Consider the following 53,625-nt stretch of genomic DNA (forward strand, 5'->3'; position numbering starts at 1 on the left):
GTCCGGATGCGGATCGGGATGTCCCCCGCCAAAGTCCGGCAGGGGCTCACCCCGCATCACCGTGCCGGCAGACGCCCCCAGCCTCCGCGCCAGAATCTCGGTCGCATAGGGGCCCGTCACCGCATGCATGGCGTCAAAGGCCATGCGGAAACCGGGCTGTGAGACCAGCGCCCGGATGGCGTCGAAGTCGAACACCGTCTCCATCAGATCGGCGTAGTCCGCGATCGGATCGATCACCTCGACGAGGCCGTCGCCCAGTCGCGTCTCGCTGATCGCCGAGAGGTCGGGCGCCGCGGCCTCGAGGATGCGATAGGCCTGGAGCTCCTTGCTGCGCGCGAACACTCCGGCCGTAAAGGTCGTCGGGGCGGGGCCTCCGCTCTCCGTATTGTATTTGACGCCGAAGTCGCCGTCCGGGCCGCCCGGATTGTGGCTGGCCGACAGGATCACCCCGCCCCTGGCGCCGCGCTTGCGGATCAGGGCCGAGGCCGCCGGCGTCGACATCAGGCCATCGCGGCCCACGATCACCCGTGAAAACCCGTTGGCCAGCGCCATCCGCACCACGATGGCCGCAGCCTCGCGACAGAAGAACCGCCCGTCGCCGCCGACCACCAGGGCATCGCCCGGCTGCGGGTCGGCTTCATCGAACACAGACTGCAGAAAGGCTTCCAGATAGCCCGGCCGCGTGAAGTCACGCGTGGATTTGCGCAGGCCGGACGTCCCGGGCTCCTGATCCTGCCACGGGGTGATGCTGACGCTCTGGACGGACACGAAATACCCTCGGCCTGCGGCGGCACCCGGCCACCCGAAAGCCATGTGTCTAGAGGGTTTTGCCTGTCAGGCGAAGGTCAGGCGATCGGCGCCGTCAACCATCCCAGCAGACTGGCCGCACTCACGGCCCCTGTCACCACGCCGACGGTCACCGCCAGACGGGCATTACGCGTTACGAAACCAAAGACATCACTGAACATGGCAGCCTCCCCGGACGCCCCAATACCGACACAATCCGGAGCGTTCAGCAAGGTGCACAAAGGGTTAACGCGCTAACAACTGCGTGATTCGCCTCACCGGCGAGTCAGGTGGTGCAGAACGATCGCCGAGGTCGCCGCCACGTTCAGCGAATCAAAGCCGGACGCCATCGGAATCCGGACCGGCCGGGCGCGGGCCAGCACCTGCGGAGGCAGACCCGGCCCCTCCGCCCCCAGCAGCACCAGCGACCGCGCCGGCGGCTCCAGCTCCAGCAGATCCGGGCCATCCCCCGGCGTCAGCGCCAGCGGCACATAGCCATAGGCCTCGGCCCGCTCGACCATGGCCAGGGCCGACAGCCCCGCCATCAGCGGCGTTCTCAGCACCGCGCCCACCGAGACGCGAATCGCCTTGCGATAGAAGGGATCACAGCAGCCGGGATCGATCATCACGCCGCACGCCCCCAGCGCCGCCGCATTGCGGAAGATACCGCCCATATTATCGGCATTGCCGATCCCCACCGCCCCGACCAGCACAGAACTCTCCGGCCGCGTTGCGAGGAAGGTATCGGGATCCAGGGGCGCGGGTTTTTCGCCCAGCGCCAGAATGCCCCGGTGCAGATGAAAGCCCGCGATTCCGTCCAACACCTCCTGCGGGGCCGTATAGATCGGCACATTGGGCTCCAGCCGCGCCAGCACGGGCTCCAGCTTCGCCAGCCGCTTGTCGGCCAGCAGCACGGCCCGCGCCCGGCACCGCGACCAGGCCGACGTCAGGACGTTCAGCACCACCTCTCCCTCGGCGATAAACAGGCCCTCGCGGCCGGTCAGGTCACGTTCGCGTACGTCGCGAAAGGCGGCGATCCGGGGATCATCGGCAGAGGTCAGGGATATCGGCGTCATGGTGTCGATTTATCGTTGCACAGTCCGGCGGGCCGCTGCTATAGCGCCCCCCTCTTGAGTACCTGTTCCGCGGTAGCTCAGTGGTAGAGCAGCCGACTGTTAATCGGCTGGTCGTAGGTTCGAATCCTACCCGCGGAGCCACTCACCCTTCCCTCACATCGCCACGAAAAACGAGCCCGACGCAGAGCGCCGGGCTTTGAAAAGGCTTGGTGATGGTGGGTGCCTCGCTAAAGGAATCCCAAGACTCCTGTTCTGCCGATTGGCTTAAGAAGTCGTTAACGGCGCGGCAGCCAGCTGACCTGGTGCGCCCCGTCCGGGGCCTGCCATTTCAGCAGGAAACCGTCCTCGCGCTCGAGTCGCGTGATCGCCGTCACAGCGCCGTCGCGTCTGTCGATGGACAGGGCCGGGACCGCAAAGACTTGCCCCTCGACACGGACTTCGGAAGGCGGGCTCCCGTCCATGCCGATCCGCCAATGGCCCAGCGTATCCGCCTGCACATGGATCGGACCACGCCCCGGCACTTCCACCCGGACATCCGACCCGGGATCCGCCCGCCCCGACAGGATCACGGCACGGCCGTCGTGGTCGACACTGGACAGCAGGGGGCCCTCGCCCAGCCGCTGACTGGTGCCGCCCGGTGACAGCAGCACAGCGGAGCCCCGGGCGGCATCCAGGATCACCAGGCGTCCGGGCCCCGGCACCGTCTCCTGTCCCAGTTGCGCCTCGGGCGCCAGGACCAGGCCGTCCACGGCCGTCAGCCGCACCTCGAAAAGCCCCCCGGCATCGGCAACCGCCGCATAGGCCCGGCCTGCGGGCGTCCTGAGGACGACGCGACCGCCCGGATCCGCCTGTCCGGACACGACAAGTTCGGTGCCGTCCCGGCGCAGGCCTGTGACCGAAGGCGGCATGATCCACCCGGACCCGGCCCCGGCCACCGGGGCCTCGGCAACGGCCCGTCCGGCGGCGGCCGGTCCCGACTCATCCCCCCCGCACCCGGCCAGGAGCACCGCGAGCGCAAGACCGGCCAGCCCCTTCCCGCCCATGGGCGGCATTCCATAAGGTTCGATTGCGCGTTTCAACGAGGCCATGCGCCCTGTATGGCAAAAACCACTGACTGCCGACAGTCATCCCGACCGTCGATTGTCCTGTCTTCTTTCCGAGGTTCCATGCCCACGACTTCCGCCGAGATTCGCCCCTTCAGCGGCCCCTCCGTCTGCCTGTTCTGCGGATCGTCCGAAACTGCTGACCCCAAATATACCGAGGCCGCTCGGGCTTTCGGCAAGGGCGTGGCGGAGAAGGGCTGGCGCCTGGTCTATGGCGGCGGCGGTGTGGGCCTGATGGGGGCCTCTGCCCGCGGCGCCCATGCGGCAGGCGGACGGGTGCTGGGTGTCATGCCCGAGTTCCTGCGCAGCCGCGAACGCCTGTTCGACGAGGTCGAGACCCTGGTGGTCGGCTCCATGCATGAGCGCAAGCAGATCATGTACGACGAATCCGACGCCTTCGTCGTCGCCCCGGGCGGTATCGGCACGCTGGAGGAGGTGATCGAGCTTCTGTCGTGGAAGCGCCTCGACCTGCACGGCAAGCCGGTCATCTTCCTCGATATCGACGGATTCTGGCAGACGCTGTTCCGGCTGATGGAGCACACGGTCGAGGCCGGGATGACCCCCGCGTCCTTCCTCGAGGCATGGACAGTATGCCGCACGGTCGACGAGGCCCTCGAGGCCCTGAACAGCATGGACACGCCGTCCGATTTGAAACATGATCATCGATAAGTGATCAGCGGTCACCAAAAACTCAGCGGCCGCGATTACCACCCTTGACAGTTTTCAAAAAAAACGGACATTGCGCCGTCACGGGCTCCCCTGCCCGGTCCAAGCTGGAGCGACTCCCCATGCGCACTCTTCTGATCGCGGCAATCCTTGCCGTCGCCACCCCGACCCTGGCCACCCCGGTCCAGGCTCCCGCCACCTCGGCCACCCTGGCCGACGCCGCCTCGGCCCCCTCGGGCCGGGTGATCATCGATGGCGCCACCTGGCGCTGTGAAGGCGACAGCTGCACCGCCACCGGTGGCGCCAACCAGCCGGCCTCGCGCGCCTGCCGCCGCGTCGTCGCCCGTCTGGGCGAAGTCACCGCCTTCACGTGGAAGGGCACCGCCCTGTCCGCCGAAGAACTGGCCGCCTGCAACGCCTGATCGGTCTGAACTCTGGCGGGACGGTCAGGCCGTCTCGCCAGAGAGCCGTTTCAGCATGCGCTCGCGCCCGATCAGCGGGATCAGCGACGCCATATCCGGTCCATGCTCCTGCCCCGTCAGGGCCTGACGCAGCGGCATGAACAGGGCCTTGCCCTTGGCCCCCGTGCGGGCCTTGATCTCTGCAATCCAGGCTGACCAGCTGTCACCGTCGATGGTCTCCGGCAGGGTCTCGGCCGCCACCCTGGCAAACTCCGCATCCGCGATCACCGGCGTCACCGGACCGTTGACGAGCCGCACCAGCGCCGCGACGTCGCCGAACCGTTCCAGGTTCGGACGCACCGTCGTCCAGAAGTCCTCTCCCAGATCACAGTCGATCGCCGCCAGACGCCCCTGCGCCTCGGCATAGCTCATCGCGTGCAGGGCCTGGGCGTTCAGCCGGTCCAGATCCGCCGTGTCATAGCGGGCCGGTGACCGGCCCATCTTGTCGAAGCTGAAGCCCTGCCCCAGCTCGGCCATCGACGGCGCGATCTCCAGCGCATCCGAGGTGCCGATCTTGCCGAGGTGGCTGGTGATGGCGATCGGCTCATAGCCCTGGTCGCGCATGTCCGAGATCGACAGCGAGCCCAGCCGCTTGGACAGGGCCTGCCCGTCGGCTCCGACCAGCAGCGGCATATGGGCAAAGCCCGGCAGGCTGCCGGTCCAGCCCAAGGCGATCAGCGCCTCGAAGATCTCGATCTGCGCGCCGGTATTGGTCACATGGTCCTCGCCCCGGATCACATGGCTGATGCCCATGTCCAGATCGTCGACCACGGACGGCAGGGTATAGAGGAACAGGCCATCCTCGCGGATCAGCACCGGGTCGGACATCGAGGCCGTATCCACCTCCGCCGAACCGCGCGCGAGATCGACCCAGTGCACCCGGCGTCCGTCCAGCTTGAAGCGCCAGTGCGGACGACGGCCCTCGGCCTCATAGGCGTCGCGCTGAACCTGGGTCAGTTGCAGGGCGGCCCGGTCATAGATGGGCGGCTGGCCGCGCGACAGCTGCACCTTGCGGCGGCGATCCAGTTCATCGGCTGTCTCATAGCAGGGGTACAGCCGCCCGGCCGCCTTCAGCCGCTCGGCGGCCTCGCGGTAGCGGTCGAAGCGCTGCGACTGGTTGTGCCGCTCGTCCCAGACCAGACCCAGCCAGGTCAGATCTTCCTCGATGCCGCGCTCATAGTCCGCCGTCGAGCGGGCCAGATCGGTGTCGTCGATGCGCAGCACGAACTGCCCGCCCTGCCCTTTCGCGAACAGCCAGTTGACCAGGGCCGTGCGGACATTGCCGACGTGCAGCTTACCCGTCGGCGACGGGGCGAAACGGACTTTGACAGTCATGGGGCGACAAACCTTGAACGTGAGGCGCGTAGGTCGCGCCCCGCCCGGTCGAAGTCAAGGCACAGGGGCGCTCAATCGCCCGCGTCGTCGCCGGCGAACAGCCACAGCATGCCGGCGCGATAGGCATCCGTTGAATTGGCGGCGTGGGTGCCCCCGGGAATCCGGATCAGGCGGATGTCCCACGGGCGATCGGGGATATCCCGGTCAGACCAGGTGTCGACCCAGAGCGCCGCTTCCGCAGGAAGGTCGGCCCTGTCCCGCTCGCCACTGGTGATGACGACCCCGAGGTCGTCCCGCCGGGCCGGCGCCGCCCGGTCGAGGATCGAGCCCATGCCGGGCGTCAGGGAGGGGTTGCTGGCGATCCGCCCCCGGAACACGTCGGGATGGGCGACAGCCGAATAGAGCACCAGATTGCCGGCGCGCGACTGACCGAACAGGATCCGCTGCTCCGGGTCGACGTGGAACCGCCCCTCGATGAGCGGGATCAGTTCCCCGGTCAGGAAGGTGTGAAAGCGCCCGGCGCCGGCGTCCTCGGCCGGGACACCCTGATCGGGCGACTGGAAGTCGATGTTGCGGCGGTTCACCGAGGGGTCGAACCCGCCATAGGCAATGCCCACGATCACAGCTTCCGGCAGGCTCTCTTCATAGGTCAGGAACAGGTGGTTCGACGCCAGAATGGGGAACAGGCTGTCACCATCCAGCAGATAGACGACCGGATAGGCCGGGCCCTCCGGGTCATAGTCCAACGGCAGGCGGACGTAGATGTCAAAGCCCCGGCCGAGCGTCGCGGACTCCAGGCGGAAGGCCTCGCCCCGCAGGGCCGCTGGAAACGGAACGTCGCCGACCTGCTGCGCCAAGGCGTGCGGCGCACTGCCGAGCAGAAGGAGACCGAACAGGATGCTGACAAGGCCGCGCATCCCGGTCGCTCCCCTCAGTCGTCGCGGTGGACGCGCTCGCGGCGCTCGTGGCGTTCCTGGGCCTCGACCGACAGGGTCGCGGTCGGCCGGGCTTCCAGCCGCCCCAGGCTGATCGGCTCGCCGGTTTCCTCGCAATAGCCGTAGGAGCCGTCCTCGATCCGGCGCAGCGCCTCATCGATCTTGGCGATCAGCTTGCGCTGGCGGTCGCGGGTGCGCAGTTCCAGCGCGCGATCCGATTCCGACGAGGCCCGGTCCACCAGATCGGGGTGGTTCTCGGTCTCGGCTTTCAGATTGACGACCGTGCCCTTGGACTCTCGAAGGATGTCATCCTTCCAGGCGTTCAGCTTGCCCTTGAAATAGGCCAGCTGCCGCTCATTCATAAAGGGTTCGTCGTCGGACGGGCGATAGGCCACCGGGCCTTCGTCCATCACAGAGGCTAATGCGTTCATCGCACTCACGCTCACTCTTCACGCCCCCCTGCGGCGCAAGCAGGCCTATAGGCAAGCTGACGAGTCGCCTCAAGCCGATTCCCCATATCGAACCGGTTTGCAGGGTCACTATGCCGTGAGCCGTGACAATTCGCCCTCACCCTTGAAAGGGCTCAGTTTCCGGCGACGGCGGCCTTGGCCAGCTCGACCGCAACCCGCAGGTCCACCTGGTCCAGCACGGCGTTGAGGCTGGCATCCTCTGAGTCCGGCCGATCCTCGCCCCCGGTCTGGGACAGGGCCCGCAGGGCATCGGCATCCCCCTGCCCGGCCAGATGGGCCAGTTTCAGGGCCTCCAACCGGTCCAGCAGACGGTGCCCGCGCCGGATCGCCCGGCGGCGACGCTCCAGCGGCCCCTCGACGCCTTCGACGCCCTGAAGCGCCATCAGCGAGGCGACGCTGGTCGGGCCGGACATGGCCGCGACCCCGGATTTGGCGCCGGCGGCGGAAGCACCGGCGGCCCCGCCCAGGCTGAAGCCACCCGCCGCCTGCCCCGGGCGGGTCGGACGGGAGGCAGGACCACTCGACTGCGGACCATTGATCTTCATGTGCGGGCACTCCGGACCATGACCGATATCTGGGCCCGCGAGGTGAGGGTTTGGTTAACGGCCCGGCAAAATCTGCTGGCCAGAAGCATGCCGCATTCCACCAACCTGTTGTTTTTCCTAGATTCAGGTCCCGGCACGGAATTGGCATGACCTAACCCGTAATTGTCAGGACCCTCTTCATGACGTCAGTTCTTGCCCGCCTCGCCTCCTGCCTCGCCGCCGGTGCCCTCGCGCTGGTCGCCCTGCCGCAGGCCGCCCAGGCCCAGTCGCGCATCAAGGACATCGTCTCGATCGAGGGCGTCCGCTCCAACCAGCTGGTGGGCTATGGCCTGGTCGTCGGCTTGAACGGCACCGGCGACAACCTGCGCAACTGCCCCCTGACCCGCCAGTCGCTGGAGGGGATGATGGAGCGTCAGGGCGTCAACATCCGCGGCGCCAACGCCAACACCAAGAACATCGCCGCCGTCATGGTAACCGCCGAACTGCCGCCCTTCGCCACGCCCGGCGCCCGCATCGACGTCTCCGTCTCGACCCTGTGCGACGCCAAGAGCCTGCTGGGCGGCACGGTTGTTGTCACCGCCCTGCAGGGCGCCGACGGCGAGGTCTATGCCGTGGCCCAGGGCTCGATCCAGACCGGATCGTTGTCGGCCTCGGGCGCCTCGGGTTCGTCCATCACGCGCGGCGTGCCGACCGCCGGCCGCATCGCCGGCGGAGCCGTGGTCGAGCGCGAGACCGGCTTTGACCTGGGCCGCCAGGCCGAGGTCCGCCTGACCCTGCGCAACCCGGACTTCACCACCGCCCAGCGCGTCGCCTTTGCCATCAACGACGCCTATCCCGGCACCGCCTTTGCCGAGAACGGCACGGTCGTCACCGTGCGCGCGCCGCAGGGCTGGGGCATGGCCGGCTATCTCAGCCGGATCGAGAACCTGCCCGTCACGGTCGACGCCCCGGCCCGGGTGATCATCGACGAGGTCAACGGCGTGATCGTCATGGGCGAGGCCGTGCGGGTCTCCACCGTTGCCATCGCCCAGGGCAATCTGACCGTCACCGTCCAGGAAGACCCCTTCGTCAGCCAGCCCGCCCCCTTCAGCGACGGCGAGACTGTGGTCGTCCCGTCCTCCGTGGTCACGGTCGAGGAAGACCAGGGCACCCAGATGCGGATCGTCGGCGGCGGCGCCTCCCTGTCCAGCCTGGTGGCCGGCCTCAATGCCCTCGGCGTCACGCCCCGCGACATGATCAGCATCCTGCAGGCCATCAAGGCCGCCGGCGCCCTGCAAGCCGACATCGAGGTGATGTAAACCATGGCCGATCCGCTCACCCTCTCTCCTGACCTGCTCCGCCCGGTCCAGACCCCGACCCTCCGCCAGGACCGCATGCGCGAGACGGCCGAGGACTTCGAGGCCTCCTTCATCGCCCAGATGCTGCGCCCGATGTTCGAGGGCCTGTCGACCGAAGCCCCTTTCGGCGGCGGTGAGGCCGAGGCCACCTGGCGCTCCTTCCTGATCGACGAAATGGCCAAGCAAACCGTCCGCTCGGGCGGCATCGGCCTGGCCGATCAGGTCATGTCCACCATGATCAAGATGCAGGAAGCCTCCTGATGAACGACACCGCCTTTACCGTCACCGCCTCGGCCCGGGTTCGCCAGCTGATCGAGCTGACCCAGGCCCTGACGCGTCGCCTGTCCGACGAACTGGCCGCCTTCGAGGCCCAGCGGCCGCAGGATGTGGCCGCCGGTCTGGCCGAGACCCAGGATCTCGCCAACCGCTATCGGCGCGAGTCGGCCCAGATCAAGGCCGATCCCTCGGGCCTGGCGCAGGCCCCCGCCTCGGACCGCGTGGCCCTGGTCAAGGCGACAGAGGCGTTCGAGGCCATCCTCGGTCGCCACGCCCGCGCGGTCGAGGCCGCCCGCATCATCTCCGAAGGCCTGGTCCGCACGCTGGCCGCCGAAATCCGCGAACAGCGCGGCGTGCCCAATGCCTATGGCGCCAGCGGTCAGGCCACCCCCACCGACGGCAGCGCCGTCGCCTTCAGCCGCTCCGCCTGAATCCAGACGGGTGAAAACACCGTCTGAACCGTCTGAATGGTCTGTATCGTCTGTTTGGCCTCCCGCCCCGCTGATCCGGGGTCGCCAGGGAGTGTACCTCCCCGACGAAGCAGGGCGAGCAAATCGGACCGGGATCGGGCCGGTGCTCTGAAAACACGAAGATTTCCGCCCCGGCGCAGCGCAGTCCCGGGTGCCGAGCCCGCACCCCGACAACCTGTCGTTAACCGGACTTGCCACCGGTTTCTTCAAGACTGTCGGTCTAGATGGGCAAAATGGCGCTCAGCAGTCGTCTCCTTGGTCTGGCCTTCGCTTCGGCGGACACCCTCGTCGAAATCGACGGCGAGGATCGGGTCGTGCTGGCCATGGGCGCGGCGCCGGCTGTCGGACACGCACCGGAAGACGCCTGGACAAACCGCCCGCTGATCGACCTGTTCGAGCCTCGCAGCGCCGAACGGCTGAAGGCGGCACTGGAAACCCTGACGCCCGGGGCGCGCAGTGAGCCGCTGGACCTGTTGTACAGCCTGGGACGCGGCGCCTATCGACGGGTCCGCCTGCGCCTGTTCAGCCTGCCCGAGCTCGCCCCCCACTGTTCCTGCGCCCTCACATGGCTGGGCCAGAGCTTTGAGCTGGACACCCCCGAGGACAAACCGCTCCTCAGCCGGGACGCCCTGATGCGTCAGACCGGCAGTCTGCTTGCCGCCCAGACCTCGGATCCGCTCAGCCTCGCCTTCATCGATGTCGCCGGAATGGACCAGGTCGAGGGCGACCAGCTCAACAGCCTGACCGCCCGACTGCACTCCGCCCTGCAATCGATGTCCATCGACGGGGCCTCCGCCTCGCATCTTGCCGGAAACGCCTATGCGCTGTTGCGGCACGAGTCCGACACGGCCTCCATCGAGGAAGCCATTCACAATGTTGCGGCCCTGGAGGGCGTCGACGTCAGCGCGGACGTCCGCCAGGTCGAGTTGACGCCCGGCGTCGACCGCCAGGCGACCCTTCGTGCCATGCGCCATGCGCTGGAGGTCTGCATCACCAACGGGGCGCAAGACGATCCCGATGTGACCTTCAAGAAGACGCTGGATCGCACCCTGGTGCAGATGGACAGCTTCCGGGCCATGGTGAAGGCGCGTGACTTTGCCCTGCACTATCAACCGATCGTCGACCTGGAGTCGGGCGCCGTTCATCATTTCGAGGCCCTGGCGCGCATTCCCGGCTCTGACGGGCCCGAGAGCACGATCCGCCTGGCCGAAACCCTGGCGCTGATCGACAGCTTTGACCTGGCCGTGGCCGAGAAAGCCATCCAGTTGATGAGGCGGCCGGGATTTGGACTGACGCATGTGGCGATCAATGTCTCGGCTGGCGCGCTCGATTCGGACGCCTATGGCCAGGCGCTGTTGCGGCTGTCTGCCGGTGACCCGGACATCCGTCGCCGTCTCAGCCTCGAGATTACCGAAACCGCCAACATCACGGATCTGGCCGCCGCCCAGGCGCGCCTCCTCCGCATCCGGCAGGCGGGCTTCAAGGTCTATCTGGATGACTTCGGTGTCGGGGCGTCGTGCTTTGACTATCTGAATCACCTGACGGTCGACGGGGTGAAGATCGATGGCACCTTCGTGATGCGCGCGACCGAAGACGAGAAGGCCCGCACCCTGATCCGTCACCTCGTCGATATGTGCGGGGGCCTGGAGCTGAAGACCGTGGCCGAGCGCGTCGAGACGGGCGAGGTCGCCGAGCTGATGCTGAAACTGGGCGTGAAGCTGGGCCAGGGGTGGTTCTTCGGCAGGCCCGAACCGCAGCCTCGCCTCGAACGGCCGACCCTCGCGGCCACCGGGCGCCGACGCGGCGCCGTGGAGTCCTGGGGCTGAGCCTCAGCCCAACCGAACCTCGCGCCCGATACGGATCGCTTCCAGAAAGTCCCGGTCGTGGCTGACGACGATCAGCGCTCCGTCCCAGGCGGCCAGCGCCGCCTCGACCGCCTCGATGGCGTCGAGATCCAGATGGTTGGTCGGCTCGTCCAGCACCAGCAGTTGCGGCGGCTCCGGGCCGGTCATCACACAGGCCAGGGCGGCCCGCAGACGCTCCCCACCCGACAGAACCGCGACCGACTTGTGCGCCTCGACATTGCGGAACAGGAAGCGCGCCAGCGCCGCCTGGGCGTCGTTCAATGTGCCCTCCGGGTTCAGCCTCTGCCAGGCCTCGACCAGGGTCTCGTCGTCCCGCAGCAAACCGGCGTGCTGGTCCAGCAGGGCCAGCGGCACCGATCGCTCGACCGTGCCCGCTGACGGAGTGATCCGGCCCGCGATCAGGTCCAGCAGGGTGGTCTTGCCCGAGCCGTTGGGCCCGGTGATCGCCACCCGCTCGGGTCCGGTCAGCCTCAAATCGAAGGGACCGACCCGCGGCCCCCGGTCGCCGTCGGCCCGGACGCCCTGCAGGGTCAGCACCTGTCGCCCGGCGGCCAGTCCGGTCGGCGGCAGGGGCACGCTCATGCGCCGCACCCGCTCGACCCGCTCGCGAGCGGCGGCCAGTGCCTGTTCCGCGTCTTCCGCCTGCTTCGCCGCCAGCCGGACCTGACTGGCCCCGGACTGCTCGGCCTGCTCGATCTTCGCGTCGCGCAGCATTTTCGGCATGTCGCCCTTCAGGCCCTTGCGCCGTCCGGCCCGGTCGCGCCGGGCCTTGGTCTCCGCCCGGCGCTGCGCCTCCGCGGCTGTGCGGGCGACTGCGCTTTCTGCCAGGGCCAGATCGTGTTCGGCCGCCTGACGCTCCAAGGCCTTGCGTTCGGCATAGAGGTCGTAGTGTCCGCCATAAACGGATGCCCCCAGCGGCGACAGCTCGACGATCCGGTCCATCCGGCGCAGCAGGGCCCGGTCGTGGCTGACCACGACCGCCCCGCCCGGCCATGTCGCCAGTCGCTCGGCCACCAGCGCGCGCCCCGCTTCGTCGAGATGGTTGGTCGGCTCATCCAGCAGGATCAAATCCGGCCCGGCCAGGTCCAGCGCCGCCAGCTCCAGACGCGTGCGCTCCCCCCCGCTGAGGGTAGCGGTGTCCCGGCCGAGGGCCAGCCCGCGCAAACCGACGGCGGCCAGCGCCTCCTCCAGCCGCGACTCCAGCGTCCAGTCGACCTCGGCCAGATCGTCGGCCGTGCCTTCTCCCGCCAGAATGCGCTGCTGGCGGGCCAGGGCCTCCTCGACGCCCAGCACGCCCGCGACGGTCAGGTCCGGCGCCGTGCCGGACTCCTGACGGAGGCGCGCGATGCTCCCTGCGCGCGCGACCGAGCCTTCGGCCGGCGCACGATCCCCTGAGATCAGTTCGAGCAGGGTCGTCTTGCCAGTGCCGTTGCGACCGACAATGCCGGTGCGCTCGCGCCCCAGCGACAGGTTCAGGTTTTCAAAAAGCGTGCGGCCGTCAGGCGTGCGGGCCGCGACGCCGCTGAGCGTCACGAACGCGGATGGGGACGGGTTTCGGGCGAGGCTGGAGCGAGACATAGGCGACCACGAGAGCGACGAGGGAAAGGGCGGTACCGATTTCCACAGCGCTGATCATGATCGTCTGGCCTCCAGCAATTACTCACGCGAAGGCATCAGAATGGGGTCAAACGCCCGGCGGCGCAAGCGCCATTCCCCCATGGCCAGATGCACGAAGCCGTGAGAGCATGCGCCCGGGGAATAATCGGGGGCTTCGATATCCGCCCCGGCCGCCGGGCCTTTCACGATCCACGGTGCCTCAGGCCACCGACCCTTCCGCCCCGGCGCTGCGAAGCTCCGGCGGTTCCTGAGAGGGCGCTGCGTCGCCGGCCTCGCCCGGCTCCGGAGTCACCCCGGGCGAGGCGCCCGGCTTGATGGTCGCATTCAGTTGGAAGCCGTGCACCTTCCAGCTCTCACCCTGCTTACGGAAGATCACGTTCTGGTGGATAACCCGGTCCGGATAATCGTAACTGCGCGAGACCTCGTACGTCGTGCCGTCCGTTCCCACGAACGACCGCCAGCCGGTCGTATTTCCTTCAGGGACCGGACCGTCGGGGATGATCGACTTGAGGAAGGGCAACTGGGCCTTCACCTCGACCGCGTCGTTTTCATCCGTCAGAAAGGCGACGACCGTCGCCTCGTCACCCTTGGCGAGCGCGGCCATCAAGGCTTGGGCGTCCTGATTGCGATCCTCGTTGCCGGTCAGAGACGGCATACTGCATGCGGCCACCGCCAGCATCAGGACCATTGGAAGCGCTCGCACCCAGGCCATCGACATCACCTACTCCCGTTTCCAGAGAACGCTGGCACGGAGATCGGACGGGTTCAAGCAGCTCAGTGCCGTGAGTTCCGTATTTGTTCTTGCTGCATCCCGCGATTCAGTGCCCATATAGCGGCGGCAAGCCGGACCCGTCCGGCCTTCTCTGCGTTCCCGGACAGGCATGATCGAAAAACACGACTTCATCCGTGTGCGCGGCGCACGCGAGCACAATCTCAAGGGCGTCGATGTCGACATTCCCCGTGGCCAGCTGGTGGTCATGACGGGGCTGTCGGGCTCGGGCAAGTCCTCGCTGGCGTTCGACACCATCTATGCCGAGGGCCAGCGCCGCTATGTCGAGAGCCTGTCGGCCTATGCGCGCCAGTTCCTGGAGCTGATGGGCAAGCCCGACGTCGATCTGATCGAGGGCCTGTCGCCGGCCATTTCGATCGAACAGAAGACGACGTCCCGGAACCCGCGCTCGACCGTGGGCACCGTGACCGAGATCAATGACTATATGCGCCTGCTGTGGGCGCGGGTCGGGGTTCCCTATTCGCCAGCCACGGGCCTGCCCATCGAAAGCCAGACCGTCAGCCAGATGGTCGACAAGCTGACGGCCCTGCCCGAGGGCGAGCGCATCCTGCTGCTGGCGCCCGTGGTGCGCGACCGCAAGGGCGAATACCGCAAGGAAATCGCCGAATGGCAGCGGCTGGGCTATCAGCGGCTGAAGATCGACGGCGAATTCTATCCGATCGAGGACGCGCCGGTCCTCGACAAGAAGTTCAAGCACGACATCGATGTCGTGGTCGACCGCCTGATCACCAAGGACGGCCTTGAGGGCCGCTATGCCGACAGCCTCCAGACCGCGCTGAAGCTGACCGATGGTATTGCGGTCGCCGAGTGGGCCGGTGTCGCCGAGGGCGAGACCGAACCCCGTCGCATCATCTTTTCCGAGCGCTTCGCCTGTCCGGTGTCGGGCTTCACCATCAGCGAGATCGAGCCGCGGCTGTTCTCGTTCAACAGCCCGACCGGGGCCTGTCCGTCCTGCGACGGCCTGGGCGTCAAGCTGGCCTTCGACGCCGGCCTGGTCGTGCCGGATACCGACAAGACGCTGCACAAGGGCGCCGTCGCGCCGTGGTCGCGCGGCCCCTCGCCGCTCTACACCCAGACGCTGCAGGCGCTGGCCCGCCACTATGGCTTCTCGATGGACAAGGCCTGGCGCGACCTGCCGCAGGAGGCGCGCGACGTCATCCTCGGCGGCACGGGCAAGGAGAAGATCAAATTCGTCTATGACGACAATGCCCGCAAATACGAGGTCTCCAAGCCGTTCGAGGGCGTGCTGCCGAACCTAGAGCGGCGCTGGCGCGAGACCGACAGCGCCTGGGTGCGCGAGGAGCTGGGCCGTTATCAGTCCGAGACGCCCTGCGAATCCTGCGGCGGCAAGCGGCTGAAGCCCGAGGCCCTGGCCGTCAAGATCAACGGCGAGGACATCGCCGACGTCAACGCCCTGTCGATCTCGAAGGCCTATCTGTGGTTCTCGACGCTTGAGGAGACCCTGAGCGAGAAACAGGCCGAGATCGCCCGGCGCATCCTCAAGGAGATCACCGACCGGCTGCGCTTCCTGAACAATGTCGGGCTGGAATATCTGAACCTGTCGCGGAACTCCGGCACCCTGTCGGGCGGCGAGAGCCAGCGTATCCGCCTGGCGTCGCAGATCGGCTCGGGCCTGACCGGCGTGCTCTATGTGCTGGACGAGCCCTCCATCGGCCTGCACCAGCGCGACAACAGCCGCCTGCTGGACAGCCTGCGCGGGCTGCGCGACCTCGGCAATTCCGTGCTGGTCGTCGAGCACGACGAGGAGGCCATCCTGACCGCCGACCATGTGATCGACATGGGCCCCGCTGCGGGCATCCACGGCGGCGAGATCTGCGCCCAGGGCACGCCCGATGAGGTGATGGCCAACCCCAACTCCCTGACGGGCAAATATCTGACCGGCGCGCGCGAGATCGAACTGCCCGTCGACGGCCGCCGCCCGGTCAACCGCAAGCGGATGCTGCGCATTTCGGGCGCGACCGGCAACAATCTGAAGAACGTCACCGGCGAGATCCCGGTCGGCCTGTTCACCTGCATCACCGGCGTGTCGGGCGGGGGCAAGTCGACCTTCACCATCGAGACGCTGTACAAGGCCGCCGCACGGCGCCTGCACAATGCCTCGGACGCGCCCGCGCCCCACGACCGGATCGAGGGGATGGAGCATTTCGACAAGGTCATCGACATCGACCAGTCGCCGATCGGACGCACCCCGCGCTCGAACCCGGCCACCTATACCGGCGCCTTCGGGCCGATCCGTGACTGGTACGCCGGCCTGCCGGAGTCCAAGGCGCGCGGCTATGGCCCCGGCCGGTTCAGCTTCAACGTCAAGGGCGGCCGCTGCGAGGCCTGTCAGGGCGACGGCGTCATCAAGATCGAGATGCACTTCCTGCCCGACGTCTATGTCACCTGCGATGTATGCAAGGGCAAACGCTACAACCGCGAGACGCTGGAAATCGTCTTCAAGGGCAAGAGTATATCCGACGTTCTGGATATGACGGTCGAGGAGGCAGCGACCTTCTTCAAGGCCGTGCCGCCGATCCGCGACCGCATGCTGACGCTGGAGCGCGTGGGCCTGGGTTACGTCAAGGTCGGCCAGCCCGCCACCACCCTGTCCGGCGGTGAGGCCCAGCGGGTCAAGCTGTCCAAGGAGCTGTCCAAGCGCGCCACCGGCAAGACCCTCTACATCCTGGACGAGCCGACCACCGGCCTGCATTTCGAGGATACGAGGAAGCTGCTGGAGGTACTTCAGGAACTGGTCGAGGCCGGCAACACCATCGTCGTGATCGAGCACAATCTGGACGTCATCAAGGTGGCCGACTGGCTGCTCGACTTTGGCCCCGAGGGCGGCGACGGCGGCGGCGAGATCGTCGCGGTCGGCACCCCGGAGCAGGTCGCCGACAACGCCGCCAGCTGGACCGGCCGCTACCTCAAGCCCGTGCTGGAGCGCCACGAGGACCGGCGCAAGGCCCGCGTGGCGGCGCTCACGGCCGAGCCTGCTCCGGCCAAACGAAAAGCCCGGGCGAAAGCCTGACGCCCGGGCTTCATCGATAGTCGGTCAGTCAGGCGATCAGGCCAGTTCGGGCGTACCCGTGCCCTTCAGATCGCGATAGGCGGCCGAGAAGGGCGCGTACATGACCGCAGCCGACAGCGACGAGCTGATGGCCTGCAGGACGATGGCGACGAACACCATCGGACCCACCGCCTGAAGGATGCCCATGGCGTTCATGCCTTCCAGCGATTCCCAGTCCACGGCGGCGCCCAGCCCCATGGTGATGGGGAAGAAGATGATTGAGGTCAGGATGCCGACCACCATCGTCATGACAAAGGCGATAACGGCCATGCCGATCAGGCTCCACATGCGTCCGCCGGTGACCTTGAACGAGTCAAAGAAGGCGAACTTCTTTTCGGCGACCGTGATCGGGACGGCCAGCGACAGGCGCACCGACAGCCAGATCATGAAGGCCGCAGCCGCAAGAAACAGCACGATCATGATCAACCATCCGGCGGGAACGTCGGCGGTGGTAAGGGAACCTCCGACGACGGCGGCGATGCCGAAGGAAATCGCGCCGGCGATCCAGAGCAGGATCGCCAGGACCAGGCTGACGACCGCCACGCGGACCTCGTCCATGCCAATGCGGAGATAGCCAAAGGCCGATTTGCCGGGCTCCAGCACCGACCGGGCGATCGCTGCGCTCAGCACTGCACCGACCAGAATACCCAGCGGCACGACCAGCGGCAGGATCGAGGCATAGGCCATCATGAGGGGCTCAAAATCTTCGGGCGACGCGCCGGGGCCCATGTTTTCAAGGTCCGTTGCGGCGGCCATCAGACCGGCGATCGGTCCGGCAGCGACCATGAAGATCAGGAAAAAGCTGACCAGATAGAAAGCGGCCCACCACAGCAGCACCATCGGCTTGCGCCGGACCACGCGGAAGCCTTCAAAGGCCGCGTCTGTTGCAGAAAACGTCATCCCCACACCCTCCCGTTGATGAGGCCCCAGCCTTAGACGGACTCGTCCGGATTGTCAGCCGGGGTTTCCGGGGTGCTGTCCGCCTCCGCCGACAGTTCCCGCACCACATGGGCGAACGGGGCATTGCCCAGCAGCTGGAAGAAGCCCTGCACCCACGCCAGCGGGACCAGCAGAACCGCGGCGGTGACGCCCCAGACCAGCGGCTGTTCGAACATGTTCATCACCCAGCCCTCGGGGTCATCCATAGCCGGCATGTCCCATCCGCCAAGCAGGGCGCCGATGATCAGCAACAGGATCACGCCCACCACCAGTATCACCAGGCTCATGACGAGGGTGACGATGACCAGCATGATCAGCAGTCCCACCAGGCGCCACGACTGACCGCGCCCCAGCTTCCAGCCCTGCTCGAACGCCAGACTGTGGTGCCAGACACAGGCCGGCAGGATCAGATAGGCCCGCCCCGAGACCAGCAGGATCAGCAGGAAGGCCGCGATCCCAAGCACGATGAGGCCCAGCGCGCGCGGCAGGTCCGGCAACTGCCAGATCAAGGCCCCGATCCCCACACACAGGAGACCCAGCACGATCAGGGCGAGGATGGCGACGATAGCGATGACAATGCTGGCGATCAGAACACGGAACTCGTCCGCGCCGACGCGCATGAAGAAGGCCCCGTCCTTGCGACGCCCGGCGAAGGTCGCCCGCGTCACCGCCACGATCACGACGATGGACACCAGCCACTCCAGCAGATTGACCAGCATCGACCAGCTCTGAAACTGGAAGAAGGCCGCCATCTCGGCGCCGGACTCGAAGTCGGGGTCCTCGATGAACATGTCGCTGCCGAACAGATGAAACAGCAGGGCCATACCCGCGATGGTCGGCAACAGCCCCACCAGGCCCCAGACGATGGTGGCCAAGGGCCGGTGCCCGGCCTGCCGGAACGGCTCGGCCAGCGCCTCCATGATGTCGAATGTCTTCATCTCACCCTCCCCCGAGGTGGCCCGAAGAGCCCGGGCTCCAATACTCCAGTTGGCCATAGGCCGCCGCCAGCGCCCCCGCCGACAATGGCATCCATAGCGCGATAAGCGTCACCATGGCCAATTCGATCAACCCGTGGGACGCGGCCCACCCCAAAAGGGCGAGCGGTGGCACAGCCAGCCCGAGAAACAGCACCATCAGCGCCCAGAAACTGCCCTGGGCGATGCCCATGGTGTTCAGCGACACCGCGTGACCCCGCCCGACCGTCGCCTGCACGAACAGCGACAGCCGCACGACCAGCAACAACGGCACGACCAGCACGATCAGCCCCACCAGCCCCAGCACGGCCAGCTGCCAGACCGGCCCGACATGGGCCCAGTCGCGCGCCTGTATGGCCTCGAGGTCCAGCCCCGACATCCCGGCAATGGCCAGGCTGACCAGCGCCAGCACCACGGCGATCATCGCCAGAAAGATCAGGTTCAGCCCGGCGGCCAGCACGACGCGCAGCAGGACCGGCCCCGTGGCCACGCCGCCGGGTGGCGGATCGCGATCCAGCGCGACGGCGGTCAAACCGGTCCAGACCGCCAGGGTCAGGACCACGGCGATTCCCTTGAACAGATGCTGTGCGGCGTCCGAGCCCGTCGTCCAGCCGCCCAGCGGGATCATCAACGCCAGCAGCAACAGCCCGGCCCAGCCCCCGGCCCACAGGCGCGGCAGGCCCCTGAGCGCGCTGGCCACCGCCCGCGTCGGCCGCAAGCGGCGCACGTGACCCTTCGATGCCGTGTTCGCAGACATTCCGCCTCCCCCGTCGCCCATATCCTAACGCCTTGCCCCCATCTGCGACCAGACGGTTGCTGACGAAGTCGTCCGGCGTGTCTAGAAAGCCGCGATGACCTCTTCCCCCTCCCCCATTCATGTCATCGGCGGCGGCCTGGCCGGCTCCGAAGCCGCCTGGCAGATCGCCCGCGCTGGCGTGCCCGTCATCCTGCACGAGATGCGCGGCGTGCCCGGCATCAAGACCGACGCCCACCAGACCGACGGCCTGGCCGAACTGGTCTGCTCCAACTCCTTCCGGTCGGACGACTGGGAATACAATGCCGTGGGCCTGCTGCACGCCGAGATGCGGGCGCTGGATTCGATCATCCTGTCGTGCGGCGACGCCCATCAGGTCCCGGCCGGGGGTGCGCTTGCCGTCGACCGCGAGGGATTCTCGGAGGCCGTGACCGCACAGCTGATGGCCCACCCGCTGATCACTGTGGTGCGCGAGGAAATCGCCGGCATCCCGCCCGAGGACTGGGACAATGTCATCGTCTCCACCGGGCCGCTGACCTCGGCCGCCCTGGCCGACGCCATCCTGAAGACCACCGGCGAGGAATCGCTCAGCTTCTTTGACGCCATTGCGCCGATCATCCATGCCGACTCGATCAATTTCGACATCGCCTGGCGTCAGTCGCGCTACGACAAGGTCGGGCCGGGCGGGGACGCCGCCGCCTACGTCAACTGCCCGATGGACAAGGCCCAGTATGACGCCTTCATCGACGCCCTGCTGGCCGGACCCAAGACCGAGTTCAAGGAGTGGGAGAACGTCCCCTATTTCGACGGCTGCCTGCCCATTGAGGTGATGGCCGAGCGCGGCCGCGAGACCCTGCGCCACGGGCCGATGAAGCCCGTCGGCCTGACCAATCCGCGTGACCCGACGGTCAAGGCCCACGCCATCGTCCAGCTGCGCCAGGACAATGCGCTCGGCACCCTGTTCAACATGGTCGGCTTCCAGACCAAGCTGAAATACGGCGCCCAGACCGACATCTTCCGCATGATCCCGGGGCTGGAAAGCGCCCAGTTCGCGCGCCTCGGCGGCCTGCACCGGAACACCTTCCTCAACAGCCCGAAACTGCTGGACCGCCAGCTGCGGCTGAAGGCCCTGCCCCGCCTGCGCTTCGCCGGTCAGGTCACAGGCGTCGAGGGCTACGTCGAGAGCGCGGCGCTGGGCCTGCTGACCGGCCGTCTCGCCGCCGCCGAACGGCTGGGCCGGGATCTCGCCCCGCCCCCACCCGAGACCGCCATCGGCGCCCTGGTCGAGCACATCACCGGCGGCCATCTGGAAGGCTCGAAATTCCAGCCGATGAACATCAACTACGGCCTGCTGCCGCCGCTCGAGGCGCCGCGCGTCGACGAGGACGGCAAGAAGATCCCGCCCAAGGACCGCGGCCGCGCCAAGAAACGCCTGATGAGTATCCGCGCCATGGAGTCGCTCAAGGCGTGGCGGGACGCGGCATGACCGGCACCGACAGCGAGCTGGCGCGCCTGATCGACCGCCGCGTCACCCTGATCCACCGCCTCGACCTGATCGCGAAGGGGGCGCAGATCACCTATGACGACGGCACCCCGGTCGATATGGCCTCGGAGCAGGCGCGACTGGAATCCGAGATCAGCCGCCTCGACCGCAAGATCCTGGCGCTGCAGCCGCCGGCGGGTCAGGCGTGAACATCGAGGTCAGTGCAGGGAGATCACCTGGGTGATACTGACCTTTTCGACATCGACCACGCCCACTGCCGAGTGCATCTCCGGGACGTAGGCTTCCAGTCTCACGACCCATCCCGCGAAGAACTCGGCCTTCACGCATTGCCAGCCGACACGGTCCCCGCACGGGGCCATGCTCAGGCGCTCTAACCTCGCCATCTCCAGTTGGGCGACATCGTGGGCCGGATTCTCACAGTCCGAGCCGAAGGCACCGCAGCTGACCGAGCCAGGATCGTGCCTTGCCTCCCGGATCGCGATCTGAAGCGCCTGTGTGGCGTATCGCACGTGGTGCGAAGGCGAAATCTCGGCGTCGAAGAAGCGCTCTCCCGCGAAGTGGTCGTGCCAGGTCCCCAACACCGGTCCCGCCCACTCGCACTGGCTCTGCAACCGGCGTTCGTAGGCGTCAGTCCATTCCGGTGCCGCATCTGGGCCGGTATCGCCGACGACCTTGAAGACAAGTCGGGTCTCTAGCGTATCGAGATCGTCTTCCCTCCGATTTACCGGCACGGTGACGACCGTGGCCTGACACAGGCCGAAATCACCCGCATGCTGCGGCTTCGTGGCGAACGCCAGCCACGTCGGCAATGTATCGGCTTCGTCGAGAGGAAGCGGAGGGCCGGGACGCGCCACCTCGACGAAATCGCTTGCGCGCGGAACGAGGTAGCGGGCCACCAGGTCCTCGACCGAGCCCTGTCGCGCCTCGTCCCAACCCGGGGCGCCTGCACGCGCAGCAGGGGCTGCCCTCTTCTGTTCACTGGCAGGGGACCACTCGTCAGCTGAGCAGCCCGCAACGGCTAGTAAAGCTGACGCCACCACGGCAGAGCGCCGCACCCGAAGGGTGATCAGCAATCCTCGATCTCCTACGCCCATGACGCCCTCTCTATCGGCCCGTCAGCCGGGTGGCATTCGTACCAACCGGCTCCTGTGCCTCGCCCTCGAGTCGCCCGCGGGTCAGGCCTGACGGGCGGCGTAGGCCGCCATCAGCGGCCCGAACTCGGACTCGGCCGGGAACCCTTCGAAACTGTGCGCCGCCGGGGTGACCGCCCACGACAGCTTTTCGGCGGTCATGGTCTCGATGAACGGCGCGAAACCCTCCGGATCATCCAGCAGGGTGGAGCGGACATTGACTATGCCCACGCCCGGCTCGGTGAAGATCCAGCTCATGCACCAGCCGCAGAAATGATGCTTCAGCTCGCCGTGCAGTCCGCCGATCACGGTCTCGCCCGCGATGATCTCCAGTCCCGTCGGCGGCATGATTGCGGTCACCGAAAAGGCGCTGGCCGACATCCGCTGGCAGCCCCGGCAGTGGCACGCGGCCGTGATCAGCGGGTTTTCGGTCAGGCGGAAGCGGACCTTGCCGCACCGGCAGCCGCCTTCACGGGGGAAAAGGGGGGCCATCTCACATCTCCTTTCGGGTCGCTTCGACCCAACGGCGGACAAGTCGCTCAAGCTCGGCCGCCTTCGCCTGCACGGTCGCACGGGTGCTGAATGTGGCCACGCCCCGGTCTGGCGAAGGCCATCGCGCCACCCCGTCCGGGTCGTCGAATACAAAGCCGGACGTATCCTGTATCGCGTTTCCCCGATGCAGAACCACGCGCCAGCCGCCCTTACGCTCAATGCCGAGGGTCACCCGGTCCTGATCCCCATCCGCGAAATTGGGCGCGTTCCATTTGATGGTTTCGGTCAGGTCCGGGGCGGCGGCACGGACGATCTCGCGCAGGCGATCTACTCCGGCCCGGTTCTCTGGCGACAGGCTGTCCAACCATGCATCGACGGCGTTTCCCATGGGCGTGACCTTCCCCGGGTTGACGGTGCGGCGCAAGCCGCCGCTGCCCTGCATGTCCCCTGCATCACCCCCCGGTGCGGCCCGCCAGAGTGAGAAGCGCATTCCGGTCACTGGCCGGGACCTGATGCCAAGGCTTTGACTGACCACAGTTGTAGTTGACCCGGGCCGTTCCGCTGGCCTCGGGGGGACTGTCGGTCCACATCTGGGTCGGGTTGAGGAACAGCAGATACTGGACGTTGGGATCAAAGCGCCCTCGGGGTGGCTCAAGATAGAAGCCTCCGCTATCGCGCTCGGTAAACACCGTCATTTCGCGGGGGGCGACGCCCTTGAAGACCTCGAGAACCTCGATCCGGTAGGTGGTCCACGGGTCCTCGTCATAGTCGGGGCCGGCATCCGCCCAGCTGTCCGTCTGGGCCGTCACGCGCGCCCGCACGACCCAGCGAGAGTCTGCAAACTCCTGGGGGATCGTCGTCGTCGCATACAGTTCACCCTTGTATATGCGCAATGCGTGCGCCGCCGGGGGTCCGGTCAGGGCCAGGACGACTGCGACAAGCAAGGGGGTCGGCGACATCATGAGCCGATGCTATCACCGCTCCACCCCGGCGCCAGCGATCTACGAGAACGTGATGCTCTCCCCTTCCCAGACTATCCGCGCCGCCATCCGCAAGCGCATCAGCGATGTGTTCAACGATGCGGAGAAGGGCGAGCGGCCGGTGATGCGGCGGGGCGATGCCCTGTTCCCGCCGGACTCGGTCGCGTGGCAGGTCAATGGCGATGTCGTCACCATGATGATCGGGGGGGTGTCGGGCCTGCTGCTGCAGATGCTGCACCCGGCGGTGCTGGCCGGGGTCTGGGACCATTCCGACTTTCGCGCGGACATGCACGGGCGCCTGCGTCGCACAGCCAAATTCATCGCGGTGACCACCTATGACCATGCCGAGGCCGGTCAGGCCGCCATCGACAAGGTCAACCGCATCCACAAGAAGCTGGGCGGCACCCTGCCCGACGGCACGGCCTATCGGGTGTCCGACCCCGCCCTGCTGGCCTGGGTCCATGTGACCGAGACGATCAGCTTCCTCGACGCCTGGGTCCGCTATGCCCGGCCCACCATGCCGCTGGCCGAACAGGACGCCTATTTCGACGAAATGGCCCGCGTCGGTCAGGCACTGGGCGCCGATCCCCTGCCCCGCACGCGGGCGGAGGCCGAGGCCCTGATCCAGTCGTATCGCCCGCAGCTGCGCGCCGATGCCCGCACGCGCGAGGTCGCCGACTTGGTGATGCGCCAGCGAATCGGCTCACCCGCCGTCGACAGCGCCGCCGGCCTGATCATGCAGGCCGGATTCGACCTGCTGCCCGGCTGGGCCCGGGCGATGCATGGACCAAGGCCCGCCCTGCCGCGCCCGCTGGTCCGCACCGGGGCCCTGACCACCGCCCGTTTCATCCGCTGGGCTTTCGACCAGTCGCCCAACCGCCGCGTCTGGCCGCGCGAGGCGACCGAGTTTCCGCGCCCTTCCCGTTCCTGATCGCGGCTAGGCAAAGGGCGTTGCGGGTCATAGGCTTGCGCCCGGAACTTGCGGAGTGACGATCATGATCAGCGTGCTGGCCGCCCTTGCCCTTCTTGTCCCGGCCCCGGATCCGCAGGACGGCCCCTGGCGCCAGCTGATCGACTTTGTTCCCACGGCCGAGCGGCCCGACGGCACCTCCCTGTTCCTGCTCGAGGCCGACATGCTGCCGCAGGGCAGCCCCGCCCGCCGGACCCCGCACCCCGTCCGCTATCTCTGGGTCAATCACGGCGCGGTCGTCGGCGATCAGTCCGTGACCCTGGTCACCGGCACCACCGACTGCGACGGCGAGATTCGCATGCAGCAGGTTCAGGTCTTCGACGCCGCCGGGCGTATGCTGGGCCAGGCGTCGGTCGACGAAGCGGTCTATGCCATCCCCCACTCGGCCGAGAGCCTGATCAGCGATGCCGTCTGCCGGGGCTCGCCCTATCTGTATGACAAGCCTGTGGTGGCGACCCGGGCCGAAGCCACCGCCCCGGCCGGCTCCAGTGCTGCCCTGCCCGAGCCGGCCGACGCAGTCCGCTGGGACGTCGATTACGACGGCCAGGACGACTTTGTCAGTATCGCCATGCGCCCCCACAGCTATCGCCATGACGTCGAGTTCGTGCTGGCGAAGACCCCGAACCGCAGCCTCAACGTCATTACCGCCAACCAGCTTGCGACAGGTCCTCTGGCGGAGCGCCGCATCCGCCCCCTCCAGCGCGACCGCTATCTGACCGCCTGCGACATGGTGGAGGGCCGCGATGTCGAGCCCTGCGTCGCCCGCTACCCGCTGGTCCAGCGCGGCGTCGAGGTGGTGACCGAGGGCCAACCAACGATCCTCGTCTGGCTGGTCAGTGGCGAGCCCCATGTCGCCCGGCTGCCGACGGCTGAATGATCAGGCGGTTCGGTCGCCCCTTACCCGCTCAGACGACCGCGCCGAACAGTCTGCCCACCGCAGCAGTCACGGCCATGGCCAGTGTCCCCCAGAACACCACGCGAACCGCCGAGCGCGCCAGCGGCGCCCCGCCGGCTCCGGCCCCGAGAAGACCAAGCACCGCCAGGCCGATCAGGGCCGCTCCCACCACCCAGCCCAGCAGTGCCGCCATCGGCGCCACGGCGGCCACCAGCAACGGCAGGGCCGCACCGGCGGCGAAGGTCAGGGCCGAGGTCAGCGCCGCCTGAATCGGCCGCGCGGTCGAAATTTCTGAAATGCCGAGTTCGTCGCGGGCATGGGCCCCGAGCGCATCCTTGTCCATCAGTTGCAGCGCTACCTTGCGCGCCAGCTCGGGATCGACTCCGCGCGCGGCGTAGATACCCGCCAGTTCATCGACCTCGGCTTCCCGATCGGTGGCCAGCTCAACGGTCTCCCGCAGGAGGTCGGCCTTTTCGGTGTCGGACTGCGAACTGACGGAAATATACTCACCGGCCGCCATCGACATTGCGCCGGCCACCAGCCCCGCCACACCGGCGACCAGGATCGCGGTGCGGGGCCCCCCGGCCGCCGCCACCCCCGCCACGAGGCTGGCGGTCGAGACCAGCCCGTCGTTGGCGCCCAGAACGGCGGCGCGCAGCCAGCCGATGCGCGACACCCGGTGTCTTTCTGCGTGGGTCTTCATGCGAGTCATTGTCCGCTCCCCAAGGGTCCGCGCCAGACGAGATCCGCCCGTATTACACCCTTCCCCTCAGACTGGCCCAGACCAGCCTCAGCCGCTTGACCGGCTCGGGCGCGGCGGGGTCCGCAAGCGCCGCATGGGCGACGGCGGGGAAGGCTTCGGTCGGCAGGGCTTTCAGAGCCGCGTTCGCCGCGGACCGCAGGGCGCGCGCCTCGTCGAAGCGGCCGGTCTGGATGAGGCCCCGCAACCGTCCGGCGTCCACTACGGCGGTCTCATGCCCCGGTCCGGCCAGCACCCGCGCCGCCGCCTGCATCGGCCCGACATAGAAGGCATCCAGATCGTGCGGCTCGCCGTGCACCCGGCCGATGTGCGCCTCGATCAGGGCCTCCAGCGGGGCGCGGTCCAGCCCGTGCCGGTGCACGACCCCGGTCAGGGCCTCCAGCACGGGATGGCCGATGCGGGGCGCGTTCGCAAACACCCCGTCCATCTGGTCTGCCCACCAGCGATAGCGCATCTCGGCCAGCAGCGGCTGGGTCACCCGCGTGGGGATGGCCATCAGCTCGGCCTCGAACGCATAGAGGGTGATCAGGTCGGCGCGCCGGCCCTCATCCGCGACGAACCGGCTGGACAGCCAGCGATCCGGATCGGCGGCCCGGACCTGGGCGTCCAGATCGACAGGCGGTGCACTCAAGGGATCAGCCGAACAGCGTCTGGTACATGGCCATGGAGGTCAGCATCGGGAAGCTGAGCAACAGGTTCGTGCGGCTGCCCAGCATGGCGATGCGCGCGGCGCGGGCCTTCTTGTCGTCATCGACGGCGACGATGCCCAGGGCGCGCTTCTGGTTCGGCCAGATAATGCCCCAGACGTTCAGGAACATGATGATCGCCAGCCAGACGCCGATGCCCATCAGCATGAAGCCCTGATCGCCCTCGACCAGACCACCCGCCAGGCCGAAGCTCAGCACCTCGGCGGCATAGGCATGGCCCCGGGCGAACATGACGGCCAGCCCGGCCAGAACCGTCACCAGCGCCGACCAGCGGAACCAGAACAGGGCCTCGGGCGCGATATGCTTGCCCACCCCGGGCTTCAGCTCGGCCGGGATCGACGGCATGACCCGGATCTGGACGAAGTTGAAATAGTACAGAAGGCCGATCCACAGGATCCCCGCGATCACGTGCACCCAACGGAACACCGCCTGCCAGAAGCTGCCGTCAAAGCCTCCCGAGACCTGCCCGAAGGCAAAGATCATCAGCCCCGCCAGCACCAGGCTGAGGATGACGGTCGCGCGGAAGCTGCTCAGCAATTTGCCCATGGTTCGGCCCTCCCCGGCCTGTCGATTCGTCGGAGAATAGGCCCGCGTGGCGGGACCGCATAGCCCCGCCCCACGATCGATCTACGGCCGGTTGGCGCCGCCCAGTTTGATCGGCTTGGCTTCCTCGGCGAACTCGCCGCGCTTGACGCCCCACAGCATGATGATCGGCGCGGCGACATAGACCGAGGAATAGGTGCCGACGACAATGCCGAACATCAGGGCGATCGAGAAGCCGAACAGCACCTCGCCGCCCAGGAAGGCCAGCACGGCCAGCACCATGACGGCGGTAATGCCCGTCACGACCGTCCGGCTCAGGGTCTCGTTGATCGACAGGTCGATCACCTCGCCCAGCGGCATGGTCTTGTACTTGCGCAGGTTCTCGCGAAGGCGGTCGAACACGACGACCGTGTCGTTCATCGAATAGCCGATCACGGTCAGGATCGCGGCCACCATGTTCAGGCTGAACTCCAGCCGCATGATGACGATCAGGCCGAACGTCAGGATCACATCGTGGACCAGGCCCGCGATAGCGCCAAAGCCGAACTGGGGCTCGAACCGGAACCAGATGTAGAGGAACATCAGCACGGTCGCCATGCCCAGCGCCATCAGGCCCGAGCGGAACAGCTCGCCCGACACCTTGGAGCCGACCACCGACACGCCCGAATAGGTGACCTCTCCGACGGTCTGGGTGATGGTCTGCTCGACCTCACGAACGACCTCGGTCTGATCCGCGCCCTCCGGCAGCTGGAAGCGCAGCAGCACGGTCGAGCCGTCAATGGCATTGGTGTCCAGACGGGCGATGCCCTGCACACCGACGTCCTGCAGGCCGAGCGCGCTGACCGCAGCGCTGACTTCCTGCTGGTCAATCGTCTGGCCGGCGGGCTTGGCGATTTCCATCGACGCGCCGCCGCTGAAATCGATGCCCATGTTCAGACCCGGCGTGAAGCAGCCGATGATCGAGGCGATACAGAGGGCCGCCGACAGCACGCCGAACAGGCGCGAGTATTTGACGAACTTGAAGTTCGTCTTGGTCGGCAGCAGCTTGATAAGGGGCCATCCACGCATCGGCTTACTCCGCGACCGGCAGTTTCTTGGGCTTGGCGACCTTCAGCCACCAGGCCAGTCCCACCTGCGCGACCAGCACGGCCGACAGCATGGAGGTGAAGACGCCGATCGACAGCGTCCAGGCAAAGCCGCGCACGGGCCCGGCCCCGAAGAAGAACATGATCAGCGCCGCCACCAGGGTCGTCAGGTTGGCGTCGATGATGGTGCCCATGGCCTTGTTGAAGCCCGCATCCAGCGAGGCGATCACGCTGCGTCCCTGTCGGGCCTCGTCGCGCATCCGCTCATAGATCAGCACGTTCGCGTCGACGGCCACGGCGAAGGTCAGGATCAGACCGGCGATACCGGGCAGGGTCAGGGTCGCCTGGGTCATCGACATGGCGGCGACGATCAGAATGCCGTTCAGCACCAGACCGATCACCGAGATGCCCCCGAACAGCACGCCATAGGCCAGGAACATGAAGACCACGATGACGACAAAGCCCAGCGCGGTGGCCATCATGCCGCGATCCACGGCGTCCTTGCCCAGCTCGGCGGTGACGGTCCGGCGTTCCTCGACATTCAACGGCGCCGGCAGGGCCCCGCCGTTCAACAGGCTGACCATCTCGGAGGCCGCGGCGATGGAGTAGTTGCCCTCGATCACGCCCGAGCCGCCCAGAATGGCGCTGCGGATAACCGGGGCCGAGATCACCTTGCCGTCCAGAATAATGGCAAACGGGCGACCGATGTTGGCGGCCGTGACCTCGCCAAAGCGGCGCGCGCCCTGGCTGTCAAAGTTGAAGCCGATGGCCGTCTGGCCATTCTGGTCCTGGGTCACAAAGGCGCGGGTCAGGTTCTCACCCGAGACCAGCACCCGGCGCTTGACCAGGATGGGGTTGCCGAGCTCGTCCTGCATCAGCACGGCATCCGGCGGCACCCGCCCCTGCAAGGCATCCTCGATGCTGTTGTCGACATCGACCATCTGGAAGGTCAGCTGGGCCGTCTGGCCGATTACGCGTTCCAGCTCGGCCGGGTCGCTTTCCCCTGGCGCCTGGATGACGATGCGGTCGGCGCCCTGGCGGGTGATCGACGGTTCGCGCGTGCCCAGATTGTCGATCCGGCGGCGCACCACCTCGATCGACTGGGTGACGGCATCCGGGCCCATGCTGTTCAGGGCCGCGTCGGTAAAGACCACGCGCAGGCGATTGTTCGACAGGCGCGTCACCTGACGATCGGCAACGCCGCCCACGCCCCCGCGGGTCACTGTATCCCGGATCGCCGTGAAGGCCGTGTCGACCTGGGCATCCGTCGAGAAGGTCACAACGACGCCGGTCGCCTCGGGCTGGATCGAGACCGGCGTGATCTGCGCTTCGTTCAGGGTCTGACGGACGTCTTCAACCGTGTTCGCGACGCGCTTGGCCTGCATCTCGGTCACATCGACCTCGAGCAGCAGATAGGAGCCGCCCTGCAGGTCGAGGCCCAGGTTCAGCGTGTTCTTCGGCAGGAAGCCGGGCAGCGCCTCACGCTGGGCCGGGGTCAGCAGGCTGGGGTAGGCGAACAGAATCCCGAACGCCAGAGACAGGGCCAGAAGGATCACCTTCCAGCGCGACAGATGGATCATGGTTCGCTTCCCCGCAGACCGGCCCTATCAGGCCTTGCTGCTTTTGGCCTTGCGTTCGATGGCGGCGGGCGCCGTACGGTCGCGGACTTCGGTGATCATGGTCTTGACCACGCGGACGTTCACGCCCTGGGCGATGTCGGCCATGACCTCATCGGCCTCGACGCGGGTGACCTTGCCGATCACGCCGCTGGACAGGACGATGGTATCGCCGCGCTTGACCGATGCGACCAGTTCCTGGTGCGCCTTGACCCGCTTTTGCTGCGGACGGATCAGCAGGAAATAGAACAGGACAAAGATGGCGATGAACGGCAGGAAGTTCATCAGCAGGGCCATCATGCCGCCATCAGCGGTGGCGGCCATCAGCAGGATCGGGTCTTGGGCTGTCATGGTTTCTCCCGGCACGGAGCGTTGTCCGGCCACATGTCTCGAATGTGGCGCGGAACCTAGGGGGCCGGACGCCCGATTGCAACGGACACCGGCGCCCCGGACGCACTCTTATCGCGGAAGCTGCAGCAGGGGGTCGAGCGCGGTCGGTTGATCGCCCTGCATCCGCCAGACTTCAAAGTGAATTGAGGGCTGTCCGTCGCCGGCCGTATCGCCCACGGTACCCAGCTGTGCACCGGCGGCGATGTCGTCGCCTTCGCGCACCGTGGTGCTGCCCAGATGCCCATAGACGGTGCGCCAGCCATCGCGGTGCAGGACCAGAACCGTCAGCCCCTGACCCGGCAGGGTGTCGCCGACATAGCCAACCCGTCCGGCGGCCGAGGCCCGGACCGGACTGCCCAGCGGGGCGCCGATATTGATGCCGTTGTTGCGCTCGCCCATCCCGACGGGGCCAAAGCGGCGCAGGATCTCGCCGCGCACCGGCCAGTCCAGCGGACCGCTGCGCGCGGTCGAGCCGTTCGCGACCGGCGGCATGGGCGCATTGCCCGAGGGCGGCGGCGGCGGCGGCGGCAGGGCCCCGGACGGCACCCGGACCCCGGTCGGTGACGGCCCGGTGGCATAGGGGTCACGGCCCGAATCCACGGCCGAGTCGGGCAGGATCACCTCTGCGCCGACGCTCAGGGCCGCGCGGGGGCCCAGGTCATTCATCTCGATCAAAACCTGGATGGGCGTCAGGAACCGGCGTCCGATCCCCGATAGGGTGTCGCCGGGCTGGACGGTATAGCGCGCTCCGGCCACCCGGCTGACCGGCAAGGCCTCCATCGGCGGGGGTGCCGGCTCGGCATCCACCGTCGGCGTCCCCAGGGCGCCGCCCTCGACCTCGCCCACGGGGGCGGCGGTCCCGAATTCAACGCCGGGCGGCGGTGCGGTCTGGCGCGGGGGCGGCGGGATCTCGGTCGCGGTGACGACCCGCACCCCGGTCGGATTGACCGGCATCGGGCGCGTCGAATAGCGCGGCTCGGCCGGATAGCTGGCGCAGGCGGCCATGGTCAGGACGCCCATGGTCACGGCCAGAAGGGTCATCCCCCGTCGGATGGTCGCCATTCGCATCTCTCCTCTTGGTCCCGGGTCGCGCTTGCCCCGGTTTGCCCCGCTGCTGGCCATAAGCCAACCCGTCAATCCGCACCAAAGTTGGGCGCGAAGGTTAACAGCCCCCGGAAATCAGACCTCAGCCCTCCTTCGCCGTGCCCTCGACCAGCGGCACAAACCGCACTTCGCTCAGGCTCTCGCGGTGGAAGGACCCGTCCGGCTGGCCGACATAGCGGTTCAGCATCTGCACCGAGGTCCGTCCCACCGGACACACCAGTATGCCCCCGGGCTTCAGCTGTTTCAGAAGTTCGGTCGGCTCATGCGGCGCGGCCGCCGTCACCATGATCCGGTCGAACGGGGCCTGTTCCGGCCAGCCCAGCCCGCCGTCCCCATGGCGGGTGATGACATTGTCGATCTGGAGGACCTTAAGCTTCGCCTCGGCCTCGCTCAGCAGGCTGCGATAGCGTTCGACCGAATAGACATAGCGCGCCAGCCGGCTCAGCACCGCGCACTGATAGCCGCTGCCCGTCCCGATCTCGAGCACCCGGTGGCGCGGCTGCACATCCAGCGCCTGGGTCATCAGGCCGACGATATAGGGCTGGCTGATCGTCTGGGCGCAGTCGATCGGCAGGGCCTGGTCCTCCCACGCCTGATCGAGGAATTTCTCATGGACGAAGACGGCGCGGTCGATCGACTCCATGGCCGCCAGCACCCGGGGGTCCGTCACCCCCTGTTGCCGAAGGCCCAGGATCAGCCGCCCTGCCCGGTCGTCGTTCAGCTTCATCCCGCAGCCACCGTCTTGGGCGGCGCCCCGCCCAGTACGCCCTTCAGGTCGTGAATGCTGGGCGCGTGCGTCAGGTCGATGTGCAACGGCGTGACCGAGATCTTGCCCTCATCCATGGCCCTGAGGTCGGTGCCTGCCGGGTGGTCGTGCTTGGTCCCGCGGAAACTCATCCAGTAATAGTCCCGGCCGCGCAGGTCGGTGCGGCGGACCGCATGCATCTCGCCGATGTCGCGGAAGCCCTGACGGGTGACCTCGACCTCCTTGACCTCGGCGGGCGCGAGGGCAGGAAAGTTCAGGTTCATCACCACGCCCGCCTGCCAGGTCTGAGCCAGCAGGCGCGAGATGATCGGCGGGGCAAAGGCCTCGGCCGTCTCCCAGTGCGCCGTCACCTCGTCGTGGAAGCGCTCCAGGCTCTGCGACAGGGCAATCGAGCGGATGCCGAACGCCATCCCCTGCAGCGCCCCCGCCACCGTGCCGGAATAGGAGCAGTCCTCGCCGACATTGTGCCCGCGATTGACCCCCGACAGCACCAGATCCGGCCGCTCGGGCATCAGGTCATTGACCGCCAGCACCACGCAGTCGGTCGGCGTGCCGGTCACGGCGAACCGCTTGTCGCCCAGCCGGTTGACGCGCAGCGGCTCGGTCAGGGTGATGCCGCGCCCCTTGCCCGACTGTTCCACCGCCGGCGCACAGATCCAGACATCGCCCGACAGCGTTCGCGCGATCCGCTCCAGACAGGCCAGACCCTCGGCCTCGATCCCGTCGTCATTGGTCAGCAGGATTCTCATCCGACGTGCGTCATCCCTTCCGGCATGTAGCGCTTCAGAACCTCGGGCACGGCGATCCGGCCGCCCTCATCCTGATAGTTTTCCATGACCGCCACCAGCGTCCGCCCGACCGCGAGGCCCGAGCCGTTCAGCGTGTGCACGAACTCGGTCTTCTTCTCACCCGCCCGCTTGAACCGCGCGTCCATGCGCCGCGCCTGAAAGTCCCCGCAGTTCGAGCAGCTGCTGATCTCGCGATAGGTGTCCTGGCTGGGCAGCCAGACCTCGAGGTCAAAGGTCTTCTTCGCTGAAAAGCCCATGTCGCCCTTGCACAGCAGCATCCGCCGATAGGGCAGCTCCAGCGCCTGCAGAACCGCCTCCGCACAGCCGGTCATGCGCTCGTGCTCGGCCTCCGAATCCTCGGGCCGGGTGATCGACACCAGCTCGACCTTGGAGAACTGATGCTGCCGGATCAGCCCGCGCGTGTCGCGCCCCGCCGACCCGGCCTCGGCCCGGAAGCACGGGGTCAGGGCGGTCAGGCGCATCGGCTGGGCCAGCTCGTCCTCGGACAGGATGGTCTCGCGCACGAGGTTGGTCAGGGAGACCTCGGCCGTGGGGATGAGGTAGCGCGGGGGTTCGCCGCCATACCGGGCAACCAGAATATTATGTTCTAGCGAACTGGGAGCGTCAGGATACGTTGTTTGCGGCAGTTCGTGTGGATGCTCTTTGAGTAAGCGATCGACCTCACGCCAGTCCGTGCCTGTCGAGAACAGATCGTCCTTAAACTTCGGCAGCTGGCCCGTGCCGAACATGGCCTCATCGCGGACCAAATAGGGCGGATTGACCTCCAGATAGCCGTGCTGGACCGTCTGCATGTCCAGCATGAACTGGCCCAGCGCCCGTTCCAGCCGCGCCAGCCCGCCCTTCAGCACCGCAAAGCGCGCGCCCGACATCTTCGCCGCGGCCTCAAAGTCCAGCAGGCCCATGGCCTCGCCCAGATCGGCGTGATCCTTGGCCGGGCCAGACTTCCTTGGTTCGCCCCAGCGGCCAGTCTCGACATTGCCGGCCTCATCCTCGCCGTCCGGCACATCCTCGGCGGCCAGGTTCTTCAGCCCCGCGAGGATGTCGCGCAGCGCCTTGCCCTTTTCGGCCTCGATCGCCCCCTGCGCCGCGATCTCGCCCTTCAGGCCTTCGACCTCGGCCTTCAGCCGCTCGGCCTCGGCCATGTCCTTTTTGCCCATGGCCGCGCCGATGGCCTTCGACGCCGCATTCCGCTTCGACAGGGCGTCCTGCCCCGCCGTCTGGGCGGCGCGCAGGTCGCGGTCCAGCTCCAGAATACGGTCCACCGTCGCCTCGGCATCCTCCACCCCGCGCGAGGTCCAGCCCGCCTCATAGGCTTGCGGGTTGTCACGGATGGCTCGGATGTCGTGCATGGTCGGTCTTCGTCTTCGGGGAGGAAGCGATGCTCTAACGCCCCACGCGGAGTCGGGCAAACCCTGAGACCCATTCCTCCCCCACCGGGGGAGCGGGACCATGCGCAGCATGGTGGAGGGGGCAGCGCCGCCTCGTCCGGCCCGCCATGAGCGCGAGCGTCTCGCAGCCCCCTCCACCGCTTCGCGGTTCCCCTCCCCCGAGGGGGGAGGAATGACGATCAGGATGCGCTACCCTCCCGAATCCATGCCCATCCGCCGCCTCCCCCCCGAGACCGTCAACCGCATCGCCGCCGGCGAGGTGGTCGAGCGCCCGGCCAGTGCCGTCAAGGAGCTGGTCGAGAACGCCCTCGACGCCGGCGCCACCCGCATCGAGGTGCAGATCGAGGGCGGCGGCCTGACCCGCATCCTGGTGGCCGACGACGGGCACGGCATGGCCCCGGACCAGTTGGAACTGGCCATCGAGCGGCATGCGACCTCCAAGCTCGAGCCCGATGACGCGGGCGACGTCGACCTGCTGCGCATCTCGACCCTCGGCTTTCGCGGCGAGGCCCTGCCCTCCATCGGCTCGGTCGCCCGGCTGACGCTAACCAGCCGCCCCAGAACCGGCGGTGATGCCCATGCCCTCAGGGTCGAGGGCGGCCGCGTCACCCCGCCCGGCCCCGCCGCCTTCCCCGGGCCGCACGGCACCCGGGTCGAGGTGCGCGACCTGTTCTACGCCACCCCCGCCCGGCTGAAATTCATGAAGTCCGAGCGCGCCGAGGCCATGGCCATCGCCGAGGAGCTGCGCCGTCAGGCCATGGCGCACGAGGCCGTCACCTTCGCCCTCGACGTCGAGGGCCGCTCCGTCCTGCGCCTGCCCGCCGAACATCCGGGCGATGAGGGGCGCCTCCGTCGCCTGTCGGCCATCCTCGGCCGCGACTTCGAGGCCAATGCCCTGCTGGTCGACCAGACCCGCGATGACCTGCGCCTGTCAGGCTATGCGGGCCTGCCCACCTATTCGCGCGGCAATGCCCAGCACCAGTATCTGTTCGTCAACGGCCGCCCGGTGAAGGACCGCCTGCTGCAGGGCGCCCTGCGCGGCGCCTATGCCGACTTCCTCGCCCGCGACCGCCATCCCGCCGCCGTCCTGTTCCTCGACGTCGATCCGCTCAAGGTCGACGTCAACGTCCACCCGGCCAAGTCCGAGGTCCGCTTCCGCGACGCCGCCCTGGTGCGTGGCCTGATCGTCGGCGGCCTGCGCCACTCCCTCGCCGCCGCCGGCCACCGCGCCTCCACCACCGTCGCCGATCAGGCGCTAGGCGGCTTCACCCCCCACAGCGGCATCGGCGCCCAGCCCGCGAGCCCGCCGCAGGCCACCGGCTGGAGCGGCTGGACCGGCTGGAGCGCCCCCTCCTCCGCCGCGCAAATCATCCCCGGCCTCCACGACCGCAGCGCCCGCGTCGAACCGCAGGATCCCGACCTTGTCATCCCCGCGCAGGCGGGGACGCTCGCCACTCACCCCTCGCCACTCGCCACTCCCGGCGAAGCCGACCCCATAGACCTCCCCCTCGGCGTCGCCCGGGGCCAGCTGCACGGCACCTATATCGTCGCCCAGACCCGCGACGGCCTGGTCCTCGTCGACCAGCACGCCGCCCACGAGCGCCTCGTCTATGAGCGGATGAAGGCCCAGATGGCCGAGGGCGGCGTCACGCGGCAAGCCCTGCTGGTGCCCGAGGTGGTCGAGCTGGACCCCGCCGAGGCCGAGCGTGTCACCGACCGCGCCGGCGAACTGGCCGAGCTGGGACTGGTGGTCGAACCCTTTGGCGCCGGCGCCGTACTCGTCCGAGAGGTCCCCGCCCTGCTCGGCCGCGTCGATGCCGCCGGCCTGGTGCGCGACATCGCCGACGATCTCTCCGAACACGGCGCGGCCCTGGCCCTCAAGGAACGCCTCGGCGAGGTCTGCGGCACCATGGCCTGCCACGGCAGCGTCCGCGCCGGCCGCGTGCTCTCAGGGCCCGAGATGAACGCCCTCCTCCGCCAGATGGAAGCCACCCCCCACAGCGGCCAGTGCAACCACGGTCGGCCGACCTATGTGGAGCTGAAGCTGGCCGATCTGGAGAAGCTGTTCGGGCGGCGGTGAGGGCTAGACGCCTGCAGCATCAGTCGAGATTGCTAAGCTCGCTGGAACTCTTTGGCCCGCTGGAGAGCAACTTGAGGCTTTCTCTCTCCCCTTGGTACTCCCGGATGGCGGCCTTGGCAGCAATCAGCGCAACTTTTAGTTCGTCGTCATCAGCGTCTCCTGAGCCATCTTCTCCCTCATCCAGTTCCGGGGCAACGAAATCGACGGTTCCACCCTTTTCGCTAAATGTAAGAAGCTTCTTAATCGAGGCCGAAAGAGCGACAGGAACGTCACCGTCTTTTCCTGATAGATTACCCTTGAGCAGCCCGATAACAGTATCAATCGCGTTGTCAGATTTGTCTTTCTCGATCCGACGCAGCTCTTCCTCCATTGCTCTCGTGAGCAATTTCTTTTGGCGGAGGTTTTCGATCTCAACCCTGACGCCAATTACGTCCTTCGCAGTAGTTGTCATGTGCTTGGCTATTTGAGCGAGTATAGCTGTGAATGCCGCTGTACCAGCCATTATCATGATTATCGAACCTGTAGAAGCTCCGATTACTTTTACATCCTCGGGCTTCTCATTACAGGCCATCGCTAGACCACGTATGATATCGTACCAATCCTTGGCTGAATTTTTCCAGTCCGCAACATTATCGATGGCAACATCATTCTGGAAACCCACTCGTATTGTGATGAGTCCCTCATCTGCGAGAACTTCGTCGGGGGTTAATGCGAGCCCGTCGACCGCATCGACATAGGCTGCTAGCTTGGCCCGTGCTTCGTTGATCGAGGCGATAGCTTCATTCAGTCGAGTGACTGCCGTGGCTGGATCATAGTTCGATGTCCGGACCGCCCCCTCGACGAAGGCTGCGCCTTCCGGGCCGATGTACGCATCGACTCCGAGCAAACCGAGCATCTTCAACTGCTCCAGTGATAGCTCGTCAAAGTGCTGACTACGGAGGAAGTCGACCAGCGAGTCCAACTCGCTTTCGACTGGCCGTTTATCCGGCTGGCTAGCATTATGACTAAGCGGGGCTTGCAGAGCCGCATATCTCTTCTTCAGCTCTTGGAACTGCGTCGAGAACCAGACTCCTAGGCGATATAATTCATCAACGTTCATAGCGTTACATTGCCCCGAATGAGTTCAGAAATGCACTATTTAGCTTCAGCGTAGGGCAGCTTCGCCCTCATTGCATACCCCCTCCCTTGTCTTCATCTGCCTCGGCAGTATCTGTCGGTCGCTGCTCGAAAAGGGAACGGTCTGGAAGCGGCTCTCCCGCGCCCTTGCCAATTTCCGCAAAATAGCTAATATCCACACATGCCCGCCTCGCCCCCCACCCCCTCCGTCTCTGCCACCGAGTTTCAGACGCGGGCAGGGCTCTATATCGAGCAGTCGGGCAAGGCGCCGGTGTTCATCACCAAACACCGTCGACTGGCGCGGGTCCTGATCGACATCGAGGAATATGAGCGGCTCAAGGCTCGCGATACGCGACAGGCGTACCGGACCGAGAACCTGCCTGATGAGTGGGCGGGCGCGCTTGAGGCGGCGGATTACGGCCCGGCAGACCCGGCGCTGGACGCCCTGACCGACTGATCCCGTGGACAGGCCGCAGCCGCAGGTCGGTCTTGTCATCCGTTACGACTTCCTGTGGTCACACGAACGCGACAAGGGCTATGCCGCCGGCGCCAAGGAACGCCCCTGCGTGATCGTCACCGCCATCGTTCGCGGGCCGCAGGGCCAGACCGATGTTCTGGTGGCCCCCATCACCCACTCGGTGCCCGGGGACGACGCGACAGCCATCGAAATCCCGGCAGGGGTCAAGCAACATCTGGGTCTCGACGACGACCGCAGCTTCATCATCGCCGGTGAGGCCAACACCCTGCCATGGGATGATCCGGGTATCGTCCCGGCCGTCCCCGGCCAGCGCTGGGCCTATGGCCGTCTGCCCAAGGGGCTTTACGATACCCTGCGCTCGGCCATGCTGGACCTTGTAAAGGCAGGCAAGCTCAAATCGGCGAACCGCAAAGGCACATGACCTCCCCCTCCCTCCTCTTCGTCTGTCTCGGCAATATCTGTCGCTCGCCGCTGGCCGAGGGGGCGTTGCGGCGGGCCGCGCGGCAGCAGGGGCTCGAGCTGAGGCTCGACTCGGCGGGCACCGGGGATTGGCACATCGGCCACCCGCCCGATCCGCGCGCGATTGCGGCGGCGCTGCGGAACGGAGTGGATATCTCGGACCTGAGGGCGCGACAGGTGACGGCGGACGACTTCACCCGCTTTGACCACATCCTCGCGCTGGACCCCCGGAACCTCGCCGACCTGCGGCGTCTGGCCCCCGCCGGCAGCACCGCCCGCCTCACCCTGTTGCTCGATCACGTCCCGGGGCGAGAGGGTCAGGGCGTCGCCGACCCCTACACCGGCACCGACACCGACTTCGACCAGACCTGGGCCGAGGTCGCGGCGGCCGTCCCGGGGGTGCTGCGCCTGCTCTGAGTCCCCTCTCCCGGGGGGAGAGGGGGTTGGGGGTGAGGGGCTCTCGGCATCCTTCGGCGTGAGCCGTCGCACCGTGCCTGCCCCGGCGTTCGCCGACAGACACCGCCGACCCTCATCCGGCGCTCACGCGCCACCTTCTCCCAACGGGAGAAGGGACATCGATGATGGGTTGAGCGCAGCAGATCGGATACCCGCCGCCCAATTCACCCGCCCTTTCAACAGCCGCGCCCCTTCCCGGACCGTTCTTCCCGACCGGGTCGGCGCCGCGTCCATACTGCCCGGTTGCCCAGGCCTCCGGAGGACGCGAGCGTGAATTCAGACCAATCAGACGGTTCAGACGGTTCAGACGGTTCAGACGGTTCAGACGGTTCAGACGGTAGTTTTTCGACCCACCCCATCGGCTGTACAATGGAACCCCACTCTCCCGGCACCGCTTCCCTGTCATGACCGACGCTGCCCGTACCGCCACCCTTCACCGCATGGTCATGCCGGGCCATGTCTGTCCCTATGGGCTGAAGTCGCTGTGGTTGCTGCGACAGAAGGGTTTCACCGTCGATGACCGGCACCTGACCACGCGGGAAGAGACCGACGCCTTCAAGGCCGAGCATGGGGTCAAGACCACGCCCCAGACCTTCATCGACGGCCAGCGGATCGGCGGCTGGGACGACCTGCGCCGCCATTCCGGCTGGCCGGTCGCCGAGCCCGGCAGCACCAGCTATGTTCCCGTCCTGGCCGTGTTCGCCGTGGCGGCGATGATCGGCTTGGCCATCGACATCCTGACCACCGGCGGGATCAGCTGGCGCGTCCTGCCCAATTTCATCGCCACGGCCATGTGCCTGCTGGCCATGCTGAAGCTGCAGGACGTCGAGAGCTTCTCGTCGATGTTCCTCAACTACGACCTGCTGGCCCGGCGCTGGGTGCCCTATGGCTACATCTATCCCTTTGCCGAGCTGCTGGCGGGGGTGCTGATGCTGGCCGGGGTGCTGGTGTGGCTGTCGGTGCCGGTCGCCCTGTTCATCGGCGGCATCGGCGCGGCCTCGGTGTTCAAGGCCGTCTATATCGACAAGCGCGAGCTGAAATGCGCCTGCGTCGGCGGCGGCTCGAACGTGCCCTTGGGCTTCGTCTCTCTGACCGAGAACGTCATGATGGTCGGCATGGCCGTCTGGATGCTGGCGATGGCGCTCTAGGGTGCGGGCGCCCTAAAGCCCCAGCGCCCGGAACCAGGCGTCGATCTCCATGGCCTCGTCGCGGATGGCGGCGGTGCGTTCGGCCGCCTCGGCGTCGATGCCCCACTGGCCCTCCTGGAACGCCTCGTCCAGCCGGCTGAGGTCGTGGGCAGCCTCGGCGGACAGGGCGCCCTTCAGCACCGCCAGCGCCAGAATGGCCGAGCCGTACATCGGCACCAGCGAGGCCAGGCCGGTCAGGGCAAAGTCGTCCAGTTCCAGCGCCAGCGCCTTCACCCGCGCCAGGGCCTCGGGCGATTGGGCCCGGTGGACGATGCCCGAGCCGGGCTCCAGCCGGATGCCGTGTTCGGCGGCCCAGTCGCGCCAGCGGCCCCATTCGGCGTCCTGGCGGGCGCGCAGGCTGGTCGGCGCCTCGGCCGGGTAGCAGATCAGGTCGGTCCCGGCATAGGCCGCGATCTCGTCGGCCACGGCCTCGCGCGCCAGGCAGACGGCATCCAGCGCCGTCGAGGCCAGCCGGGTGGCGGGCATGGTCGCGGGCTCGATCACCTCGGTCTGGCGATCCCACTCGGCCGCCACGCGTCGGGCGGTCTCGGCAGTCGGCAGGACCAGCGGGCGGCCCGCCGGCGTCTTGGGCGTGCGGCCGTCCAGTTGCACGGCGTGGCCGCCCTCGACCTCGGCAACGCCGGCAGCCTTCCAGAAGCGTTTCGGCCGGTCGCCGGGCTCGCGAAAGCCCTTGGCAGCGGCGACATTGGGGTCCAGCGGCGGGATATGGCTCATGTCGTTTCCCTCTGGCGGGCGGCAAAGGTCTCAAGCTGTCGGGTCAGGTCGTCGAAGGTCGTCGCCACATGGTGGGCCCCGGCCTCGACCTGTTCGGCCTCGGTGTGAAAGCCCCAGCTGACGCCCTGGGCCCACACGCCGGCGGCGCGGGCCATGCGCATGTCGTAGCCGGTGTCGCCGATCATCACCGTCTGCTCCGGCAGGGCCGCGCAGGCTGTGATCGCGGCGTTCAGCATGGCCGGATGAGGCTTGCCCGGCCCGTCCTCGGCGCAATGGCTGGACGCGAACAGATCGGCCCAGCCCGTGCGGGCCAGGTTGCGGGCCACGCCGCGCCGCGACTGACCGGTCGCCAGCGACAGGCGCCAGCCGCGCCGCTTCAGATCGGCCAGCAGGTCCATGGCGCCCGCATAGAGCGGCTCCTCGAACCCCGGCTCGGCGTGCATGGCGACAAAGGCGGCCTTGTAGTGGTCGGTGTAGCGGTCGACCTCGTCCGGCCCCAGATCGGGCGCCAGCCGCGCCATCGCCTCGGTCAGCGACAGGCCGACCCCGCCGCGCACGACCTCATAGTCCGGCTCGGGCAGGCCCATGGCGCGGGCCGCCGTCCGGGTCGCGCTCAGGATGGTCGCCCGGCTGTCCACCAGGGTGCCGTCGATGTCGAACACCGCCAGCACGACTAGCGCCGCATCCCCGCGAAGGGGTCGAAATCGGACTCGTCCTCGACGAAGCCGAAATTCTCGAAGCCGGCCTTCATCTCGGGGCTCAGCGGCGCCTCGACGATCAGCTTGCCGCCGCCCGGATGGTCCAGCTCGATCCGCCGCGCGTGCAGTTGCAGCTTCAGCGACCCCGACAGGGCCGCCGAGGTCTCGTCGCCATATTTGGGATCGCCCAGGATCGGATGGCCGATCGCCTTCATATGGGCCCGCAGCTGATGGGTCCGACCCGTGAACGGCCGGAGCGCCAGCCAGGCCACCCGCTGCCCGGCACGCGACACGGTGGCATAGGCGGTCTCGGCCGTCTCGGCGCCATGCTCCTTGGCGTCGGCCGGGCGCATGATCTCATAGTCGTTGATGCCCGACTTCTTGAGCGCCAGCTCGATCCGGCCCGACACCGGCTTGGGCGTGCCCGACACCAGCGCCCAATAGGTCTTCTTGGCCTGACGCCGGGCAAAGGCGCCCGACAGGCGTTTGGCGGCTTCCGGACCCTTGCCCAGCAGCAGCACGCCCGTGGTGTCGCGGTCCAGCCGGTGGACCAGACGGGGCCGCTCCAGCCCCTCGCCCCAGGCCGACAGCAGGGCGTCGACGTGGCGCGTGGTCTTTGTCCCCCCCTGCACCGCCAGGCCGTGCGGCTTGTTCAGCACGATGACCATCTCGTCCTCGAAGATCACCAGCGAGCGGGCATAGGCCGCGTCGCGCGGCGAGATGCGGTCGCGCTGGCCCGGCTCGCGCGCCTTGACCTCCGGGATGGGCGGCACGCGGACCATCGAGCCGGCTGCCAGCCGGTCCTCGGGCCGGGCGCGCGAGCCATCGACGCGGATCTGGCCTGAACGCGCCAGCTTCTGGACCTGGATGTGCGAGACGTGCGGCCAGCGGCGGCGGATCCAGCGATCCAGCCGAATGCCCTCTTCCTCGGCGGCTACGGGCAATGTCTTGACTTCGCGGCTCACAGCACGCCTCCCGCCATACGGCGCATGATCCACAGCCCCACGAACAGGGCGACAACCGCCACAATCACCGACGCCAGCGCATAGCCCAGCGCCAGGCCCATCTGACGACGCTCGATCATCAGGGCAATCTCGAGCGAAAAGGCGGAAAAGGTCGTGAACCCGCCCAGCAGGCCAACCCCGATCAGCAACCGCCAGGTCTCGGCATGGGCACCGCCCCGCTGGGCCAGCCAGCCGACCAGCAGACCCATGGCAAGGCCGCCCACAAGGTTCACGCTGAACGTCGGCCACGGCCAGGCCGCGCCGGGCGCCAGCCGTTGGGCCGCCGCGCCGACGCCGTAGCGGGCCACTGCACCCAGCGAGCCTCCGGCTGCCACGAGGATGAGACGAATCATGGGGTCGGCTATATAGGCTTGAACCGGGGAAGCGAAGGGCGGGATGCTATGCTCGACTTTGGACTGGCGGCTCTGCACCACATTCTGGTCTTCGGGCTGGTGGTGATGCTGGCGATGGAACTTGCCCTGCTGCGCGCGCCGGTGATCGACATCCGCAAGCTGGCTCGCCTCGACGCGGGCTACGGGCTGACCGCCATCCTGGTCCTCGCAGCAGGAGCCGCACGTATCCTCTGCGGGGCAAAGGGATGGGCCGTCTATCGGGACAATCCGGCCTTCTGGACCAAGCTGGGACTGTTTGCCGCCATCGGCCTCCTCTCGATCCTGCCGACCGTGGCCTTTCTACGCTGGGCCCGCGAGGCCAGGGCGGACCCCGCCTTCCAGCCGACGCCCGCCCGGCGCGCCGGAGTTGTGCGTTGCGTCCGCGCGGAACTGGGGCTGGTGCTGGTGCTGGTCGTTGCCGCCGCAGCCATGGCGCGCTGGCCTCTGGTCTGACTGTCCAAAACTTCACTTGCCGGAACGGGGCATGCGCGGCGATGGTTAACACCGGGGCGCGGGTTCGTGCGTCGGGAGAACGCCGGTGGCCGGATGGCGTGATCTGCGATACTGACCGGTCAGTGAAGCTGGGCTGTTTTCGATCATGACCGACCATACGCCACCGCCGCCGACCCCGGGCTCCGAGCCCGCGCCGCTGATCGGGCCCGAGCCGGTGGTCGATACGCCGAAAGGCCCGAACGCCCCGCCGCCCGGCGCAGCTGACGTCGACAATCGCGAGGTTCCTGCCGGCCGGCCTCCCCGCCGCGACGCCCATATGCGGACCGCCGACGGCATCCTGAAGCCGATCCAGGACAGTAACTACTTCTCCCACGACCCCGATGAGCTGGCCATGGTGTCGGCTCACATCGACGAATATTACAATCAGGCGCTCGACATTTTCCCCTTCTGGGAGAAGGACGGAAAGCCGGATCGTTTCCACGTCCTGTTCACGCGTCAGATCAACGAGCGCTTTCCCGCCGACCTGCCGCTGCGCAGCCATATCCACGACTATGGGCGCGGCGTGTTCGCTGCCCTGATGGTCCATGTGGGGGTCAAGCGCCTGACCCAGGCCCTGGCCCTGATCGGCTTGATGGTGCTGGCCACCGTCGGCCCGACCTGGCTGGCGGAATGGACCGGCTCGCGCCCCATCGGCCTCGGCCTAGCGGCGGGCGGCATGCTGGTGACGCTGGGGGTGTTCTGGGCCCTGCAGGCCATCCTGTTCATCCAGTACCGGTTCCGGCTGGAGAACGATTCCTACCAGCTCTCGCGCGAGATCGTGCAGCAGACGCGCGAGTTGCAGAACCTGTTCACCACGGCTCGGGCCATGGCCGATCAGGCCGAGACCCAGTACCAGATGGACGGCAAGGGCTGGGGCCAGCGCGCCCTCTATCTGACCCGCCTGACCATGTGGATCGGCGCGCGGATGGAATATCTGGAGAAGTACGTCCAGATGGAGCTGTGGCGCGTGCGCCGCGAGCGCTACTGGACCCGCTGGCTGTCACGCATCGTCACCCCGCTGATCCTGATCGTCTGGCTGGTGGCCTTTGCCTATGAGCGCCCGCCGATCGACGAGGTGGCCTTCCGCGGGCTTCAGGCCCTGGCGGTCGTCATCGGGATCATCATCAGCTGGCTGTCCTATTTCCGCTGGCAGACGCCGGTCGGCGCCATCCAGGACAAGCTGGGGGCCGACAGCTGGGTGCGCTACGCCTCGCTCGACGTCGACAATGCCGTGGCCGATCAGGTCCGCCGCGACAAGGAACGCCTGGTCGAATACCGGGCCCTGACGCGAGGCCGATAGGCCTCAGCGTCGACCGAGCGCGCGGGCGACCTCACGGGCGTCATAGGCCTGCGGACTGTCGGGCTTGGCCCCGCGGCCCATCACGATCTCGAGCGTGGTCGAGGTGGCACTCGGACCGCTCAGATTGAGACCGAGCCCCACCCCGACGCCCGAGCCTGAGTAGTTGCCGTAGCGGCTCGAGCCGATGCCGATGGACACGCTGGGGTCCACGCCGCCGCGTGAGTCGGGCCGGCCGTCGATCCAGCGTTGGGTCACTTCGAACCAGTCGTAGCCCCGGTCCAGGGTCAGCTCGGCCGCCCGCAGCAGGGCATAGTCAGCCACCGGCCCGGGATCGCCGACGCCGTTATAGGTCACGCGATAGCGGTTCGACTCGATCGAGGCCTCGCTATAACCCTGACCGCCCTGTCCCATCTGCGGGCCGTAGGGCGCGAGGCTGGCGCAGCCGCCCAGCACAAGGATCGAAGCGGCTACGGCGGCAAAGGCGCCGGTGCGGCCGGGGTATCTGAAGGTCATGGGAAATCTCCGCTCTATGAGGAAAAAGCGCCCGCCTCGCCGGATCGTTCCGGGAGGGCAAGCCCGGCCGCCGTCATCAGGATCCTGAAGTCATCGGGCACAGGCGCCTCCACCTCGCCCACGCCCCCCTCCGGATGCGGGAAGCGAAGGCGCGCGGCGTGCAGCATCAACCGCTCGGCCTTTCGACCCGCCAGCGTCAGGGCCCCGCCGTAGCGGACATCCCCGACCAGCGGACTGCCCAGATCGGCCATGTGCACCCGCAATTGATGCATCCGGCCCGTATGCGGCTCCAGCTCGATCAGGGCACCCTGATCGCCCCGGGCCAGCACGCGATAGCGGCTCTCGGACGGCTGGGCGCCGGGCGTGTCATCGGGCACGGCTCGCATATAGCTTTCGCGGCCGATCTCCTGGCGCAACAGGGCCCGGCGGATCACGCCCTGGTCCTGTGGTGGCGGCGTCTCCACCAGCGCCAGATAGGTCTTGGTCAGCTTGCGGTTCTGGATGGCCTTGCCGAGGAAGCCGGCCGCCGGCTTGGTCTTCGCCGCCAGAATGACGCCCGAGGTGTCCCGATCCAGCCGGTGGACCAGATGCGGCCGCTTGCCGTTCGACCGGGCAAAGGCCCACAGCAGGTCGTCCAGCGTATTGGCCTTGATCCGCCCGCCCTGGCTGGACAGCCCCGCCGGCTTGTTCAGCACCAGCACATGGGCGTCCTCGAACACCACCGACGCGCGGACGGCGGCGATCTCTTCCTCGGACAGGGTGACGGGCGGCTGGAAACTCACCGGCCGAGGCTTAGGCCATTCCGGCCCGCCCGTCAGCCGTCAGATCAGCGCAGAACACCCCTGCGGGCCATCGTGCGGCTGTAGATCACGAAGCCGAGGCCCAACAGGAAGATAACGGCGCTGAAGATCATGCCCATCGAGCCCATGATATCGCCCGCACCGGACATCTGGCCGTAGACGACGCTGATGGCGAACGCGACCAGCGAGGCCAGAAAGGCGGGAAAGGCCCACTTGCTGCGCAGCAGGAGCAGGACAGAGGCCAGCACGCCGCCCCAGACGCCGATGGCCCAGACCGCCTCCATCCACATCGGAAAGCTCTGGAAATAGGCCCGCTGCTCTTCCGTGAACTGGGCCAGATAGCCCGCGTTCTGCGTCTGGGTCATCACATAGTCGAAGCCGCCGAAGCTGTTCCACAGCAGGGCCACCACGCCCACAGCCCACAAATGCCAGGGCGTCCTTACCGTCATCGAGTTCATGTCTTTCCCCTCCCAAGGTTGACGTCGGGGAGGTTACGCCGAATTTTGAAAACGGCAACGCTTCCGGGCGACCGGCCTACTCGCCCTTCATCTGCGCGCGCAGGGTCGCCCAGCGGTCGAGACGGTCCTTGACCTTGGCCTCATGGCCCTCGCCTTTCGGTGTGTAGAAGACGCGGCGCTCCATCTCGTCGGGGAAGTAGTTGGCACCGGAAAACCCCTCGGGCGTGTCGGGGTCGTATTGATAGCCCTTGCCGTAGCCCAGCGACTTCATCAGCTTGGTCGGCGCGTTGCGGATGTGCGCGGGCGGCATCAGGCTGCCGGTCTCGGACGCCGCGCGCTTGGCCGCCTTGAACGCCTCGTAGACGCCCACCGACTTGGGCGCCGTCGCCAGATGGACCACGGCCTGGGCCAGCGCCAGTTCGCCTTCGGGACTGCCGAGGAAGTCGTAGGTGTCCTTGGCCGCATTGGCGACCAGCAGCGACAACGGGTCGGCCTCGCCGATGTCCTCGACCGCCATGCGGACGATCCGGCGCGCCAGATACAGCGGATCCTCGCCCCCGTTCAGCATCCGCGCCAGCCAGTAGAGGGCCGCATCGGGATCTGACCCACGAACCGATTTATGCAGCGCAGATATGAGGTTATAGTGCTCTTCTCTGCTCTTGTCGTAAGCAGGTGCCCGCTTCTGCAAGGTGGCGGCCAGCCCCTGGACGTCGAGCGGGGCCTCGCCCGGCAGGCCGAACAGCACCTCGGACATGGTCAGCAGATAGCGCCCGTCCCCGTCGGCCAACGCCAGCAGGGCGTGGCGCGCTTCCGGGGTCAGCGGCAGCGCCTTGCCCTCCTGCGCCTCCGCGCGCGTCAACAGTTGATCCAGCGCCTCATCGTCCAGGCGTTTAAGCACAAACACCTGCGAGCGCGACAACAGCGCCCCGTTCAGCTCGAACGACGGGTTCTCGGTCGTCGCCCCGACCAGGGTGACGATCCCCTCCTCCACGAACGGCAAAAAGCCGTCCTGCTGGGCGCGGTTGAAGCGGTGGATTTCGTCGACGAACAGCAGGGTCGACAGGCCGGCCGCGCGCCGCATGCGGGCGGCCTCAAACGCCTTCTTCAGATCGGCCACGCCCGAGAACACCGCCGAGATCTGCTGATACTCATAGCCCGCCGCCCGGGCCAGCAGACGGGCGATGGTGGTCTTGCCGGTGCCCGGCGGCCCCCACAGGATCATCGAGCCCAGCCGTCCGCCCTCGACCATGCGGCGGATGGGCCCGCCCTCGCCCAGCAGGTGGTCCTGCCCCACCACCTGGTCCAGCGTCGTCGGCCGCAGGCGGTCGGCCAGGGGTGCGTCAGGGGGATGGATACCCGAGGCTTCGAAAAGATCGCTCATGCGCGTATGTAGGGGGCGGACGCCCTGGCGACAAAGGACTACTTATGGCCGAGACTGCCCCGCCGACGCCGCTCGGACTGATCCCCTATCTGACCATCCCGTCGCGGGGCGGACAGGCGGCCGTGGAATTCTATCGTGCCGCCTTTGGCGCCGAGGAGCTGTTCCGCAACGTCGCCGACGATGGCGAGCGGCTGATGCACAGCCGTCTGACGATCAACGGCAGCCTGATCTTCCTGTCCGATGAATTCCCCGAGTACGGCGGCGAGGCCGACATCAAGCCGGTGGGCGTGGCTTTGCACCTGCAGGTCGATGACGCGGACGAGTGGTGGAACCGCGCGCTGCTCGCCGGCGGCGTGCCGGTGATGCCGCTGGCCGACCAGTTCTGGGGCGACCGTTATGGGCGGCTGATGGACCCGTTCGGCCATTGCTGGTCGATCGGCGCGCCCATCAGGGACTGACCCTCGGTCAACGCATGGTGCCGTTCAGACTCTGACCGCCGCGCTGGATGACGACCTGCGCGCCCCGACGCAGTTGCGCCAGGTCCTGGGCCGCATCGACCGCCTGTCCATTGACCGACACAATGATGTCCCCGCGCCGGAAGCCCTGACGGGCGGCCACGGAATTCCGCGCCAGTCCGCCGACGATCACCCCCTGGGCAAAGGGGTCGCCCAGCAGGCGGTCGGCGATGGCGGGGTTCAGGGCCAGCACCTGGGCACCGGCCATGGCGCCTTCGCGGATGACCACGGCGGCCTCGAGATTGACCTCCCCCGGCAGGGGCTGGACGCGGGCGTTCAGGCGCTGCTCGCGCCCGTCGCGCAGCACGGTCACCGCCACCGTATCGCCCGGTGCCCGGGTGCCGACGCGGAAATTCAGCCCACCCTGATCGTTGATCTCATTGCTGCCGACCGCAAGGATCACATCGCCTTGACGAATCCCGGCGCGCGCGGCCGGGCCATTGGCGAACAGATCGGTGACCTTCAGCCCGCGCGGGCGGTCCAGCCCCATGCGGGTGGCCTCTTCTGCCGTCAGCGGCTCACCCTTCACGCCCAGCCAGGGCCGGACGACACTGGTCTCGCCGTCCAGGGCCGCATCGACCACGCGCTGGACCATGGTCGCCGGCACCGCAAAGCCGACGCCCGAGGATGACCCCGAGCGCGAGAAGATCGCCGTATTGATGCCGATCAGGTCGCCGTCCATGTCGACCAGGGCCCCGCCGGAATTGCCCGGATTGATTGCCGCATCGGTCTGGATGAAGGAGCCGGAGTCGGAAATGCCGGTCTCGGTGCGGTTCAGCGCCGAGATGATGCCGTTGGTCACGGTCTGGCCGACACCGAAGGGATTGCCGATGGCCAGCACCAGATCGCCGATCTGCTGGTCCTCGCCGGCATCGATGCGCAGGACCGGCAGCGGCTCCTCGACGCCCTCAAGCTGCAGCACGGCGATGTCCGATCGTTCATCGGCCAGCAGCACCTTCGCCGTGAACTGGCGACGGTCGTTCAGCCCGACGAGGATCTCGTCCATGCCCTGGATGACGTGGTTGTTGGTGACCACGATCCCATCGGCCCGCACGATGACCCCCGAGCCGACCGAGCCGGTCGGTTGCTGTCGGAACTGGCCCCAATAGGGGTCGCGATAGGTCTGTACCCCGCGCGCCGAGATGTTGACGACGGCCGGGGCCGCAGCACGGACCACGGGGGCAAAGCTGGCCTTGACCTCGGCCGCATCGCGCGGGACCGCCCGCTCGGCCGCAGGCTCGAACACACTGTCCTGGGCCCTGGTGTCATCGGGCGCACCACAGGCGGTCAGGGCGAGGGTCAGAGCGGCGACGGCAAGGGACGGGAACTTCATCGGCAATCCACTGAAAACGTCAGACGGGTTGAGCCGATATTGCACCGCCGCAATGGGACGGCATCAAGGCGGCCCCGAACCATGGAGAATCCTTAATCTGCAACCGTCGGTTTACGGCTTGCGGTCGGGCGCCCGCCCGGTCCACCCTCCCGCCATGAGCGCAGTCATCGAAACCCGCAATCTCACCAAGACCTATGGCACGGTCAAAGCCTTGGACGGTCTCAGCCTGACCATCCCCAAGGGCGGCGTCTATGGCGTGCTGGGGCCGAACGGGGCCGGCAAGTCCACCCTGTTCCGCATCCTGTTGGGCCTCATCGCCCCGACCGAGGGCGACGCCACCGTCATGGGCGGCGCGGTCCGCGATCCCAAGGCCATGCGGCGCATGGGCTCTATGATCGAGACCCCGCGCTATCCCCCCTATATGAGCGCCCGTCAGGTGCTGACATGGCTGTCGCTGGCGCACGGGCTGAAGTCCGATACCACGCGCACGGACCGCTGGCTGGAACGGGTCGGCCTGACCGAGGCCGCCGACCGCCGGGTCCGGGGCTTTTCGGTCGGCATGCTGCAGCGCCTTGGCGTCGCCGCTGCCCTGATCACCGAGCCTGAGCTGATCATTCTGGATGAACCGACCAGCGGCATGGATCCGCCCGGCATTCAGGAAATGCGCGCCCTGATCCGCAGCCTGGCGCATGACGACGGCCTGACCGTCGTGCTGGCCAGCCACCAGTTGCTGGAGGTCCAGCGCGTCTGCGACCGCGTGGCCATCATGAACAAGGGCAAGCTGGTCCGCGAGGGCACGGTGTCCGAGCTGACCACCACGGGCGAGCGCCTGCGGCTGTCGGTCTCTCCGCTGGACAAGGCGGCCGCCCTGCTGGGGGATCGCGGCACGGCTGACGGGACGGCCATTCTGGCCAATGTGCCCCGTGCCGAGGGCCCGGCCCTGATCCGCGCCCTCGTTGAACAGGGCATCGACATCGACGAGGCGCGCTGGGTCGGCACCGACCTCGAGAGCGTCTTCTTCACCGAGACGGGTTCCATCCAGACGCCGGAGCATGACCATGTGGGCTGATGCCATCCGCGCGGAAGCCTTCCGCCTCTCCAAAAGCCGCACCACCTGGTTCTGGAGCGTGTTCTTCGCGCCCATCCTGCTGCTCGTCATGGGGGCCATCAGCAGCTTCGTCATCGACGCCAATGCCACCAAGCTGGCGGCCGACCCCGAGGCCCCGCCCGAGCTGACCCAGATGCTGGCCTCGACCCCGCTGGATATGGGCCAGGCCATGGTCGCCAACGCCGGCAACCTGTCCAATGCGCTGGTGCTGTTGTTCATCCTGATCGGGGCGGCGACCGTCTATGCCGGCGATTACCGCTGGGAGACCTGGCGGCTGATCAGTGCGCGCAACACGCGGCCGAACCTGCTGCTCGGCAAGCTGGCCGTGGTCACGGGCCTGTCTCTGGTCGCCATGCTGGTCATGCTGATCTCGGGCACCTTCAGCGACCTGATCCAGGCCGCCGTGTTCGACCGCGGCCTCACCTTCACCATGGACGCCGGGGATGTGGGCCAGTTCTTCCTGCTGGCCGGGCTGTCGCTGCTGCGGATCCTGCAGTTCACCATGATCGGCCTGCTGGCTGCGGTCATGACCCGCTCGCTGCTGGTGGCCCTGTTTGTGCCGCTGGTGCTGGCCATCGCCCAGTTCTTCCTGCCGATGCAGGTGCTGCCGCCCATGGGATTCATGCCCGACAGCTGGCTGTCGATCCTGATCGATCCCGGCGGCGCGCTCGACTCGATCAAGGATCTCGTGCGCGGCGGTGATGCTGCCGCCGGTGTGCCCGACCATGTAACCGTCCGGGCCTGGATCAGCGTCGCCCTCTGGACACTTCTGCCCGCTGCGGGTGCCATCGCCTGGTTCAACCGCCAGGATCTGTCGAAGGAATAGGCCATGAGGTCAGGGTTAGCGGCTGCCTCACTCTTCGCCCTGGCCCTGGCGGCACCAGGCCTCGCCCGGGCGCAGGAGCCGCCGGACACGACGGTCCAGGACATCGTTGTCCTCGGCACGTCCTTGCGCGAGCAGGTCGAGGCCTTTTCCGACACCGTGGTAGCGCCGCCGCGCGGCCACGGCCCGGCCCGTTGGAGCGACCGTCCGGGCGTTTGCGTGGGCGTGGTCAACCTGCAGCGCGACGCCGCCCAGGACATGGCCGACCGCGTGTCCGAGGTCGCGCTTGGGCTGGGTATACCGGTGGGCGAGCCGGGCTGTAGTGCCAATGTGGTGATCATTGCCTCCAATGAGGCGTCCACGCTCACGGCAGCCCTGGTCGAGCAAAATCTCGGCGCGTTCCGTCCAAACTATTGGGGAGCGTCGCGCTCGCGTGATGATCTGAGGCGTTTCATCACGTCGGACGCCCCGGTGCGCTGGTGGCATATCAGCATGCCGGTGGACTCGGAGACGGGCGACATCGCGGTCCGGCTTCCCGGCTATCTGCCGCCCACAGTCAGGACGTTGGGCAGCCGCATCACCACGCCGATCCGCAACGACCTCCGTCGGGTGTATGTGATCATTGACCTGAACCAGTTGTCGGGCGTGACCTTCCCGCAGTTGGTCGACTACGTGGCCATGGTCGCCCTTTTCCAGGCCGATCCTGATGCAGACCTCTCGGCCTTTCCCACCATCCTCAATGTGTTCGACAACCCGACCATTGCCTTTGGCCTGACCGACTGGGACCAGGACTATCTCGACGCGCTCTATGGTTCGAAAATGAACCAGCGCCGTCCCGGAGCCCAGACCAGCGCGGTCGCCTCGATGATGTACCGCGACCGCCGTCAGACCGAAGCCACAGGCGACACCCCCGCGGACTAGCCCGCCCCCGAACAGAAAAGGGCGGTGGATCGCTCCACCGCCCCTCAAATCTGTCCGACCTGCGCCGGGATCTAGTCTTCGGCGTCGTCGTCGTTGGTGAACACCGGGCCGGAGTCGAGACCCTTGGCCGCCGTGTCGCGGTCGACGAACTCGATGACGGCCATGGCGGCATTGTCACCGTGGCGGAAGCCGGCCTTCATGATGCGGATGTAGCCGCCATTCCGGTCGGCATAGCGCGGTCCGATGGTCTCGAACAGCTTGCCGACCTGGGGCACGTCACGCACCTGGCTGATGGCCTGACGACGGGCGTGCAGGTCGCCCTTCTTGGCCAGAGTCACCAGCTTCTCGACGAAGGGGCGAAGCTCCTTGGCCTTGGGCAGGGTCGTCGTGATCTGCTCGTGCTTGATCAGCGAGGCCGCCATGTTGGCGAACATGGCCTGGCGATGACTGGTCGTGCGACCGAGCTTGCGATAGGCGGCGCCGTGGCGCATCGGGGTCTCTCCTACTCCAGGCCCGGTTTCCCCCTCCGAATGGAGATTGGGGGACCTTCGCCTGTTCTCATTCTATCCGCGACAGGCCCCCATCCAGAGGCCGAGCGGACGGTTGATGCCTAGATCTGGTCGTCGAACTTCTTGGCCAGGTCTTCGATGTTTTCCGGCGGCCAGTTGGGCACATCCATGCCCAGGCTGAGGCCCATGGTCGCCAGCACTTCCTTGATCTCGTTCAGCGACTTGCGGCCGAAGTTCGGGGTGCGAAGCATTTCGCCCT

Annotated in this window: 61 protein-coding genes and 1 tRNA gene (2 of these 62 only partly in view); 23 read left to right on the top strand and 39 right to left on the bottom strand. The window is 67.4% G+C overall.

Annotated features, from left to right (window positions below):
* The 3 genes from V7672_RS12950 to V7672_RS12960 form a co-directional block, all read right to left on the bottom strand.
* Positions 1 to 768, bottom strand: partial view of an alpha-D-glucose phosphate-specific phosphoglucomutase gene (locus V7672_RS12950; protein ID WP_335625009.1) — the 5' end (the start) only. It extends 867 nt beyond the left edge of the window; only the first 768 of its 1,635 coding nucleotides appear in the window; it begins with the start codon at positions 766 to 768; its stop codon lies beyond the left edge, outside the window.
* 77 nt (positions 769 to 845) lie between these two features.
* Complete coding sequence (locus V7672_RS12955) at positions 846 to 968, bottom strand: hypothetical protein (protein ID WP_322260340.1); 123 nt, start codon at positions 966 to 968, stop codon at positions 846 to 848.
* Between the two features lie 93 nt (positions 969 to 1,061).
* The gene (locus V7672_RS12960) at positions 1,062 to 1,862 is read right to left on the bottom strand and encodes a TrmH family RNA methyltransferase (protein WP_335625010.1); all 801 of its coding nucleotides are present in this window, start codon (positions 1,860 to 1,862) and stop codon (positions 1,062 to 1,064) included.
* A 66-nt stretch (positions 1,863 to 1,928) separates the two neighbouring features.
* Between V7672_RS12960 and V7672_RS12965 the strand changes: the two genes are divergently transcribed.
* Positions 1,929 to 2,003: transfer RNA gene (locus V7672_RS12965), tRNA-Asn, on the top strand.
* Positions 2,004 to 2,137: 134 nt separating this feature from the next.
* Here the strand turns inward: V7672_RS12965 and V7672_RS12970 are convergent.
* Complete coding sequence (locus tag V7672_RS12970) at positions 2,138 to 2,905, bottom strand: hypothetical protein (protein WP_335625011.1); 768 nt, start codon at positions 2,903 to 2,905, stop codon at positions 2,138 to 2,140.
* Between the two features lie 123 nt (positions 2,906 to 3,028).
* On the opposite strand from V7672_RS12970, the gene V7672_RS12975 reads away from it, so the two are divergent.
* Both V7672_RS12975 and V7672_RS12980 read left to right on the top strand, forming a co-directional pair.
* Complete coding sequence (locus V7672_RS12975; RefSeq protein ID WP_335625012.1) at positions 3,029 to 3,634, top strand: TIGR00730 family Rossman fold protein; 606 nt, start codon at positions 3,029 to 3,031, stop codon at positions 3,632 to 3,634.
* A 119-nt stretch (positions 3,635 to 3,753) separates the two neighbouring features.
* The gene (locus V7672_RS12980; RefSeq protein ID WP_335625013.1) at positions 3,754 to 4,053 is read left to right on the top strand and encodes a CC_3452 family protein; all 300 of its coding nucleotides are present in this window, start codon (positions 3,754 to 3,756) and stop codon (positions 4,051 to 4,053) included.
* A gap of 24 nt (positions 4,054 to 4,077) precedes the next feature.
* Here V7672_RS12980 and gltX read toward each other — a convergent pair whose 3' ends face one another.
* From gltX to V7672_RS13000, 4 genes are all read right to left on the bottom strand, one after another.
* Complete coding sequence (gene gltX / locus V7672_RS12985; RefSeq protein ID WP_335625014.1) at positions 4,078 to 5,427, bottom strand: glutamate--tRNA ligase; 1,350 nt, start codon at positions 5,425 to 5,427, stop codon at positions 4,078 to 4,080.
* 71 nt (positions 5,428 to 5,498) lie between these two features.
* Entirely contained in the window at positions 5,499 to 6,344 is an 846-nt protein-coding gene (locus V7672_RS12990; protein ID WP_335625015.1) for an alpha/beta hydrolase, read from the bottom strand.
* A gap of 14 nt (positions 6,345 to 6,358) precedes the next feature.
* Positions 6,359 to 6,772, bottom strand: a complete 414-nt coding sequence (gene dksA, locus V7672_RS12995; protein WP_442889469.1) for an RNA polymerase-binding protein DksA — start codon at positions 6,770 to 6,772, stop codon at positions 6,359 to 6,361.
* A 173-nt stretch (positions 6,773 to 6,945) separates the two neighbouring features.
* The gene (locus V7672_RS13000) at positions 6,946 to 7,377 is read right to left on the bottom strand and encodes a flagellar assembly protein FliX (protein WP_335625017.1); all 432 of its coding nucleotides are present in this window, start codon (positions 7,375 to 7,377) and stop codon (positions 6,946 to 6,948) included.
* 161 nt (positions 7,378 to 7,538) lie between these two features.
* Here V7672_RS13000 and V7672_RS13005 point away from each other — a divergent pair, with 161 nt between their 5' ends.
* The 4 genes from V7672_RS13005 to V7672_RS13020 all read left to right on the top strand — a co-directional run bounded on the left by V7672_RS13005 (position 7,539) and on the right by V7672_RS13020 (position 11,286).
* The gene (locus V7672_RS13005) at positions 7,539 to 8,675 is read left to right on the top strand and encodes a flagellar basal body P-ring protein FlgI (protein WP_241153168.1); all 1,137 of its coding nucleotides are present in this window, start codon (positions 7,539 to 7,541) and stop codon (positions 8,673 to 8,675) included.
* Between the two features lie 3 nt (positions 8,676 to 8,678).
* Positions 8,679 to 8,975, top strand: a complete 297-nt coding sequence (locus tag V7672_RS13010) for a rod-binding protein (protein WP_335625018.1) — start codon at positions 8,679 to 8,681, stop codon at positions 8,973 to 8,975.
* Positions 8,975 to 9,421, top strand: coding sequence for a flagellar basal-body protein FlbY (locus V7672_RS13015; RefSeq protein ID WP_335625019.1), 447 nt, complete (start codon positions 8,975 to 8,977; stop codon positions 9,419 to 9,421). The genes V7672_RS13010 and V7672_RS13015 overlap by 1 nt, the downstream gene beginning before the upstream one ends.
* 272 nt (positions 9,422 to 9,693) lie before the next feature.
* Positions 9,694 to 11,286, top strand: coding sequence for an EAL domain-containing protein (locus tag V7672_RS13020; RefSeq protein ID WP_335625020.1), 1,593 nt, complete (start codon positions 9,694 to 9,696; stop codon positions 11,284 to 11,286).
* A gap of 3 nt (positions 11,287 to 11,289) precedes the next feature.
* Here V7672_RS13020 and V7672_RS13025 read toward each other — a convergent pair whose 3' ends face one another.
* Together V7672_RS13025 and V7672_RS13030 are read right to left on the bottom strand one after the other, a co-directional pair.
* Complete coding sequence (locus V7672_RS13025) at positions 11,290 to 12,858, bottom strand: ABC-F family ATP-binding cassette domain-containing protein (RefSeq protein ID WP_442889442.1); 1,569 nt, start codon at positions 12,856 to 12,858, stop codon at positions 11,290 to 11,292.
* Between the two features lie 283 nt (positions 12,859 to 13,141).
* The gene (locus V7672_RS13030) at positions 13,142 to 13,621 is read right to left on the bottom strand and encodes a hypothetical protein (protein ID WP_335625022.1); all 480 of its coding nucleotides are present in this window, start codon (positions 13,619 to 13,621) and stop codon (positions 13,142 to 13,144) included.
* A 202-nt stretch (positions 13,622 to 13,823) separates the two neighbouring features.
* On the opposite strand from V7672_RS13030, the gene uvrA reads away from it, so the two are divergent.
* Complete coding sequence (uvrA, locus tag V7672_RS13035) at positions 13,824 to 16,763, top strand: excinuclease ABC subunit UvrA (protein ID WP_335625023.1); 2,940 nt, start codon at positions 13,824 to 13,826, stop codon at positions 16,761 to 16,763.
* Positions 16,764 to 16,799: 36 nt separating this feature from the next.
* Here uvrA and V7672_RS13040 read toward each other — a convergent pair whose 3' ends face one another.
* The 3 genes from V7672_RS13040 to V7672_RS13050 are packed head-to-tail and all read right to left on the bottom strand — an operon-like array spanning position 16,800 to position 19,472.
* On the bottom strand, positions 16,800 to 17,702 hold the full coding sequence (locus V7672_RS13040; protein WP_335625024.1) for a hypothetical protein: 903 nt from the start codon (positions 17,700 to 17,702) through the stop codon (positions 16,800 to 16,802).
* Between the two features lie 32 nt (positions 17,703 to 17,734).
* On the bottom strand, positions 17,735 to 18,679 hold the full coding sequence (locus V7672_RS13045; RefSeq protein WP_335625025.1) for a hypothetical protein: 945 nt from the start codon (positions 18,677 to 18,679) through the stop codon (positions 17,735 to 17,737).
* Between the two features lies 1 nt (position 18,680).
* Complete coding sequence (locus tag V7672_RS13050; RefSeq protein WP_335625026.1) at positions 18,681 to 19,472, bottom strand: hypothetical protein; 792 nt, start codon at positions 19,470 to 19,472, stop codon at positions 18,681 to 18,683.
* A gap of 94 nt (positions 19,473 to 19,566) precedes the next feature.
* Here V7672_RS13050 and trmFO point away from each other — a divergent pair, with 94 nt between their 5' ends.
* Positions 19,567 to 20,955: a methylenetetrahydrofolate--tRNA-(uracil(54)-C(5))-methyltransferase (FADH(2)-oxidizing) TrmFO gene (gene trmFO / locus V7672_RS13055; RefSeq protein WP_335625027.1), complete on the top strand. Its 1,389-nt coding sequence runs from the start codon at positions 19,567 to 19,569 to the stop codon at positions 20,953 to 20,955.
* Complete coding sequence (locus tag V7672_RS13060; RefSeq protein ID WP_335625028.1) at positions 20,952 to 21,161, top strand: hypothetical protein; 210 nt, start codon at positions 20,952 to 20,954, stop codon at positions 21,159 to 21,161. The genes trmFO and V7672_RS13060 overlap by 4 nt, the downstream gene beginning before the upstream one ends.
* A gap of 9 nt (positions 21,162 to 21,170) precedes the next feature.
* On the opposite strand, the gene V7672_RS13065 is transcribed toward V7672_RS13060, so the two are convergent.
* The 4 genes from V7672_RS13065 to V7672_RS13080 all read right to left on the bottom strand — a co-directional run bounded on the left by V7672_RS13065 (position 21,171) and on the right by V7672_RS13080 (position 23,557).
* Complete coding sequence (locus V7672_RS13065) at positions 21,171 to 21,869, bottom strand: hypothetical protein (protein WP_335625029.1); 699 nt, start codon at positions 21,867 to 21,869, stop codon at positions 21,171 to 21,173.
* Positions 21,870 to 22,148: 279 nt separating this feature from the next.
* Positions 22,149 to 22,595 carry a GFA family protein gene (locus V7672_RS13070; RefSeq protein WP_335625030.1) on the bottom strand — a complete coding sequence of 149 codons (447 nt, stop codon included), beginning with the start codon at positions 22,593 to 22,595 and terminating at the stop codon, positions 22,149 to 22,151.
* A 1-nt stretch (position 22,596) separates the two neighbouring features.
* Positions 22,597 to 23,037, bottom strand: coding sequence for a DUF1801 domain-containing protein (locus V7672_RS13075; RefSeq protein ID WP_335625031.1), 441 nt, complete (start codon positions 23,035 to 23,037; stop codon positions 22,597 to 22,599).
* A gap of 10 nt (positions 23,038 to 23,047) precedes the next feature.
* On the bottom strand, positions 23,048 to 23,557 hold the full coding sequence (locus tag V7672_RS13080; protein ID WP_335625032.1) for a hypothetical protein: 510 nt from the start codon (positions 23,555 to 23,557) through the stop codon (positions 23,048 to 23,050).
* Positions 23,558 to 23,609: 52 nt separating this feature from the next.
* Between V7672_RS13080 and V7672_RS13085 the strand changes: the two genes are divergently transcribed.
* Together V7672_RS13085 and V7672_RS13090 are read left to right on the top strand one after the other, a co-directional pair.
* Positions 23,610 to 24,506, top strand: a complete 897-nt coding sequence (locus V7672_RS13085) for an oxygenase MpaB family protein (RefSeq protein WP_335625033.1) — start codon at positions 23,610 to 23,612, stop codon at positions 24,504 to 24,506.
* Between the two features lie 64 nt (positions 24,507 to 24,570).
* A complete protein-coding gene (locus V7672_RS13090; RefSeq protein ID WP_335625034.1) occupies positions 24,571 to 25,422 on the top strand; it encodes a hypothetical protein in 852 nt (283 codons plus the stop codon).
* Positions 25,423 to 25,450: 28 nt separating this feature from the next.
* Here V7672_RS13090 and V7672_RS13095 read toward each other — a convergent pair whose 3' ends face one another.
* The 10 genes from V7672_RS13095 to serS all read right to left on the bottom strand — a co-directional run bounded on the left by V7672_RS13095 (position 25,451) and on the right by serS (position 34,569).
* Positions 25,451 to 26,152: a VIT1/CCC1 transporter family protein gene (locus V7672_RS13095; RefSeq protein WP_335625035.1), complete on the bottom strand. Its 702-nt coding sequence runs from the start codon at positions 26,150 to 26,152 to the stop codon at positions 25,451 to 25,453.
* 43 nt (positions 26,153 to 26,195) lie between these two features.
* Entirely contained in the window at positions 26,196 to 26,831 is a 636-nt protein-coding gene (locus tag V7672_RS13100; RefSeq protein ID WP_335625036.1) for a squalene/phytoene synthase family protein, read from the bottom strand.
* 4 nt (positions 26,832 to 26,835) lie between these two features.
* A complete protein-coding gene (locus V7672_RS13105; protein WP_335625037.1) occupies positions 26,836 to 27,453 on the bottom strand; it encodes a hypothetical protein in 618 nt (205 codons plus the stop codon).
* 81 nt (positions 27,454 to 27,534) lie between these two features.
* The gene (gene secF / locus V7672_RS13110; RefSeq protein ID WP_335625038.1) at positions 27,535 to 28,518 is read right to left on the bottom strand and encodes a protein translocase subunit SecF; all 984 of its coding nucleotides are present in this window, start codon (positions 28,516 to 28,518) and stop codon (positions 27,535 to 27,537) included.
* Positions 28,519 to 28,522: 4 nt separating this feature from the next.
* Positions 28,523 to 30,115, bottom strand: coding sequence for a protein translocase subunit SecD (gene secD / locus V7672_RS13115; protein WP_335625039.1), 1,593 nt, complete (start codon positions 30,113 to 30,115; stop codon positions 28,523 to 28,525).
* 27 nt (positions 30,116 to 30,142) lie between these two features.
* Positions 30,143 to 30,502, bottom strand: a complete 360-nt coding sequence (yajC, locus tag V7672_RS13120) for a preprotein translocase subunit YajC (RefSeq protein ID WP_241153090.1) — start codon at positions 30,500 to 30,502, stop codon at positions 30,143 to 30,145.
* Positions 30,503 to 30,610: 108 nt separating this feature from the next.
* On the bottom strand, positions 30,611 to 31,603 hold the full coding sequence (locus tag V7672_RS13125; RefSeq protein ID WP_335625040.1) for a M23 family metallopeptidase: 993 nt from the start codon (positions 31,601 to 31,603) through the stop codon (positions 30,611 to 30,613).
* Between the two features lie 124 nt (positions 31,604 to 31,727).
* Positions 31,728 to 32,372: a protein-L-isoaspartate(D-aspartate) O-methyltransferase gene (locus V7672_RS13130; RefSeq protein ID WP_335625041.1), complete on the bottom strand. Its 645-nt coding sequence runs from the start codon at positions 32,370 to 32,372 to the stop codon at positions 31,728 to 31,730.
* On the bottom strand, positions 32,369 to 33,160 hold the full coding sequence (gene surE / locus V7672_RS13135) for a 5'/3'-nucleotidase SurE (RefSeq protein ID WP_335625042.1): 792 nt from the start codon (positions 33,158 to 33,160) through the stop codon (positions 32,369 to 32,371). The genes V7672_RS13130 and surE overlap by 4 nt, the downstream gene beginning before the upstream one ends.
* Entirely contained in the window at positions 33,157 to 34,569 is a 1,413-nt protein-coding gene (gene serS / locus V7672_RS13140) for a serine--tRNA ligase (RefSeq protein WP_335625043.1), read from the bottom strand. Before serS ends, surE begins: the two co-directional genes overlap by 4 nt.
* 244 nt (positions 34,570 to 34,813) lie before the next feature.
* Here serS and mutL point away from each other — a divergent pair, with 244 nt between their 5' ends.
* Complete coding sequence (mutL, locus tag V7672_RS13145; RefSeq protein ID WP_335625082.1) at positions 34,814 to 36,688, top strand: DNA mismatch repair endonuclease MutL; 1,875 nt, start codon at positions 34,814 to 34,816, stop codon at positions 36,686 to 36,688.
* Between the two features lie 19 nt (positions 36,689 to 36,707).
* Here mutL and V7672_RS13150 read toward each other — a convergent pair whose 3' ends face one another.
* Positions 36,708 to 37,787 carry a hypothetical protein gene (locus V7672_RS13150; RefSeq protein WP_335625044.1) on the bottom strand — a complete coding sequence of 360 codons (1,080 nt, stop codon included), beginning with the start codon at positions 37,785 to 37,787 and terminating at the stop codon, positions 36,708 to 36,710.
* Between the two features lie 198 nt (positions 37,788 to 37,985).
* Here V7672_RS13150 and V7672_RS13155 point away from each other — a divergent pair, with 198 nt between their 5' ends.
* The 4 genes from V7672_RS13155 (at position 37,986) to V7672_RS13170 (ending at position 40,345) form a co-directional block, all read left to right on the top strand.
* Positions 37,986 to 38,261, top strand: a complete 276-nt coding sequence (locus tag V7672_RS13155) for a type II toxin-antitoxin system Phd/YefM family antitoxin (protein WP_335625045.1) — start codon at positions 37,986 to 37,988, stop codon at positions 38,259 to 38,261.
* A 4-nt stretch (positions 38,262 to 38,265) separates the two neighbouring features.
* Positions 38,266 to 38,703 carry a growth inhibitor PemK gene (locus V7672_RS13160; protein ID WP_335625046.1) on the top strand — a complete coding sequence of 146 codons (438 nt, stop codon included), beginning with the start codon at positions 38,266 to 38,268 and terminating at the stop codon, positions 38,701 to 38,703.
* Positions 38,700 to 39,158 (top strand): low molecular weight protein-tyrosine-phosphatase, encoded by a 459-nt coding sequence (locus V7672_RS13165; RefSeq protein ID WP_335625047.1) that lies wholly within the window; start codon positions 38,700 to 38,702, stop codon positions 39,156 to 39,158. The genes V7672_RS13160 and V7672_RS13165 overlap by 4 nt, the downstream gene beginning before the upstream one ends.
* Before the next feature lie 443 nt (positions 39,159 to 39,601).
* Entirely contained in the window at positions 39,602 to 40,345 is a 744-nt protein-coding gene (locus V7672_RS13170; protein WP_335625048.1) for a glutaredoxin, read from the top strand.
* 12 nt (positions 40,346 to 40,357) lie between these two features.
* Here V7672_RS13170 and V7672_RS13175 read toward each other — a convergent pair whose 3' ends face one another.
* From V7672_RS13175 to crcB, 4 genes are read right to left on the bottom strand one after another with little or no spacing between them, the layout of a single operon-like run.
* Positions 40,358 to 41,119 (bottom strand): ATP12 family chaperone protein, encoded by a 762-nt coding sequence (locus V7672_RS13175; protein ID WP_335625049.1) that lies wholly within the window; start codon positions 41,117 to 41,119, stop codon positions 40,358 to 40,360.
* Positions 41,116 to 41,790 (bottom strand): HAD-IA family hydrolase, encoded by a 675-nt coding sequence (locus tag V7672_RS13180; protein WP_335625050.1) that lies wholly within the window; start codon positions 41,788 to 41,790, stop codon positions 41,116 to 41,118. Before V7672_RS13180 ends, V7672_RS13175 begins: the two co-directional genes overlap by 4 nt.
* 2 nt (positions 41,791 to 41,792) lie before the next feature.
* Entirely contained in the window at positions 41,793 to 42,782 is a 990-nt protein-coding gene (locus V7672_RS13185) for an RluA family pseudouridine synthase (RefSeq protein ID WP_335625051.1), read from the bottom strand.
* On the bottom strand, positions 42,779 to 43,174 hold the full coding sequence (crcB, locus tag V7672_RS13190; RefSeq protein ID WP_335625052.1) for a fluoride efflux transporter CrcB: 396 nt from the start codon (positions 43,172 to 43,174) through the stop codon (positions 42,779 to 42,781). The genes V7672_RS13185 and crcB overlap by 4 nt, the downstream gene beginning before the upstream one ends.
* 48 nt (positions 43,175 to 43,222) lie before the next feature.
* On the opposite strand from crcB, the gene V7672_RS13195 reads away from it, so the two are divergent.
* Complete coding sequence (locus V7672_RS13195; protein WP_335625053.1) at positions 43,223 to 43,666, top strand: DUF2214 family protein; 444 nt, start codon at positions 43,223 to 43,225, stop codon at positions 43,664 to 43,666.
* Between the two features lie 145 nt (positions 43,667 to 43,811).
* Positions 43,812 to 45,005, top strand: a complete 1,194-nt coding sequence (locus tag V7672_RS13200; protein ID WP_335625054.1) for a hypothetical protein — start codon at positions 43,812 to 43,814, stop codon at positions 45,003 to 45,005.
* Positions 45,006 to 45,008: 3 nt separating this feature from the next.
* On the opposite strand, the gene V7672_RS13205 is transcribed toward V7672_RS13200, so the two are convergent.
* From V7672_RS13205 to V7672_RS13220, 4 genes are all read right to left on the bottom strand, one after another.
* On the bottom strand, positions 45,009 to 45,518 hold the full coding sequence (locus tag V7672_RS13205) for a CC0125/CC1285 family lipoprotein (protein WP_335625055.1): 510 nt from the start codon (positions 45,516 to 45,518) through the stop codon (positions 45,009 to 45,011).
* Between the two features lie 14 nt (positions 45,519 to 45,532).
* Entirely contained in the window at positions 45,533 to 46,300 is a 768-nt protein-coding gene (locus V7672_RS13210; protein ID WP_335625056.1) for an RluA family pseudouridine synthase, read from the bottom strand.
* A 44-nt stretch (positions 46,301 to 46,344) separates the two neighbouring features.
* Positions 46,345 to 46,776 (bottom strand): hypothetical protein, encoded by a 432-nt coding sequence (locus V7672_RS13215; RefSeq protein ID WP_335625057.1) that lies wholly within the window; start codon positions 46,774 to 46,776, stop codon positions 46,345 to 46,347.
* A gap of 76 nt (positions 46,777 to 46,852) precedes the next feature.
* Complete coding sequence (locus tag V7672_RS13220) at positions 46,853 to 48,157, bottom strand: replication-associated recombination protein A (RefSeq protein WP_335625058.1); 1,305 nt, start codon at positions 48,155 to 48,157, stop codon at positions 46,853 to 46,855.
* 44 nt (positions 48,158 to 48,201) lie between these two features.
* On the opposite strand from V7672_RS13220, the gene V7672_RS13225 reads away from it, so the two are divergent.
* A complete protein-coding gene (locus V7672_RS13225) occupies positions 48,202 to 48,615 on the top strand; it encodes a VOC family protein (RefSeq protein WP_335625059.1) in 414 nt (137 codons plus the stop codon).
* Between the two features lie 7 nt (positions 48,616 to 48,622).
* On the opposite strand, the gene V7672_RS13230 is transcribed toward V7672_RS13225, so the two are convergent.
* Entirely contained in the window at positions 48,623 to 50,005 is a 1,383-nt protein-coding gene (locus tag V7672_RS13230; RefSeq protein ID WP_335625060.1) for a trypsin-like peptidase domain-containing protein, read from the bottom strand.
* Positions 50,006 to 50,159: 154 nt separating this feature from the next.
* On the opposite strand from V7672_RS13230, the gene V7672_RS13235 reads away from it, so the two are divergent.
* From V7672_RS13235 to V7672_RS13245, 3 genes are read left to right on the top strand one after another with little or no spacing between them, the layout of a single operon-like run.
* A complete protein-coding gene (locus V7672_RS13235; RefSeq protein ID WP_335625061.1) occupies positions 50,160 to 51,074 on the top strand; it encodes an ABC transporter ATP-binding protein in 915 nt (304 codons plus the stop codon).
* Positions 51,058 to 51,939: a hypothetical protein gene (locus V7672_RS13240; protein ID WP_335625062.1), complete on the top strand. Its 882-nt coding sequence runs from the start codon at positions 51,058 to 51,060 to the stop codon at positions 51,937 to 51,939. The genes V7672_RS13235 and V7672_RS13240 overlap by 17 nt, the downstream gene beginning before the upstream one ends.
* Positions 51,940 to 51,942: 3 nt before the next feature.
* A complete protein-coding gene (locus tag V7672_RS13245; protein ID WP_335625063.1) occupies positions 51,943 to 52,857 on the top strand; it encodes a hypothetical protein in 915 nt (304 codons plus the stop codon).
* 71 nt (positions 52,858 to 52,928) lie between these two features.
* Here V7672_RS13245 and rplQ read toward each other — a convergent pair whose 3' ends face one another.
* Positions 52,929 to 53,348 carry a 50S ribosomal protein L17 gene (rplQ, locus tag V7672_RS13250; protein ID WP_335625064.1) on the bottom strand — a complete coding sequence of 140 codons (420 nt, stop codon included), beginning with the start codon at positions 53,346 to 53,348 and terminating at the stop codon, positions 52,929 to 52,931.
* Positions 53,349 to 53,467: 119 nt separating this feature from the next.
* On the bottom strand, positions 53,468 to 53,625 hold the 3' portion of the coding sequence (locus V7672_RS13255) for a DNA-directed RNA polymerase subunit alpha (RefSeq protein ID WP_322257331.1). 862 nt of this gene lie beyond the right edge of the window; 158 of the gene's 1,020 nt are visible here — the last part of the coding sequence; the start codon falls outside the window, past its right edge — the gene reads right to left on this strand; it ends in the stop codon at positions 53,468 to 53,470.

It is taken from the genome of Brevundimonas sp. (genome assembly GCF_036963785.1).
In the GTDB taxonomy this organism is placed as follows: Bacteria; Pseudomonadota; Alphaproteobacteria; order Caulobacterales; family Caulobacteraceae; genus Brevundimonas.

Excerpts from the sequence above, each read along its gene's own strand:
- V7672_RS12975 (WP_335625012.1), top strand. The coding sequence starts at position 3,029 with ATGCCCACGACTTCCGCCGAGATTCGCCCCTTCAGCGGCCCCTCCGTC.
- surE (WP_335625042.1), bottom strand. The coding sequence starts at position 33,160 with ATGAGAATCCTGCTGACCAATGACGACGGGATCGAGGCCGAGGGTCTG.
- rplQ (WP_335625064.1), bottom strand. The coding sequence starts at position 53,348 with ATGCGCCACGGCGCCGCCTATCGCAAGCTCGGTCGCACGACCAGTCAT.
- V7672_RS13060 (WP_335625028.1), top strand. The coding sequence starts at position 20,952 with ATGACCGGCACCGACAGCGAGCTGGCGCGCCTGATCGACCGCCGCGTC.
- secD (WP_335625039.1), bottom strand. The coding sequence starts at position 30,115 with ATGATCCATCTGTCGCGCTGGAAGGTGATCCTTCTGGCCCTGTCTCTG.
- V7672_RS13080 (WP_335625032.1), bottom strand. The coding sequence starts at position 23,557 with ATGATGTCGCCGACCCCCTTGCTTGTCGCAGTCGTCCTGGCCCTGACC.
- V7672_RS13130 (WP_335625041.1), bottom strand. The coding sequence starts at position 32,372 with ATGAAGCTGAACGACGACCGGGCAGGGCGGCTGATCCTGGGCCTTCGG.
- trmFO (WP_335625027.1), top strand. The coding sequence starts at position 19,567 with ATGACCTCTTCCCCCTCCCCCATTCATGTCATCGGCGGCGGCCTGGCC.
- V7672_RS13245 (WP_335625063.1), top strand. The coding sequence starts at position 51,943 with ATGAGGTCAGGGTTAGCGGCTGCCTCACTCTTCGCCCTGGCCCTGGCG.
- V7672_RS12970 (WP_335625011.1), bottom strand. The coding sequence starts at position 2,905 with ATGGGCGGGAAGGGGCTGGCCGGTCTTGCGCTCGCGGTGCTCCTGGCC.
- V7672_RS13030 (WP_335625022.1), bottom strand. The coding sequence starts at position 13,621 with ATGCTGGCGGTGGCCGCATGCAGTATGCCGTCTCTGACCGGCAACGAG.
- V7672_RS13090 (WP_335625034.1), top strand. The coding sequence starts at position 24,571 with ATGATCAGCGTGCTGGCCGCCCTTGCCCTTCTTGTCCCGGCCCCGGAT.
- secF (WP_335625038.1), bottom strand. The coding sequence starts at position 28,518 with ATGCGTGGATGGCCCCTTATCAAGCTGCTGCCGACCAAGACGAACTTC.
- V7672_RS13075 (WP_335625031.1), bottom strand. The coding sequence starts at position 23,037 with ATGCAGGGCAGCGGCGGCTTGCGCCGCACCGTCAACCCGGGGAAGGTC.
- V7672_RS13155 (WP_335625045.1), top strand. The coding sequence starts at position 37,986 with ATGCCCGCCTCGCCCCCCACCCCCTCCGTCTCTGCCACCGAGTTTCAG.
- yajC (WP_241153090.1), bottom strand. The coding sequence starts at position 30,502 with ATGACAGCCCAAGACCCGATCCTGCTGATGGCCGCCACCGCTGATGGC.
- V7672_RS13215 (WP_335625057.1), bottom strand. The coding sequence starts at position 46,776 with ATGAACTCGATGACGGTAAGGACGCCCTGGCATTTGTGGGCTGTGGGC.
- V7672_RS13175 (WP_335625049.1), bottom strand. The coding sequence starts at position 41,119 with ATGAGCCATATCCCGCCGCTGGACCCCAATGTCGCCGCTGCCAAGGGC.
- V7672_RS13170 (WP_335625048.1), top strand. The coding sequence starts at position 39,602 with ATGACCGACGCTGCCCGTACCGCCACCCTTCACCGCATGGTCATGCCG.
- V7672_RS13165 (WP_335625047.1), top strand. The coding sequence starts at position 38,700 with ATGACCTCCCCCTCCCTCCTCTTCGTCTGTCTCGGCAATATCTGTCGC.
- V7672_RS13085 (WP_335625033.1), top strand. The coding sequence starts at position 23,610 with ATGCTCTCCCCTTCCCAGACTATCCGCGCCGCCATCCGCAAGCGCATC.
- mutL (WP_335625082.1), top strand. The coding sequence starts at position 34,814 with ATGCCCATCCGCCGCCTCCCCCCCGAGACCGTCAACCGCATCGCCGCC.
- V7672_RS13225 (WP_335625059.1), top strand. The coding sequence starts at position 48,202 with ATGGCCGAGACTGCCCCGCCGACGCCGCTCGGACTGATCCCCTATCTG.
- V7672_RS13235 (WP_335625061.1), top strand. The coding sequence starts at position 50,160 with ATGAGCGCAGTCATCGAAACCCGCAATCTCACCAAGACCTATGGCACG.
- dksA (WP_442889469.1), bottom strand. The coding sequence starts at position 6,772 with ATGGACGAAGGCCCGGTGGCCTATCGCCCGTCCGACGACGAACCCTTT.
- V7672_RS13105 (WP_335625037.1), bottom strand. The coding sequence starts at position 27,453 with ATGGGCAAATTGCTGAGCAGCTTCCGCGCGACCGTCATCCTCAGCCTG.
- V7672_RS13045 (WP_335625025.1), bottom strand. The coding sequence starts at position 18,679 with ATGAAGACATTCGACATCATGGAGGCGCTGGCCGAGCCGTTCCGGCAG.
- V7672_RS13125 (WP_335625040.1), bottom strand. The coding sequence starts at position 31,603 with ATGGCGACCATCCGACGGGGGATGACCCTTCTGGCCGTGACCATGGGC.
- V7672_RS13195 (WP_335625053.1), top strand. The coding sequence starts at position 43,223 with ATGCTCGACTTTGGACTGGCGGCTCTGCACCACATTCTGGTCTTCGGG.
- gltX (WP_335625014.1), bottom strand. The coding sequence starts at position 5,427 with ATGACTGTCAAAGTCCGTTTCGCCCCGTCGCCGACGGGTAAGCTGCAC.
- V7672_RS13040 (WP_335625024.1), bottom strand. The coding sequence starts at position 17,702 with ATGACGTTTTCTGCAACAGACGCGGCCTTTGAAGGCTTCCGCGTGGTC.
- V7672_RS13150 (WP_335625044.1), bottom strand. The coding sequence starts at position 37,787 with ATGAACGTTGATGAATTATATCGCCTAGGAGTCTGGTTCTCGACGCAG.
- V7672_RS12980 (WP_335625013.1), top strand. The coding sequence starts at position 3,754 with ATGCGCACTCTTCTGATCGCGGCAATCCTTGCCGTCGCCACCCCGACC.
- V7672_RS13015 (WP_335625019.1), top strand. The coding sequence starts at position 8,975 with ATGAACGACACCGCCTTTACCGTCACCGCCTCGGCCCGGGTTCGCCAG.
- V7672_RS13020 (WP_335625020.1), top strand. The coding sequence starts at position 9,694 with ATGGCGCTCAGCAGTCGTCTCCTTGGTCTGGCCTTCGCTTCGGCGGAC.
- V7672_RS13230 (WP_335625060.1), bottom strand. The coding sequence starts at position 50,005 with ATGAAGTTCCCGTCCCTTGCCGTCGCCGCTCTGACCCTCGCCCTGACC.
- V7672_RS13050 (WP_335625026.1), bottom strand. The coding sequence starts at position 19,472 with ATGTCTGCGAACACGGCATCGAAGGGTCACGTGCGCCGCTTGCGGCCG.
- V7672_RS13095 (WP_335625035.1), bottom strand. The coding sequence starts at position 26,152 with ATGACTCGCATGAAGACCCACGCAGAAAGACACCGGGTGTCGCGCATC.
- serS (WP_335625043.1), bottom strand. The coding sequence starts at position 34,569 with ATGCACGACATCCGAGCCATCCGTGACAACCCGCAAGCCTATGAGGCG.
- V7672_RS12960 (WP_335625010.1), bottom strand. The coding sequence starts at position 1,862 with ATGACGCCGATATCCCTGACCTCTGCCGATGATCCCCGGATCGCCGCC.
- V7672_RS13240 (WP_335625062.1), top strand. The coding sequence starts at position 51,058 with ATGACCATGTGGGCTGATGCCATCCGCGCGGAAGCCTTCCGCCTCTCC.
- V7672_RS13205 (WP_335625055.1), bottom strand. The coding sequence starts at position 45,518 with ATGACCTTCAGATACCCCGGCCGCACCGGCGCCTTTGCCGCCGTAGCC.
- V7672_RS13000 (WP_335625017.1), bottom strand. The coding sequence starts at position 7,377 with ATGAAGATCAATGGTCCGCAGTCGAGTGGTCCTGCCTCCCGTCCGACC.
- crcB (WP_335625052.1), bottom strand. The coding sequence starts at position 43,174 with ATGATTCGTCTCATCCTCGTGGCAGCCGGAGGCTCGCTGGGTGCAGTG.
- V7672_RS13220 (WP_335625058.1), bottom strand. The coding sequence starts at position 48,157 with ATGAGCGATCTTTTCGAAGCCTCGGGTATCCATCCCCCTGACGCACCC.
- V7672_RS13200 (WP_335625054.1), top strand. The coding sequence starts at position 43,812 with ATGACCGACCATACGCCACCGCCGCCGACCCCGGGCTCCGAGCCCGCG.
- V7672_RS12990 (WP_335625015.1), bottom strand. The coding sequence starts at position 6,344 with ATGCGCGGCCTTGTCAGCATCCTGTTCGGTCTCCTTCTGCTCGGCAGT.
- V7672_RS12955 (WP_322260340.1), bottom strand. The coding sequence starts at position 968 with ATGTTCAGTGATGTCTTTGGTTTCGTAACGCGTAATGCCCGTCTGGCG.
- uvrA (WP_335625023.1), top strand. The coding sequence starts at position 13,824 with ATGATCGAAAAACACGACTTCATCCGTGTGCGCGGCGCACGCGAGCAC.
- V7672_RS13010 (WP_335625018.1), top strand. The coding sequence starts at position 8,679 with ATGGCCGATCCGCTCACCCTCTCTCCTGACCTGCTCCGCCCGGTCCAG.
- V7672_RS13070 (WP_335625030.1), bottom strand. The coding sequence starts at position 22,595 with ATGGCCCCCCTTTTCCCCCGTGAAGGCGGCTGCCGGTGCGGCAAGGTC.